Source organism: Denitromonas iodatirespirans (assembly GCF_018524365.1).
Classification (GTDB): domain Bacteria; phylum Pseudomonadota; class Gammaproteobacteria; order Burkholderiales; family Rhodocyclaceae; genus Nitrogeniibacter; species Nitrogeniibacter iodatirespirans.
In genome coordinates this window covers 224841-273348 of record NZ_JAEKFT010000002.1, presented here as the reverse complement: position 1 = coordinate 273348, position 48508 = coordinate 224841, and the positions used below count along the sequence as shown (strand labels likewise).

The 48508-nt window shown below is 66.1% G+C and carries 44 protein-coding genes and 2 tRNA genes (1 of these 46 running past the window's edge); 13 read left to right on the top strand and 33 right to left on the bottom strand.

Annotation, left to right across the window (positions count from 1 at the left end; translation table 11 throughout):
• The 6 genes from I8J34_RS02930 to thiS form a co-directional block, all read right to left on the bottom strand.
• The coding region (locus I8J34_RS02930) for a type VI secretion system Vgr family protein (protein WP_214359870.1) at window positions 1-646 on the bottom strand (646 nt) is incomplete at its 3' end.
• Window positions 647-830: 184 nt separating this feature from the next.
• Complete coding sequence (locus tag I8J34_RS02925) at window positions 831-1217, bottom strand: MliC family protein (RefSeq protein WP_214359869.1); 387 nt, start codon at window positions 1215-1217, stop codon at window positions 831-833.
• A gap of 74 nt (window positions 1218-1291) precedes the next feature.
• Entirely contained in the window at window positions 1292-3103 is a 1812-nt protein-coding gene (sppA, locus tag I8J34_RS02920; protein ID WP_214359868.1) for a signal peptide peptidase SppA, read from the bottom strand.
• A gap of 28 nt (window positions 3104-3131) precedes the next feature.
• On the bottom strand, window positions 3132-3848 hold the full coding sequence (trmB, locus tag I8J34_RS02915) for a tRNA (guanosine(46)-N7)-methyltransferase TrmB (protein WP_214359867.1): 717 nt from the start codon (window positions 3846-3848) through the stop codon (window positions 3132-3134).
• Window positions 3849-3893: 45 nt separating this feature from the next.
• On the bottom strand, window positions 3894-4679 hold the full coding sequence (locus I8J34_RS02910; RefSeq protein WP_214359866.1) for a thiazole synthase: 786 nt from the start codon (window positions 4677-4679) through the stop codon (window positions 3894-3896).
• Window positions 4680-4724: 45 nt separating this feature from the next.
• Window positions 4725-4928: a sulfur carrier protein ThiS gene (thiS, locus tag I8J34_RS02905; protein WP_214359865.1), complete on the bottom strand. Its 204-nt coding sequence runs from the start codon at window positions 4926-4928 to the stop codon at window positions 4725-4727.
• Between the two features lie 141 nt (window positions 4929-5069).
• Here thiS and I8J34_RS02900 point away from each other — a divergent pair.
• Window positions 5070-5143, top strand: a tRNA-Gly gene (locus tag I8J34_RS02900).
• A gap of 421 nt (window positions 5144-5564) precedes the next feature.
• Here the strand turns inward: I8J34_RS02900 and I8J34_RS02895 are convergent.
• The 7 genes from I8J34_RS02895 to I8J34_RS02865 all read right to left on the bottom strand — a co-directional run bounded on the left by I8J34_RS02895 (window position 5565) and on the right by I8J34_RS02865 (window position 12557).
• Window positions 5565-6560: a fumarylacetoacetate hydrolase family protein gene (locus I8J34_RS02895; RefSeq protein WP_214359864.1), complete on the bottom strand. Its 996-nt coding sequence runs from the start codon at window positions 6558-6560 to the stop codon at window positions 5565-5567.
• Window positions 6561-6751: 191 nt separating this feature from the next.
• Window positions 6752-7813, bottom strand: coding sequence for an aromatic ring-hydroxylating dioxygenase subunit alpha (locus tag I8J34_RS02890; protein ID WP_214359863.1), 1062 nt, complete (start codon window positions 7811-7813; stop codon window positions 6752-6754).
• 289 nt (window positions 7814-8102) lie between these two features.
• A complete protein-coding gene (locus I8J34_RS02885; protein WP_214359862.1) occupies window positions 8103-8912 on the bottom strand; it encodes a cyclase family protein in 810 nt (269 codons plus the stop codon).
• A gap of 15 nt (window positions 8913-8927) precedes the next feature.
• Entirely contained in the window at window positions 8928-10139 is a 1212-nt protein-coding gene (locus tag I8J34_RS02880) for an FAD-dependent oxidoreductase (RefSeq protein WP_214359861.1), read from the bottom strand.
• A 12-nt stretch (window positions 10140-10151) separates the two neighbouring features.
• On the bottom strand, window positions 10152-11279 hold the full coding sequence (locus I8J34_RS02875) for an FAD-dependent oxidoreductase (RefSeq protein WP_214359860.1): 1128 nt from the start codon (window positions 11277-11279) through the stop codon (window positions 10152-10154).
• A gap of 13 nt (window positions 11280-11292) precedes the next feature.
• Window positions 11293-11628, bottom strand: coding sequence for a Rieske (2Fe-2S) protein (locus I8J34_RS02870; protein WP_214359859.1), 336 nt, complete (start codon window positions 11626-11628; stop codon window positions 11293-11295).
• Window positions 11625-12557, bottom strand: coding sequence for a VOC family protein (locus tag I8J34_RS02865; RefSeq protein ID WP_214359858.1), 933 nt, complete (start codon window positions 12555-12557; stop codon window positions 11625-11627). Before I8J34_RS02865 ends, I8J34_RS02870 begins: the two co-directional genes overlap by 4 nt.
• Before the next feature lie 309 nt (window positions 12558-12866).
• Between I8J34_RS02865 and I8J34_RS02860 the strand changes: the two genes are divergently transcribed.
• Window positions 12867-13775 carry a LysR family transcriptional regulator gene (locus I8J34_RS02860; protein WP_214359857.1) on the top strand — a complete coding sequence of 303 codons (909 nt, stop codon included), beginning with the start codon at window positions 12867-12869 and terminating at the stop codon, window positions 13773-13775.
• 414 nt (window positions 13776-14189) lie between these two features.
• On the opposite strand, the gene I8J34_RS02855 is transcribed toward I8J34_RS02860, so the two are convergent.
• Entirely contained in the window at window positions 14190-15398 is a 1209-nt protein-coding gene (locus I8J34_RS02855; RefSeq protein WP_230411680.1) for an alpha/beta hydrolase family protein, read from the bottom strand.
• A 497-nt stretch (window positions 15399-15895) separates the two neighbouring features.
• Here I8J34_RS02855 and I8J34_RS02850 point away from each other — a divergent pair, with 497 nt between their 5' ends.
• The 6 genes from I8J34_RS02850 (at window position 15896) to I8J34_RS02825 (ending at window position 24809) form a co-directional block, all read left to right on the top strand.
• Entirely contained in the window at window positions 15896-17638 is a 1743-nt protein-coding gene (locus I8J34_RS02850) for a DUF1302 domain-containing protein (protein ID WP_214359856.1), read from the top strand.
• Between the two features lie 18 nt (window positions 17639-17656).
• On the top strand, window positions 17657-19030 hold the full coding sequence (locus I8J34_RS02845) for a DUF1329 domain-containing protein (RefSeq protein ID WP_214359855.1): 1374 nt from the start codon (window positions 17657-17659) through the stop codon (window positions 19028-19030).
• Window positions 19031-19166: 136 nt separating this feature from the next.
• Window positions 19167-20108, top strand: coding sequence for a WD40/YVTN/BNR-like repeat-containing protein (locus I8J34_RS02840; protein ID WP_214359854.1), 942 nt, complete (start codon window positions 19167-19169; stop codon window positions 20106-20108).
• Window positions 20105-22594: an efflux RND transporter permease subunit gene (locus tag I8J34_RS02835; protein WP_214359853.1), complete on the top strand. Its 2490-nt coding sequence runs from the start codon at window positions 20105-20107 to the stop codon at window positions 22592-22594. The genes I8J34_RS02840 and I8J34_RS02835 overlap by 4 nt, the downstream gene beginning before the upstream one ends.
• 403 nt (window positions 22595-22997) lie before the next feature.
• The gene (locus I8J34_RS02830; RefSeq protein WP_214359852.1) at window positions 22998-23801 is read left to right on the top strand and encodes a spondin domain-containing protein; all 804 of its coding nucleotides are present in this window, start codon (window positions 22998-23000) and stop codon (window positions 23799-23801) included.
• Window positions 23802-23873: 72 nt separating this feature from the next.
• Window positions 23874-24809, top strand: a complete 936-nt coding sequence (locus I8J34_RS02825; RefSeq protein ID WP_214359851.1) for a cupin domain-containing protein — start codon at window positions 23874-23876, stop codon at window positions 24807-24809.
• Window positions 24810-24838: 29 nt separating this feature from the next.
• On the opposite strand, the gene I8J34_RS02820 is transcribed toward I8J34_RS02825, so the two are convergent.
• The gene (locus I8J34_RS02820; RefSeq protein ID WP_214359850.1) at window positions 24839-25330 is read right to left on the bottom strand and encodes a flavin reductase family protein; all 492 of its coding nucleotides are present in this window, start codon (window positions 25328-25330) and stop codon (window positions 24839-24841) included.
• Between the two features lie 108 nt (window positions 25331-25438).
• Between I8J34_RS02820 and mutY the strand changes: the two genes are divergently transcribed.
• Entirely contained in the window at window positions 25439-26506 is a 1068-nt protein-coding gene (gene mutY, locus I8J34_RS02815; protein WP_230411679.1) for an A/G-specific adenine glycosylase, read from the top strand.
• Here the strand turns inward: mutY and I8J34_RS02810 are convergent.
• The 7 genes from I8J34_RS02810 to I8J34_RS02780 all read right to left on the bottom strand — a co-directional run bounded on the left by I8J34_RS02810 (window position 26470) and on the right by I8J34_RS02780 (window position 33554).
• Window positions 26470-27075 (bottom strand): LON peptidase substrate-binding domain-containing protein, encoded by a 606-nt coding sequence (locus I8J34_RS02810; RefSeq protein ID WP_214359849.1) that lies wholly within the window; start codon window positions 27073-27075, stop codon window positions 26470-26472. The genes mutY and I8J34_RS02810 overlap by 37 nt on opposite strands.
• 159 nt (window positions 27076-27234) lie before the next feature.
• Window positions 27235-27963 carry an amino acid ABC transporter ATP-binding protein gene (locus I8J34_RS02805; protein WP_214359883.1) on the bottom strand — a complete coding sequence of 243 codons (729 nt, stop codon included), beginning with the start codon at window positions 27961-27963 and terminating at the stop codon, window positions 27235-27237.
• A gap of 86 nt (window positions 27964-28049) precedes the next feature.
• On the bottom strand, window positions 28050-29153 hold the full coding sequence (locus I8J34_RS02800; protein ID WP_214359848.1) for an amino acid ABC transporter permease: 1104 nt from the start codon (window positions 29151-29153) through the stop codon (window positions 28050-28052).
• 1 nt (window position 29154) lies between these two features.
• Window positions 29155-30345, bottom strand: a complete 1191-nt coding sequence (locus I8J34_RS02795) for an amino acid ABC transporter permease (protein ID WP_214359847.1) — start codon at window positions 30343-30345, stop codon at window positions 29155-29157.
• 72 nt (window positions 30346-30417) lie between these two features.
• Entirely contained in the window at window positions 30418-31443 is a 1026-nt protein-coding gene (locus I8J34_RS02790) for an amino acid ABC transporter substrate-binding protein (protein ID WP_214359846.1), read from the bottom strand.
• 328 nt (window positions 31444-31771) lie between these two features.
• Window positions 31772-32386 (bottom strand): flavin prenyltransferase UbiX, encoded by a 615-nt coding sequence (locus tag I8J34_RS02785; protein WP_214359845.1) that lies wholly within the window; start codon window positions 32384-32386, stop codon window positions 31772-31774.
• 10 nt (window positions 32387-32396) lie between these two features.
• Window positions 32397-33554 carry an ABC transporter substrate-binding protein gene (locus I8J34_RS02780; RefSeq protein WP_214359844.1) on the bottom strand — a complete coding sequence of 386 codons (1158 nt, stop codon included), beginning with the start codon at window positions 33552-33554 and terminating at the stop codon, window positions 32397-32399.
• 162 nt (window positions 33555-33716) lie between these two features.
• Here I8J34_RS02780 and I8J34_RS02775 point away from each other — a divergent pair, with 162 nt between their 5' ends.
• Window positions 33717-35159: a YdgA family protein gene (locus I8J34_RS02775; protein WP_214359843.1), complete on the top strand. Its 1443-nt coding sequence runs from the start codon at window positions 33717-33719 to the stop codon at window positions 35157-35159.
• A 209-nt stretch (window positions 35160-35368) separates the two neighbouring features.
• Here the strand turns inward: I8J34_RS02775 and I8J34_RS02770 are convergent, their stop codons facing one another.
• The 4 genes from I8J34_RS02770 to I8J34_RS02755 all read right to left on the bottom strand — a co-directional run bounded on the left by I8J34_RS02770 (window position 35369) and on the right by I8J34_RS02755 (window position 38857).
• A complete protein-coding gene (locus I8J34_RS02770; protein ID WP_214359842.1) occupies window positions 35369-36286 on the bottom strand; it encodes a branched-chain amino acid ABC transporter permease in 918 nt (305 codons plus the stop codon).
• A complete protein-coding gene (locus tag I8J34_RS02765) occupies window positions 36283-37146 on the bottom strand; it encodes a branched-chain amino acid ABC transporter permease (protein WP_214359841.1) in 864 nt (287 codons plus the stop codon). Before I8J34_RS02765 ends, I8J34_RS02770 begins: the two co-directional genes overlap by 4 nt.
• 49 nt (window positions 37147-37195) lie before the next feature.
• Window positions 37196-38143, bottom strand: a complete 948-nt coding sequence (locus I8J34_RS02760) for an NAD(P)H-dependent flavin oxidoreductase (protein WP_214359840.1) — start codon at window positions 38141-38143, stop codon at window positions 37196-37198.
• A 252-nt stretch (window positions 38144-38395) separates the two neighbouring features.
• Window positions 38396-38857, bottom strand: coding sequence for a tautomerase family protein (locus I8J34_RS02755; RefSeq protein WP_214359839.1), 462 nt, complete (start codon window positions 38855-38857; stop codon window positions 38396-38398).
• 475 nt (window positions 38858-39332) lie between these two features.
• Between I8J34_RS02755 and I8J34_RS02750 the strand changes: the two genes are divergently transcribed.
• A complete protein-coding gene (locus I8J34_RS02750; RefSeq protein ID WP_214359838.1) occupies window positions 39333-39953 on the top strand; it encodes a trimeric intracellular cation channel family protein in 621 nt (206 codons plus the stop codon).
• A 27-nt stretch (window positions 39954-39980) separates the two neighbouring features.
• On the opposite strand, the gene I8J34_RS02745 is transcribed toward I8J34_RS02750, so the two are convergent.
• From I8J34_RS02745 to I8J34_RS02735, 3 genes are all read right to left on the bottom strand, one after another.
• Complete coding sequence (locus I8J34_RS02745; protein WP_214359837.1) at window positions 39981-41411, bottom strand: AsmA family protein; 1431 nt, start codon at window positions 41409-41411, stop codon at window positions 39981-39983.
• A gap of 85 nt (window positions 41412-41496) precedes the next feature.
• Window positions 41497-43797, bottom strand: coding sequence for a CHASE2 domain-containing protein (locus tag I8J34_RS02740; RefSeq protein WP_214359836.1), 2301 nt, complete (start codon window positions 43795-43797; stop codon window positions 41497-41499).
• A 19-nt stretch (window positions 43798-43816) separates the two neighbouring features.
• Complete coding sequence (locus tag I8J34_RS02735; RefSeq protein ID WP_214359835.1) at window positions 43817-45436, bottom strand: FecR family protein; 1620 nt, start codon at window positions 45434-45436, stop codon at window positions 43817-43819.
• A 184-nt stretch (window positions 45437-45620) separates the two neighbouring features.
• Between I8J34_RS02735 and mscL the strand changes: the two genes are divergently transcribed.
• Entirely contained in the window at window positions 45621-46043 is a 423-nt protein-coding gene (mscL, locus tag I8J34_RS02730; RefSeq protein WP_214359834.1) for a large conductance mechanosensitive channel protein MscL, read from the top strand.
• Between the two features lie 21 nt (window positions 46044-46064).
• Here the strand turns inward: mscL and I8J34_RS02725 are convergent, their stop codons facing one another.
• From I8J34_RS02725 to I8J34_RS02715, 3 genes are all read right to left on the bottom strand, one after another.
• Window positions 46065-46772 carry a response regulator transcription factor gene (locus I8J34_RS02725; protein ID WP_214359833.1) on the bottom strand — a complete coding sequence of 236 codons (708 nt, stop codon included), beginning with the start codon at window positions 46770-46772 and terminating at the stop codon, window positions 46065-46067.
• An 81-nt stretch (window positions 46773-46853) separates the two neighbouring features.
• Window positions 46854-47495, bottom strand: a complete 642-nt coding sequence (locus I8J34_RS02720; protein ID WP_214359832.1) for an MBL fold metallo-hydrolase — start codon at window positions 47493-47495, stop codon at window positions 46854-46856.
• Window positions 47496-47538: 43 nt separating this feature from the next.
• Window positions 47539-47614 (bottom strand) — tRNA-Arg (locus I8J34_RS02715).
• 121 nt (window positions 47615-47735) lie between these two features.
• Here I8J34_RS02715 and I8J34_RS02710 point away from each other — a divergent pair.
• Window positions 47736-48164 (top strand): c-type cytochrome, encoded by a 429-nt coding sequence (locus I8J34_RS02710; RefSeq protein ID WP_214359831.1) that lies wholly within the window; start codon window positions 47736-47738, stop codon window positions 48162-48164.
• A gap of 64 nt (window positions 48165-48228) precedes the next feature.
• On the opposite strand, the gene I8J34_RS02705 is transcribed toward I8J34_RS02710, so the two are convergent.
• Window positions 48229-48508, bottom strand: the 3' portion of a protein-coding gene (locus tag I8J34_RS02705) for an Lrp/AsnC family transcriptional regulator (RefSeq protein ID WP_214359830.1). 179 nt of this gene lie beyond the right edge of the window; only the last 280 of its 459 coding nucleotides appear in the window; its start codon lies beyond the right edge, outside the window — the gene reads right to left on this strand; its stop codon occupies window positions 48229-48231.

Genomic DNA, 48508 nt, shown 5'->3' with positions numbered 1-48508 from the left:
CGGCCAGCACGAGGGTGTGGCGGCCGAAGCTCGTTGTCGTCCCCTCGCTGTCGTCGGCGGCGTGTTCGAACCAGCAGAAGAGGCCTTCTTCGGCCAGCAGGCGGCGCACGAAGGCCAGGTCGCTCTCTTGGTATTGGGTGGTGGTGCCGCGCTTGGGGTAGCGCGCGGGGTCGGCCAGATCCCAGCGCCAGGCGGGGGCCAGCGCGCCCTGCCCGACCCAGCGCTCGAACACCGCGTCGATGATCTCGATGACGCTGCGCTGCTGGAAGATGAAGCTGTCGCGGTTATGCCCGAGAAAGGCGAGCCAGGGCTCGACGATGAGCCGGTAGCGGGCAAAGCCGCCATTGGCGCCGAGGTGGCTGATGGCGGTGATATGGCCGTGGAAGGGGCGGCGCTCGATGCGCGACAGCCCGGTTTGCAGATCGAGCCGGACGGCTTGGCCGAGCAGGCTGCCGAGCGGCAGGTGGGCGTTTTCCGAAAGCGCGTCGAGCACGATGCGCATACCACTGTGCTCGGTGAGCGGCCCGATGGCCTCTGTGATGGTGGCCGTTTCGGCCAGCAGGACGTCCTCGCCCGCGCTCGTCGTCAGACACATCAGCCGCTGGTGCTGGGCCCAGCCGGCGGAGAGAAAGAGGGGTGAGTTCATGGGACGACGTCGGCGAGTTGGGAGGAACGAGAGCGAATGATAGTGTCATTCGTTCGTCACCAACAAGCATGCCGTCGTCCTAGTTCGTCAAATGCGGCACACCCGCGGCACTATACAACGGGCATGCGCACTGCGACGCGGCAATCGGATCGGGGCCACACGCGGGGTGCCCCGGTGTGGCGTGTCAGACCGGCTTGCAGTCGCTGGCCAGCGGCTTGCCGCGGCGATCGTCGAGCAGCACGCTCTTCCACGGCAGGTCGATCCACACCAGCGCGCTGGTCGCGCTTTCGTAGCGCGGCAGGCCCGAGGCCGACGGGTTGCGCGCCAGGGCGACCAGTTCGCCCTGCCAGCCGACGTTGATGCGGTTGTGATCGTCGACATCGCGAAACACGTCGACATATTGTCCGGCATCGCAATGGTAGCGGCCGCTGCTCAGGACGAAGTCCATCTGGACAGGGGCGCCGGTCACCGGATCGGCAGGCGGCGCCTCGACCACCGACACCGTCGGGGTCGAACTACAGGCGGCCAGGCCCAAGGAAACACTCACCACCGCGATCCACTTGCCGAACATCTCACGCCCCTTTCTCATGTCATAGCGGCCCACAGGGTAACCGCTTGGCGACGACCAAACTGCAACAAAACGCTTCAGGGCGCGAGCGGCACGCATTGGCAGTGGGCGTAGCGCTGGTCCGGATCGTTCCAGCTCAAGAGCTCCAGCGCATCCTGACGGATCTGCGACAGCCACTGGCCGGCCAGCCCGCCACTCGCGCCGCCGGACAACTCGGGCATCACATGCTGCAGCAGCTGCAGGCGCAACGGCAGTGGCATTTCGGCATCGACGCGATGGTAGGTGGTGAGGCCGGCCAGACGGGCCGCGGCGGCCACGGCCTGATCGAGCCCGCCGAGCTGGTCGACCAGGCCGCGGGCCTTGGCTTCGCTGCCGGTCCAGACACGGCCCTGGGCGACGGCGTCGGCCGCCTCCAGGCTCATGTTGCGCGACTCGGCCACGCGTTTGAGGAAGCTGGCATAGGTGTGGTCGACACCCATCTGCAGTGCGGCGATGGCGTCGTCGGACAACGGCCGGCGTGGGTCCAGCGCACCGGCGAGCGGCGCGGTCGCCACGCCGTCCACATCCAGCCCGAGGCGCTGCATCGGCTCGGAGATATCGGGAAACAGGCCGAACACGCCGATCGATCCGGTCAGCGTCAGCGGCGCGGCCCAGATCTCGTCGGCGCCGGTAGCGATCCAGTAGCCCCCCGAGGCGGCCACCGAGCTCATCGAGGCGACCACCGGCTTGCCCGCGTCGCGCAGCGCCTGCAGCGCCAGGCGGATCTGCTCGGAGGCGAAGGCGCTGCCGCCCGGGCTGTCGATGCGCACCACCACGGCCCGCACCCGCGCATCGTCACGCAAAGCCTGGAGCAGGGTGACGATGGCGTCGCCGCCGACTGTCCCCGGCGGGCCGTCACCATCGACGATGGCGCCTTGCGCGGTGAGCACTGCGACGGTACCGCCGTCCTGCGGCAGCCAGTCGTCGGTGGCGGCGAGGTAGGGGCCGACATCGACACGGTTCGGGCTGACGAGCGCCGGCGCCAGGGCGAAGCGGCTTTGCAGGTAGGCGGCCCAGGCGTTGTCGTCCATCAGCGTGTCGACCAGCCCCTGGCGCTTGGCCATCTGCGCCGTGTCGCCACCGGCTGCGGCGAGCAGGCCGCGATAGTCGATGACGAAATCGTCCACCGCCGCCGGGGTAATCTTGCGCGCGGCGGCAACATCGGCGCGCAGCTGGCCCCACACGGCGTCGAGCAGCTCGCGCGTCACGGCCCGGTCTTCGGGGGACATGTCGCTACGCGTGTAGGGCTCGACGAAGGATTTGTACTTGCCGGCGCGAAACACCTGCACCCGCACGCCGAGATGGTCGAGCGCACGCTTGTAGTAGGTGTCGTAACGGGCCAGCCCCTGCAGCAACACGTAGCCGTCCGGCGCCATCACCACCTCGTCGGCGGCCGTGGCCAGGTAGTACTGCGCCTGGTTGAAGCGCCGGGCGCGGGCGATCACCGGCTTGCCGCTGGTCTTGAAGGCGGCGATGGCATCGCGGATGGCGGCCAGCTTGGTGACCGGCGCCGGGCCGAGACGATCGGTTTCGATCACCAGCGCACGGATGCGGCTGTCGGTGGCGGCGCGGCGGATGGCGGTGAGCACGTCGTCAAGCACCACCTCGCCGACGCCGCGCCCGCCCTGCAGCAGATCGGCCGGCGCCGGTGGCGTGGCCGCCTCGACCAGCCGGCCTTCGGGCGCCAGGAACAGCACGCTGCCGTCGGCAATGTCCGGCGCCCGGCTCAACCACCAGGCCATGGCGATGAGCAGCACCACCAAGAGCAGGAGCAGGTTGGCCAGCACACGGCGCAAACCGTCGATCAGCCACCAGATGGCACGAAACGGAGCGGTCAGGAATCGCCACATGCAGTCGTATCCTTGGTTTCAGTCGTTATCAGCGACGCCGGAATACCAGATCCCAGACGCCATGGCCCAGCCGCAGGCCGCGTTGTTCGAACTTGGTCAGCGGCCGGTAGTCGGGGCGCGGCGCGTAGCCGTCGGCGGTGTTGACCAACTGCGGCTCGGTCGACAGCACCTCGAGCATCTGGATAGCATACTCTTCCCAGTCGGTGGCGCAGTGCAAGTACCCGCCGGGCTTGAGCCGGCTGGCCAGCAGGCCGACGAAGTCGGGCTGGATCAGGCGGCGCTTGTGATGGCGCTTCTTCGGCCACGGATCGGGGAAGAACACATGCACGCCATCGAGGCTGTCGGGCGCGATCATGGCCTGGAGCACCTCCACCGCGTCATGCTGGATGATGCGCAGGTTGGGGATGGCGTCGGCGTCGATGAGCTTGCACAGGTTGCCCACGCCGGGGCTGTGCACCTCGATGCCGACAAAGTCGGTGTCCGGCAGGGCGCGGGCGATCTGCGCGGTCGCATCGCCCATGCCGAAACCGATCTCGACCACCTTCGGCGCCACGCGGCCGAACACCTCGGCCAGATCGATGCGGGCGTTGCGGTAGGCGATGCCGACCTGCGGCATCTTCTCGGCCAGATAGCGCATCTGGGCGTCGGACATGCGCCCCTGGCGCAGCACGAAGCTGCGGATGGCGCGGTGCGACAGGCGGCCGTCGGCCTCGGGGGTGTCCGGGGAGTCGTGGGTATCGGTCATGGCAGGGGCAGGCAGGCCCGGCGCCGCAGCGCCGGGCGGGGATGGTCAGCGGCCGATCAGGCCGGTGGTGGGCGAGCTGGGGCTGGCGGCGTAGGTCTTGCGCGGCATGCGCCCGGCAAGAAAGGCCTCACGGCCGGCCTCGACACCCTTCCTCATGGCGCGCGCCATGAGGATCGGGTCCTGTGCCTTGGCAATCGCGGTGTTCATCAGCACCCCGTCGCAGCCCAGCTCCATGGCAATCGCCGCATCGGAGGCCGTGCCCACGCCGGCGTCGACCAGCACCGGCACAGCGCTCTGGTCGATGATCAGCTGCAGGTTCCACGGGTTGAGAATGCCCATGCCGGAGCCAATCAGGCTGGCCAGCGGCATCACCGCCACGCAGCCGATCTCTTCGAGCATCTTGGCCTGGATCGGATCGTCCGAGCAGTACACCATGACGTCGAAACCGTCCTTGACCAGCGTCTCGGCGGCCTTGAGCGTTTCAGGCATATTGGGGAACAGGGTGTCCGGGTCGCCCAGCACTTCGAGCTTGACCAGCGTGTGCCCGTCGAGCAGCTCGCGCGCCAGACGCAGGGTGCGCACCGCGTCGTCGGCCGTATAGCAACCGGCGGTGTTGGGCAGCAGGGTGAAGCGCTCCGGCGGCAGGAAGTCGAGCAGATTCGGCTCGTCGGGGTTCTGGCCGATGTTGGTGCGGCGGATGGCGACAGTGACGATCTCGGCGCCGCTGGCCTCGATGGCTGCGCGGGTTTCGTCGAAATCCTTGTACTTGCCGGTGCCCACCAGCAGGCGGGAACCATAGGTCTTGCCAGCGATGACGAGAGAGTCGTTCATGAAAAGGCTACCGAAAAGGAGAGGCAGGAACAGGCGCCGGGGCGATCAGCCGCCACCGACCGCCACGACGATTTCGAGGCAGTCGCCATCGGCCAGCACGGTCTCGGCATGGGCGCCGCGCGGCACGATCTGGCCATTTCGCTCGACCGCCAGCCGCTTGCCGGCCAGGCCCTTGGCCTGCAGCAGATCGGCCACCGACAGGGTCGACGCCAGCGTTTCGGGCTGGCCATTGATGCGCACGGAAATCATGGAAGCTAAGGCCGCGGATGACTCGAAAAGAAGGCCAAATTGTAGCACGCACCCCGACCACGGCCGGCGCGGGCCAAATTGCCAAAGCCGGGCGCCGGAGCTACAATCCGCGCTGTCGCGTTCGCGGCAGATCCCCCCGAAGCGGGTGTAGTTCAATGGTAGAACGGCAGCTTCCCAAGCTGCATACGAGGGTTCGATTCCCTTCACCCGCTCCACTTCGATCCCCCAAGTTTCAAGCGGCGCTGTTGGCTGTCCTTCCAGTGAGGGGTTTGATCCCTTTCTCGATCCAGCGAAATCCACAGGCAGCCGGTCTCGATCGGTACTGCTAGTGGTGACCAATACGGTGGGCGTTCGCTCCGCATGGAGGCTGGAGGCGCCGGGCCTCGAGAACGAGCGGCGCATTCAACTCGCCTTTCAGGTGTTGGACACCCGCTTGGAGACGTGACGGTCGGCAGGCCACCGACATGCCGTACACCATCGCCGCCAAGCCTTCTAGCGTGCCGACGATTAGGAAGCACACGATGCGCAGGGTGGAGACGCGGCTCCAGCACGCACAAACCGGTGGCGATGTCGAATAGCGCACCGTGCTCGCGGCACACGCCGCGGCTCATCCGGAACCCGGTGGCAGACGACGGATCACCCCACCATGGCCGGAGGGAAGGCCTGGACAATACGCTGGTTGATCTCACCAAAGACCCGCCGATCCTGCCAGCGCGCCTCCATCCGAATGCGATCGCCGAACTTCATGAAGGACGTCGAAGATGCACCCTTCTCGATGACTTCGATCGCGCGACGTTCGGCGATGCAAGCCGAGCCCCTCTGATCTCCGGCATTGGACACGGTACCGGAGCCGAGGATGGTTCCTGCCGACAGCCGCCGCGTGGCGGCGGCGTGCGCGATGAGTTGGTGAAAACCGAAGTTCATTTCGGCGCCGTTGGGGTTTCCGAACCACTCGCCATTCAATTCCACTGCCAGGTCCAGGTGGATACGCCCTTCACGCCAGGCCTCGCCGATCTCATCGGGAGTCACTGCCACCGCCGCGAAGCTGGACGACGGTTTGGCTTGGAAGAAGCCAAACCCGGCTTTCATCTCGCGCGGACCAAAGGCTCTCAGGCTGACGTCATTGATCTGAACTAGCAGCTTGACATGCCGCAACGCCAGCTCCGCAGGGCAGCCCAGCGGCACGTCGTCCACGATCACGCCGAACTCGCCCTCGAAATCAATGCCATGCGCTTCGCTCGGCAACACCACGTCGTCCGTCGGGCCCAACATGTCGTCCGACGCGCCCTGGTACATCAGCGGTATCGTTTCCATATCGGGAATGGGCGGCGTGCCGAAGGCCTGCTGCATGAGGTTACCGTGGTTCAGAAAGGCGGACCCATCGCACCACTGGGGCGCACGGGGCAGCGGGGCGGCGGCCAGCCCAGGGTCGAAATCAAACGCACCGACGGCTTCGCCCGCATTGAGATCGGCATACAAAGCGGCCAGGGCAGGCTCACACTGCGTCCAACACTCCAGTGCGGCCAACAAGTTGGGCGCAATCGATGTGGCTTTGACTGCGCGGCGCAGGTCGCGCGACACGACGACAAGGATGCCATCCTTGTGCTCGGCCTTAAGTGTGGCAAGTTTCATTGAATGTGCCCTTGGTCACGATGGAGGAGGTAGGGTCAGACCGACATATCGCATGGGTCACATCGGTCTCCAGAAAGTGCTGAACATGTTGGCCAGCAGCACCGTGCCTGCGAATACGGCACACACCACCGCTGAGCAGCACAAGCGGTCTCCCAGGTCGTGCAGGTCCGGTCGTTGAAGCCGTTTCACCTTCATGCTGCGGCTCCGTCAGTCGGAGTGGCCGCCGAGGCCTCTGCGTCGATGAGCGCCTTAAGCTTGCGGCGCGCACGCACGGCGCCCGCATCGCCCGGCAGCAGCACGGGCTTGAGCGACCAGAAATCGGCCGTACCCATGCGCTGCTGCTGCGCTTCCAGCATCGGCTTGTCTTCGAGCTTGAAGACGTTCACAACCATGGGCGTTGCCTGTGCGTTCGCTTCCGGCGTCAGGCCGAAGTTTCTGGTGCTCCAGTACCAGTAGTGCGTTCTCCCCGCACTTTCCGGCGTCGCCAGATGCAGGTTGAGTGTATCGACGCCGGCTTCGCGCGGCTCGCCCAGCAAGGTCGCGCCCACTCGAATCAGCATCGTGGACGGCGCAGTCCACGTGACTTCGGTCCATTGGTCCGTGGGCCGCCCTTGTTCGCGCAGATTAATGTCAAAAGCATATGGCGCCACATCTCCGCTGGACACCCAGACGATCTTCACGCTACGTTCGCTGGGTTCGGTAACCACGGCTTTCGCTCGCGACAAGGCCCCGCTGCCCAGCGTAGTGGGATGAAGGAAATCGACATGCGTGAGATCGAGAATGTTGTCGACGAACAGTTCAGCACTGCAGGCAGTCGGCATGTAGCCCCGAATCGTTCCGTCGACGTGCGCAGAGGTCACGGCGCTGTAGTCGGGGATCAGGCTCTCGTCGGCCTCCTTCGCCTCGCCGGCCCACAGCCAGATCAGGCCGTGGCGTTCACGCACGGCGTAGGCCTTAACAACGGCAGCTTTTGGAATGCCACCATCGCCCTGCGGGTTGTGGGTGCATGCGCCCTTGCCGTCGAATTGCAGCCCGTGGTAGCCGCACTGGACCGTGTCGCCGCCGTTGCATAGCTTCCCCGCAGACAAGGGGGCGAAGCGATGCGGACAGCGATCAGCCAAGGCTTGAGGCTCGCCAGCGGCATTGCGGAACAAAACGACAGGCTCATCCAGATAGATCCGTGCCAAAAGCCTTCCCGGCGGCAATTCATCGTGCATCGCTGCCACATACCATGTATTGCGCAAATAGCTCATGTCTGTTCCTTTGCCGTATAGAAGTGGGTCATGCTGAAGCGGGTCTTGCGAAGGGCGCCATCAGACCCAGCACCCGCGCCGGGAGAGTCAACATCACAGGCACCAGCACCTGCTCGTTGGACAAACCGGCGTAGTTCGCCTGTATACGTGGCAACACGGGCGCAACCAGCACTGCGGCCATGACCGGCAGACAACCGCTGATCATCAGCAAAAGACGGGGACCATGCGGGCCGTACGGGCGATTTCGGATCGGGCGCCGCTGCGCGGAAACCTCACTTTCACGTGTCTCCTAGCGAGGTAGCGCCAGCAGTGCGTCGTCGATGATCGCCACCGCGCGCGTCCACCCGGCCGAAGCGGCGCGGATCTTGTGGGGGAAGCAAGAGATGTAGAACCCGTGGGGCGGCAGGGCCTCCAGGTTGTGCATCTTCTCAAGGTGGCAGTAGCCAATGTCGCGTCCCGCCTTGTGCCCTTCCCAAATCAGCGTGCGGTCGCCGGTCTGCGCAAACTTCTCGGCGGTGTAGGAGAACGGTGCGTCCCAGCTCCACGCATCGGTGCCGGTCAGGCGCACGCCGCGCTCCAGGAGATACATGGTGGCCTCGTAGCCCATGCCACAGCCTGCGTTGACGAAGTCACTATGGCCGTAGCGCGACCCCGCGCGCGTATTGACAACCACGATGTCCAGCGGCTGCAGCACATGGCCGATGCGGGCCAACTCGGCTTCGACGTCGGCTGCGGTCGCCACGTAGCCGTCCGGAAAGTGCCGGAAATCCAGTTTCACACCTGGCTGGAAGCACCACTCCAGGGGGACCTCGTCGATCGCGATGGACGGCTTTGAGCCGCCCAGCTTGGCGTCCATGGTGGAGTGAAAGTGGTAGGGCGCATCCAGGTGGGTGCCGCTGTGTGTCGTCAGCGTCACCCACTCGGCCGCCGCGGCCTCACCATCGAGCCAGTCCTCCTCGGTGCAGCCGGGAATCATGCGCACGAACTCAGGGAGGGTTTCCTTGTGATTGGCATAGGTGATCTTAGGCGCCAGTGGCGGAGGGTCTGACAAGATCTCGTTCTCCAGAAAGATCGACAGATCGATGAAGGTTCTGCTCATGGAATTTGCCCAGCGTTAGACCTCAAGGCTGAGCATTTCCTGCTCGGCATTCTTGAAGTAATCCTCGACGATGAATTTCTGTGGGAAGCGCGTATGCGTCAGCAGCGCGTCGCGCACCGCGCTGAGCGGCCAGGGCAGCTGATGGAACAGCCGACCGAGTCGCCGCGCCATCATCACGGTTTGGTTCGTGTAGTCCACGCGCTGCGCTTCATAACGGGCGAGCGCGGCAGCGAGTGCTGCCCGATCGGAGAGGTCCACGCCGCGCAGGAAGCGGCCGAGGAAATAGCCATCCTCGATGGCCATGCCGGCGCCATAGCCGGCGTAGGGCGAGGTGGGGTGCACGGCGTCGCCCAGCGCCGTCACCCGCCCGTGCGTCCACTGCTTGAGAAGCGGCCGATTGAACAACTCCCAGCGGAAAATCTTGCTTGTGTCGGTAGCGGCCATCAGCGTCGGCACGGGTTCGGCCCAGCCTTTCAGGCGGCGCAGGAGGTACGCACCCACCTTGTCTGACGCAGGGTTGCCCTTGCGGCTGCGCTCCACCATCCACCACTCCCAGGCCGGCTGGCCATCGTGCAGAATCGGATGGAAGCCGAACTGGGTGTCGCTCGAATGCATGATCATGCTGGTGTCGCGCGGTAGCGAATCGGCGTAACACCAACCCAGCCAGACCTGCAATCCAAGGGGGAACACGCCCAGATCGCCCAGGATCTGCTGCATCACCGCCGAGCGGTTCCCGTCGGCGGCGATCAGCAGATCGGCATCCCAGGTGTTGCCGTTGTCGAAGTGGAGGCGGACCGTTTCGCCTTCCTCGGTGAAGCGCGTGAAGCGGTGGTCGGGCAGGATGCTGCCCGGTGGGGCCAAGGGCAGCATGCGCGCATACAGGGTGGAGCGCAGCATGCCGTAGTTCCAGCCCGGCAGACCCGCCTTCTTCTGCGCGTCTTCGTTGAAGGGAATGCGAAAGCGCAGCCGGCCCTTGGAAGTGCGGAACTCGCTGTTTGCCGTGGCTCCAAAGTTCTCCAGGTCCACACCGTAGCCGCGCAGGATGCACATGACGGGCAGGTTCAGCAGCACGGCACCGCCCATGGCCTTGATCTCGGGTTGGCGCTCAAACAGGCGCACGTCGAAGCCGGCCTGGCTGAGTGCGATCAGCGCGGACAGTCCGCCCGGCCCTGCACCCACAATGGCGATGCGTTTTTTCGCGGTCAGCTTGTTTGAAGAAGTCGACATGAGCGCCTCCGTTCAGATGGGCATGGCCAGGGCGGCCATCGACGCCTGCATGATGTGCGCATGTTCTTCCTTCGAGCCGCCGGTGGCCTCGATCTCGCCGAGATGCCGCGAGTTCTCAACCACCATGCGGCAGCGCTCCCAGCGACGTTTTTCGAAGCGCTCCAGCGCCTCGCCCACGCCGACGTCGCGGCCGATTTCCTCAGCCAGCACGATCGCGTCCTCGATACCCATGCCCGCACCCGATGCCAAGTGCGGCGTGGTGGCGTGCACGGCGTCGCCGATCAGCACCACGCGCCCCCGGGACCAGGGCTGCGGCAACAGCAGCAGCTCAAGCGGGCGATAGACCACGCTGGAATCGGGACCGAGTGCGGCAAGCACATCCCGCAACAAGGGCGCGGGAAAGGGCTCAAGAAGGGCCTGCAGCTGAGGCACGAGCTGCTCTTCCGGTACGCGGGCGTTCACCGAGCGCTCTTCGGTCACGAACATGTACATCTGTTCCTGCGACACCGGATTGAATCCGATCTTGGTGCGCTCTCCCATGTACATGGCAAGGCGCTTCACGGAAGCGGGGCGCGGCAGCACGGCACGCCACACACCCTGCCCGCTGAAGACGGGCGCCGGTGCGTCCGGAAACAGCGCACGCCGCGTCTGGGAGAACAGCCCGTCGGCCCCCACCACCAGGTCGTAAGTGCCGGTGCTGCCGTCGTCGAAAGACACGTTCACACCATCGGCCTGCTGCATCAAAGACGTGAAGGTCACGCCCAGCCGCACATTCGTCCCGCTGGCACGTGTGGCATCGGCCAGGATACGGCACAGGGCCGAGCGCAAAATGCCGCCATTGCCGGGCACCTGCGGGCCGGCGACGCGTGGCGTGGGCAGCGTTGCCATCAGCATGCCGGTCGGCGTGAACAGGTCCACGCCGTCGGAGCCGTAGCCGCGTTCCATGAACTGCGGCAGCACGCCGACCGTGTTGAGCGCACGCAGCGTCACGCCGCTGAGCGTAATACCCGCGCCGTACGTTCGCCAGTCGCGGTCGATTTCGACCAGATCCACCTCAATGCCCAGCTTGCGCATCTGAATGGCCGCGCACGTACCCGAAAAGCCGCCACCTACCACCAGCACTTTGTTTACGGTTGTCATAGTGAATCCTTTCTCACACCAATCTCACGTTGCCTCGGTCGTCTATGGCATGTGCCACCGCTTGCAGCGATTGCCCGATGCAAGGTCCGAGCAGGCAACGCCCTGTCTCAATTTCGAATTGCGCGCCGTGCGCAAAGCACACGATGCGGTCGCGCCTGCGGTTGAGGTATTCATCTTTGCGCCAGGCCATGGGGCTGGTCGCGTGGGGGCAGAGGTCCCGGTACAGATACAACCTCGACCCGCGACGCACGCCAAACAGCGTGTCCTGTCCGCCCTTCTGGGGATCGAAGCCCCTTGCCTCGCCATCGACAAGTTCGTCGAACCGGCACAGCACCGTCCCGGCGCTCATGCCGGGGGTGGGCCGCCTGGCGACCACTTCTCTCGATGCTGCATCAGAAACAGCTGTGAAGCGTCGGCGCCAATCGTCGCCTCACGCGGCGTCCACGCGTCGTCGTGCAAGTCCATGTCGGCGTCGTACTCCACATGCACGCCCATCGGACTGTTGAAATACCAGAACCAGTTGGAGCCGAAGATATGTCGCCCGGGGCCCCAGTACGACTGGTATCCCTTCGCCACCAACCGCGAACCGGCCTGTATCACGTCCGACGGGCCGCCGAGGTGGAAGGCGAAATGCTCACAGCCCTGCATGAACGGCGGCGTCTGGATGAAGAACAGCGCGTGATGGTCCGCATTGCCCTCGGGCCGCATGAAGGCACCCGTGCCGGTGAAGCGGTCGGTCACCCGGAAGCCGAGCCGGTGGTAGAAGGCTTCCATGCGCGCCGCATCTGGAACGAAGAAGACCACATGCGACAGGGTGCGTGGCCGGATCTGTGCGTCCGGGTCCACCGCCACCTGGTTGGGCCCGCGTTGCGGGGGGCTGCCAGGCGCGTTGGTCAGGGTCGCCGCCGCCGCGTACGGCTTGCGCACGGTTACCTGGAAGGCGATCGCGAAGCCCAGGTCGTCCGTGCAGTGCAGCGATCCGTCCGCAGCCCTGCGCACCTCGCGGTCCTTCGACAGTTCCCGCCCCACGGCCTCCAGCGTCTGGGCGTCCTGCACGCCGTAGATGGTTTCGCGGATCGTGTTGCCACTGGAAAGCGCCGGTGGCAGCGAAGGGTCGTCAGACGAAAGGATCAAGACGCCCGTGCCATCCATGGCTTCGAATCGACCACCCTGGTCGGTGACTCCGACCGGCGTGAGCCCGTATTCGATGAGGAACTCGCAGCAGGCGGGGACATGGTCGACTCCGAAAACCAGGAGGTCGGGTCCGAGAATTTTCATGGCAATGCTCCGAAAGCAGTTCGACTGCACTGAACTTTAGGGACTCGCCGATTCCCCGGGAAATGGTTATTTTGGATGACGTGCATTCATCGGACTTATAGTCACGGTATGCACTTGAACTCTCCCGATCTGAACCTGCTGGCTGCACACGAGGTGCCTGCATCGAAGCGCAAGGTCGGCCTGCTGCGGTCAAACGTGCACTCCTGTCGCAACCCGCGACGACCGACGCGCGGGGATGGGTGCGCAAAACTTTCAACGATGTGTTGATCGTTCGATCGACATGCCGTCACCGGAGGTATAGTCGCCGTTATGCGCTTCAATGGTCTCGATCTGAACCTGCTGGTTGCACTTGATGCGCTTCTCACGGAGCGGAACGTCAGCCGCGCGGCTAAACGCGTCTTCGTGTCGCAACCTGCGATGAGCAACGCCCTGGCACGGCTGCGCGATTATTTCGGTGATGAGTTGATCGTCCGGTCCGGACGCGACATGTTGTTGACTGCTCGTGCCGAGGCGCTGATTGGCCCGCTTCAGGATATCCTTTCGCAGATTGACGGGCGCTTGGTCGCGCCGTCGCAATTCGATCCGGCCAGTGCGCAGAACTCCTTCACGCTGTCGGCCTCTGACTACACCACTTCGGTCCTCGTCCAGCCACTGCTGCAAAAGCTCGCGCACCTGTCACCCGGATTGCGCTTCAAGCTCATTGCGCAGGAATGGCCCAACACGGTTGCGCACCTGGAACGCGGGGACATGGACTTGCTGATTACGCCGTTGCAGTTCGTTTCGCCCCAGCATCCGCAGGTCGTGCTGTTCGAAGAAGATTACGTGTGCGTGACATGGAGCGGCAGCACACGATTCAAGGGCGGGCTCGGCCTGGATGTCTTCAAGTCGGCCGGACATGTGGCTGCGTCCTTCGACGGCGGTCGCGCACCAGCCGCGGACACCGCGTTGCTCGCGCTGCATGGCATCGAGCGCCGTGTCGAGGTGGTCGCCAACAGTCTGCTCTCTCCCGCCGAACTCGTCGTAGGCACAGACCGCGTGGCGACCGTGCATCGCCGCCTGGCCGTGCGTGCCGCACGTTATCTGCCGCTGCGCTTGTGGCCGGTCCCGGTCGAGATTCCACGTTTGGTGGAGCACCTGCAATGGAACCGGGTGTATGACGCAAGCCCGGCCCTGCGCTGGGTGATCGCGCAGTGCCGCGAGGTCGCCTCCGAGATATAGGGCGCGCCAATCAAGTCCTCGCGCGTCGCGCTTCCTGACGCCGGGCGGTCTGCGGCACTGAATATCCTCGCCATGGCACCGTTTTCGCCGCGATTGTGCACCTTGCCGCCCATGCCGCACTCTGGCGTGCGCCATCGCGGGAGTTGTTCAGGGTAGCCCGGATGCAGGCCGAAGGCCGGAGGCCGGGGCTGGCGGTTGAGCCAGCAAGGCGTTCAGAACTCGAAGTGCGCTGGCGAATCAACCGCTGTTCCCGGATTCCGCTGCGCTGCATCCGGGTTACGGCAAGCTGATTCGGGGTGCGCCACGATCGGACAACAGGCCGCGGCATGCGGCCTGTTGTCCGAACTGCATCGCCCACTGCACGCCCATCCATCCGCGCCCTGACGGAATTTCCAGGCTAGCGCCGCCGGGTCTTCACGAAGTGCGACCGCCCAGCACTTCCGCCACCCAGTCCACAATGTAATGGCCGGGGTTGATGCTGTTGTCGAAGCAAGCGTGCTGCGCACCCCCCTCGCGCTCGGTGAATATCTTCAGTTCGCGCTTCGGGCTGCTGACCAGTTGCTCATAGGTCCGGTGTGCCCATTTCAAAGGGATCTGCGAGTCCTTCTCCCCGTGAGTCACCAGGAACGGAACGCGGATGCGGTCGAGAACCCCGTCCAGGTGCACGTTCTCGGCGATCTGCATGAATTCCTCCATGTCTTTCGCACCCCAAACCCAGCGCACATGCTCCCAGTAATGCGGCACCGGAAAGTCGCCCTCTTTGTCCAGGCGGCGCTTCTGCACGTCGCGCCAGTCGTGGTTGGCCCCCATGACCACACCGCAGGCGAAGCGCGGCTCGAACGCCACCGCGCGCGGACAAAAATACCCGCCTAGCGACACGCCCTCCAGACCGATGCGCTTTGGATCCACCTCGGGGCATTGTTCGAGCCAGTCGACGACTTTGCTGGCCCAGCGCTCGCTGTCATAGACAGCCGGCATGCCGTGCAGGCGCAAGGCTTCGCCGCTGCCGGGTTGATCGATCACCAGTGACGAGACGCCACGCTGTGCCAGCCACTGCGGCTCCCCAACCAGAAACTTCATCTCCTTCATGGAGTCCAGGCCGTTGACCTGAACCAGCACGGGCGCGGGTCCATGCACCCCCTCGGCCCGCGTGTAGAGGCCAGCAATGTGCGTGTCGCCATAAGGGATCTCCACGCGCTCGCAGTTCGCTTTAGTCAAGAGGATGCCGCGGGCAAACGTATCCAGCATCCGCTGGTACAGCGCCATGCGGCCGGGCGCGCCGTGTCCTTGCAGCCGTTCGCATGTCAGTAGGTACGAGGAGGCGCGCAGGTACTTCTCGCCGGCCGAGAGCAGCCTGTTGCGATCCTCGTCTTCCTGCGCCAGACCGCACAGCTTGTCGGCCATTTTTGACCAGGTTTCGCGGAACGCCCGCGTACCAGCCGCGTCGGGCTGCCGCGCAGCCTCCTGCAACGGTGCGCACATCTCCTCGATTTCACCGATGCGCGCGCCCATTTCAATGGCGAGGTCAACGGACAGATTCCAGACGTAGTTGGTTGGAAAATAGCGAAACATGTTTTGGATAGATTCTTGTTGTGAAGGGCGTGGATCGGTGAAGAGTTCCATTCACCGGGTTTCCAGCATACGAACCCGCCTCTGCCAGGCCAAATGGTTTGTTTGGATGGCTTTCATTCACCGGACTTATAGTCTCGGAACGCTCCGACTGTGGGGTTTCGGCGACGAGCACCATGGAAGAGTGGTGACACTGTGAGGCTCGCTCACCCTCTTCACATCACAGTTTTGAATTCCGTAGTGGCGGCGTGGCTATCGCGTCGCACCACATGTGCGAAGCATTTTTCGAGCGCCGGCTCGCTAGCGTGGACACCAGCAATGCATCGTGCACCGATGCTGCGCTCGTCAGCAGAGTAGCGATCACACGCCCGCCAGGACTATAAGTCCGGTGAATGAAAGCCATCCAAACAAACCATTTTGCCGAGCAGAATCAGGTCCGTACTCTTTCCCCCAGTGCGACGGCCTGCTTCGGCCTGCCCTGCGGCAAGCACGCGCACCGGCATCAGAAGTGATTCACCAACTATAAGCCGCATACGGCCCAGGAGAGAGACATGCACGTGCAAAAGCCGCCTTCCCAATGGAAGGCATTCCGTCGCAGCCCGCTCGCGGCGGCGATCGCCCTTCTGGCGACAACCTCACATGCCGCCATGATCGAAACCAGCGACCCCGACCTGAGAGTCCGTTGGGACAACACGGTGAAATACAGCGCCGCCGCGCGAACCGGCAAGCAGAGCGCTGTCTTGCTAGGCAGTTCCAACGAGGACGACGGCAACCGCAATTTCAACCGCGGGCTGGTCTCGAATCGGCTGGACTGGTTTAGCGAGTTGGATGTGCAGCGCGGCAACTTCGGTGGCCGAATCAGCGCAGCCGCTTGGTATGACTCGGTTTACAACGAAGCGAACGACAACCCTGGATTCGCAGGCGGCGGTGCCCCGAACCAGTTTTCGGTGCCCTACAACAAGTTCACTGACAAAACCCGCGACATCCATGGCAGCAATGCCGAAGTACTAGATGCCTTCGTGTTTGGCCGATTTGAACTTGCCGGCAGGCGGGCCTCGATGCGCCTGGGGCAGCACAGCATTCTGTGGGGCGAGAGCCTTTTCTTCGGTGCCAATGCCATCGGGGGCGCTCAGAGCCCGGTTGACGGGGTGAAGCTCTTGTCCGTCCCCAACACCTCCTTCAAGGAAGCAACCCGACCCGTCCCGCAGATCTCCGGTCAGATCGAGTTGGCGCCTCAAGTCACGCTGAGCGCCTACTACCAGTTTCGCTGGGATCGCAACCGCTTGCCGGCCGTTGGCAGCTATTTCTCGACGGTAGACATGAACCCGGAAGGCGGTGAGCAGATCTTGCTTCCCCAAGCCTCGCAAGGGGGACCCTTCCTCGACGGCAACATCCTTCGCGCCTCGGACCAGCGCGCGAAGAACAGTGGGCAGGGCGGCCTGCAACTGCGGTTCAACGACGACGAGACCGACTACGGCATCTACCTCGTGCGCTTTCACAGCAAAAACTTTCAACAGATTGCCAACCTTGGCGTCCGCTCGGTGATCCACGCCGGTCCCGGCGGCTGCGTGGTACCCGGCTCGTTCCCGACCGGACCGGCTTCTTGCGGGCTGGTTGCACCACGGACCTATCAGCTCGCCTGGCATGAGGGCATCATGGCGCTGGGCTTCAGCGCGAGCCGCACCTTCGGACCGATGAACCTGGCCGCTGAAGTATCGGTGCGGCACAACCAGGACTTGGCCAGCAGCAATTCCGTTAATACCCAGGCCCTTGGCGGCGCAGCCACGAACAATAGCGACAGACCAGCGTATGCGGTCGGCAGAACGGCGCACCTAAATCTGTCCACGTTGTGGCAGGTTCCGGCTACCCCGTTGTGGCGGGAAGCCGCGTTCACTGGCGAAATCGCGTGGAACCGCGTCCTCAAGATCACCAAGAACCCCACAGCGGTCGACCCCAACGCGACACGCGACGCAGTCAGCATGCGTTTCGTCCTGGAGCCCACCTATCGTCAAGTCATACCCGGAGTGGATATCGGAGTGCCGATCGGTTTGGGCTATACGCCAAAGGGCTCGCGCTCGATGGCACTGGGCCCCGGCTCGTTGCCGGCGAGCGGGGGCGGTGACTTTAATATCGGAGTGAATGGCAGCTACCTGGATGTGTGGCGTTTCAGCGTGACCTACACCCACTTCTTTGGGCCGGAAGGCAACTTCCTCGACGCGAACAACAACTTCAGCTACCGACAGGCGATGAAGGACCGCAACTTCGTTGCACTCTCCGTGCGCCGCACGTTTTGATCCATGAGGACGAATGCCATGAAAAAACCACTCCGACTGATAACAATTGCCGCCGCGACGCTCGTGGCTTTCTCGGGCTCTTCCGTTCACGCCGGCGTCAGCGCTGACGAGGCCGCCAAGCTCAAATCCGAACTCATGCCGCTCGGCGGGGAGAAGGCTGGCAACAAGGAAGGCACGATTCCCGCATGGACCGGCGGGCTCACCACGCCGACGCCGGGCTTCAAGAACGGCGGCCGTCGCCCCGACCCATTTGCCGACGAGAAGCCCATTCTGCAGATCACGGCCAAGAACATGGAAGCGCACGCCGCCAAGCTCTCCGAGGGCCTGAAGTTCCTGCTCAAGAAGTACCCGGATACCTTCCGGCTCGATGTCTATCCGACGCACCGAACCGCTGCCGCGCCGCAGTACGTGTACGACAACACGTTCCAGAACGCCACGCGCGCTAGCCTCGACGTAGGCAGTGCCGGCCCGCTTCCCAAGGGCGCACTCGGAGGCATCCCATTCCCGATTCCGAAGACCGGGGAGGAGGCGATGTGGAACGGTCTGCTGCGCTGGCAGGGCGAGTCGACCTACCTGGAAGCCAATGGCTACCAGATCACAGCCAACGGTCAAGTCATCCATGTTCAGCGCGGTAATGTGCAAAAGAATTCGCCGTACTACTACAAGGACATGACGGCAGACACGTTCGGCGGCGCGTACTCGCTGGTTCGCGCCCTGAACGCGGGGCCACCGATCCGCGCGGGCGAAGCCATTTTGGGTCACCTGAACGTGGATGAAAGCAAGTCCGCAACGTGGGTCTACCTCACGGGGCAGCGCCGGGTGCGCAAACTCCCGAACGCCTGCTGCGACACGCCCACGCCGTTTTCTGCCGGCATTGTGAGCTTCGATGAAGTCGAAGGCTTCGGCGGCCGGATGGATCGCTTCGAGTTCAAGCTGGTGGGCAAAAAGGAGATGTACATTCCCTACAACGCGAACCGCATTCTCGTGCCCACAAAGGACGCCGACGTGGTCCAGGCGAACCACCTGAACCCGGACCATGTGCGCTGGGAACTGCATCGCGTCTGGGTGGTGGAAGCCGTGCTCAAACCTGGCCAGCGCCATACATCGACAAAGAGCCTCTACTACCTGGACGAAGACACCTGGAACTTCGTGCTCACCGACCGCTGGGACGCGAACGGGCAACTCTGGCGCATGCCTTTCATGATGCCCATGGCCATGCCCGATCTGCCTGGCACCGTGGGCTTCACGTGGGGGACCTACGAGCTACAGAGCGGCGCCTACTACGTGAACGGGATCGGGAACGAAGTGAAGGTGCACAGCAAGCAAATGTCGCCCCGCCTCCCGGATTCCAACTTCGTGCCAGAAGCCATGGCTGGTGAAGGCGTGCGTTGAGATGCTGGGACACGTGACTGCACGCGCCGTGCTGTTCGCAGCAGGCACATTGCTTGGGCTACCAGCCTTCCCGGGGGCGAATGTGCCGCCGGCGATCGAACGCGCGGCCCTCACAGTGAGAGCACCGGAGCACGCTGTGCTGCTGGCAGCCAGCCAGGCGGGGGGGCGCCTGGCAGCCGTCGGCGAACGCGGTTTGATCATCCTTTCGGACGATCAAGGGGTGACTTGGCGACAGGCTCGCGCGGTACCTACCAGCGTGAGCCTGGCCGCAGTGCGTTTCGCGGATGAACACACCGGCTGGGCCGTCGGGCACGCCGGCGTCATCCTGCGTACTTCGGATGGCGGCGAGACCTGGTCGCGGCAGGCTGACGGACGCTCGCTCGCGCAAGCCTCGCTCGCCGAGGCGAGCCGAAGCCAGGACGCTCGCCGGATCAAGGCGGCACAGTGGTTGGTCGATGACGGGCCTGACAAGCCCCTGATGGGCATTCTCGCGTTCGACACGCAACACGTACTGGTGGTCGGTGCGTACGGATTGATATTTGAGTCGACCGACGGCGGTGCCACCTGGACCAGCATCATGGGGCGTCTGGACAACCCGAAGGGGCTGCACCTCAACGCCGTCGAGCGCGACGGTGACGCGATCTACATCGCGGGCGAACAAGGTTTGCTGCTGCGCTCCGACGACAGGGGAAAAAACTTCCACCGCCTGCAAAGCCCGTACGAAGGCAGCTGGTTCGCCCTGGCGGTCACGAGCAACGGCACAGTGATCGCGGCAGGCTTGCGCGGCCATGCTTTTAGCTCAAGCAACAAGGGCGCCACTTGGTCCCGACTCGAAGGCGCTGCGCCGGCCTCGTTCGTGGGCGCCACGGTCGTTGGCAGCGACCGTGTCGTCCTGGTCAACCAGGCAGGGCAACTGGTCAGCGTGGGCAACGATGAGCGGCTGCATGTGCTGCACGCGGCACCACTTCCGCCCACTTCCGCACTCGTGTCGCTGCCGAAGGGCGCTCTGCTGGCTGTGGGCATGACAGGCGCGAAGCGATTCTCCGCGCCAGCCAACCTCTCCGGAGTGACGCCATGAGCAATCTGAACGCTGGCGCAAGCCCGGTCGTCCGGGATCTGGCTGACTTCGACCGCAACTCAGGCTCCATCGTCGAGCGTGCCATCTTCAACCGCCGGGGCATCGTGATTGCGCTGTGCCTGCTGGTCACGCTCATACTCGGATGGCAGGCGACCAAGCTGCGCGTCACCGCGAGCTACGAAAAGACGATTCCCGCGTCGCACGCGTACATCGTCAACTTCCTGGCGCACCAGAACGAATTGCACGGTCTGGGCAATGCGGTGCGCGTGGTCGTGGCCAATCCCGAAGGATCGATCTACGACGCGGCATACATGGAGACGCTGCGCAAGATCAACGACGAGATATTCCAGCTACCCGGCGTCGCTCGCCGCCAGATGAAGAGCCTTTGGACCCCGTCGACGCGCTGGACGGGCGTGACCGAAGACGGCCTGGAAGGCGGCCCGGTGATCCCCGACGGCTACGACGGTTCGCCCGCCAGCCTGCAAGGACTTGCCACCAACGTCGCCCGTTCCGGAGAACTTGGTCAACTCGTCGCGCTGGATGCGAAATCCAGCGTCGTGTTCGTGCCTTTGATGTCGAAAGATACCGAGGGCCAACCGCTGGACTATGGCGCACTTGCTCAATCGCTGGAAGATCTGCGCACCAAGTACCAGGCTCAAGGCGTCACCATACATATCACCGGCTTCGCCAAGCTGGTGGGCGATCTCATCGATGGTGTGCTCGAAGTCCTGACGTTCTTCGCATTGGCCGTGGCCATCACGGCGGCCATGTTGTTCTGGTTCACCCGATGCCTGCGCTCGACACTGCTGGTGGTTGCCAGCTCGATGGTCGCCGTAGTGTGGCAGCTCGGGCTACTGCCGACGCTGGGCTTCACGCTCGACCCGTACTCCATTCTCGTGCCATTCCTGGTGTTCGCCATCGGCATGAGCCACGGCGCGCAGAAGATGAACGGCATCATGCAGGACATCGGGCGCGGCACGCACCGGCTCGTGGCCGCACGGTATACCTTCAGGCGCCTCTTTCTCGCGGGCCTCACCGCCCTGCTCACAGACGCGGCGGGCTTCGCCGTGCTGTTGGTCATCGACATCCAGGCCATCCGCGAACTCGCGATCGCAGCGTCGATCGGCGTGGCGGCGCTGATCTTCACCAACCTCATCCTGCTGCCGATCCTGCTCTCATACACTGGCGTGAGCCCGGCAGCGGCGGCCCGCAGCCTGCGCGCAGAAGCGGCCAGTGCGCGTGGCGTGGCGCGCCACCCGGTGTGGACCCTGCTCGACCGGTTCACAACGCGACGCTGGGCCGGGGCCACCGTAGCCGCGGGTGCCGGGTTGTTGATCGCGGGTGCCGCCGTGAGCACCCACTTGGCGGTCGGCGACCTGGATCCTGGCGCACCGGAGCTGCGCGCCGACAGCCGCTACAACCGCGACGTGGCCTTCGTGAATGCCTCCTACGGCGCTTCCAGCGATGTGCTGGCGGTGATGGTGAAGACACCGGCTGGGTATTGCTCCAATGTGGAGACGGTACTCAAGGTCGACGAGCTTGAATGGCAGTTGCGGCAGCTGCCCGGGGTCGAATCCACCAACACCCTGGCGCTCCTGAACCGTCGTGTGCTCACAGGCCTGAACGAGGGCAATCCCAGGTGGTACGAGATGCTGCCCAACCAGGATATGGTCAACACGATCACCGCAAATGCGCCTCGCGGCCTGTACAACGACGCCTGCAGCCTTTTGACGATGTACGTGTTCCTCAGCGACCACCGGGCCGAGACACTGGCAAGCGTGGTCAATCATGTCGAGGCTTTTGCGAAAGCCAACGACAGTGAGGACGGGCAGTTCCTGCTGGCCGCAGGTTCGGCCGGCATCGACGCCGCGACCAACATCGTTGTGCGGCAAGCCTCACGCACGATGCTTTGGCTGGTTTACGGAACAGTCGTTTTGATGGCCTTCGTCGCCTTCCGCTCCTGGCGAGCCGTGGTGGTCGCGATCGTTCCGCTGCTGCTCACATCCGTTCTTGCAGAAGCGCTGATGGTGGCGCTCGGGATGGGCGTGAAGGTCGCAACGCTGCCGGTGATCGCGCTCGGCGTAGGCATCGGCATCGACTATGCGTTGTATATCCTGAGCGTGGTCATGGCACGCCTGCGCGAAGGCATGAGCTTGTCCGAGGCGTACTACCGCGCCCTGCAGTCCACCGGCAAGATCGTCATCCTGACCGGACTGACGCTCGGCATTGCCGTGACGACCTGGGTATTCAGCCCGATCAAGTTCCAGGCCGACATGGGCTTACTGCTCGCCTTCATGTTCTTGTGGAACATGTTCGGCGCGCTCGTGTTACTGCCTGCGCTCGCCTACTTCCTGCCCCCCACCGCCGGGAACGCTAAGCAAGTGCGGCCTGACACGATCAACCGGCCATCGGCGAGATGGCCGGCCGGCGACGATGGCCCCGCCCACTGTGAAGTCGGCTGCGTCGACATCCGACAACGCCCTTGAGCGGCACGCCGTGAGCCAGGAGGCTGGGTTCCCACATAGAAACGCGTGGGAACCCAGCCTCTCGGGCAATTCCGGCAAGACATGCCGACCGCAAAGATAGTCGACGATTTCGCCAAGAAATTCGGTGGGCATCCTCCTCAAGCAAGGGGGGCGATACGTCGTAGATAACTTTCGTTGGACAGACCGAACGAAGCGTTTTCAAGCAATGGCTTGGGATCAGTGTATTGCTTCGTATCGCGCCCCCCTGCATCTTCGACGCCCATCACCGGTTTTCGCGTACCTGCGGTCATAAACCGTGGACGCAGGCGCATGGCGCTGGCCGACCCGGCTCTCTAGATTGACAGTGTCTTCCCTCGGGCAGGTGCCCGGCGGATACCGATTCCGACAACCAGGAGACACCGTCGTGACCCCTTCGCTTCGCCTCGCCGCACTGGCGGCCTTCGCCGGCGGCACCCTGATCGCCGCACCGGCGGCCCATGCCGCGCTCATCAAGATCACCGTCGAGAATCTCGCGCCGGCCAACGGCACGGTACTCACGCCGATGTGGGTCGGGGTGCACGACGGCAGCTTCGATCTGTTCGACGCCGGGGCGCCGGCCAGCGCGGCGCTGGAACGCTTGGCCGAGGATGGCAATCCCGGCCCGCTCAGCAGCCTGTTTTCCAGCGGTGTGCAGGGTGTGGTGGTCGGCCCTGGCATCGGTCCCGGATCGCCGCCCTTGTTCGGCCCTGGCGGCAGCGGCGAGATCGTGCTCGACCTGGGGGTCGGCGCCACCGATCTGTACCTGAGCTTCGCCTCGATGGTGGTGCCCAGCAACGATGCCTTCATCGGCAACGGCAACCCGCTGGCCTACCAGGTACGCGGCAGCGGCGGCGTGATCGGGCAGAGCATCGTCATCCTCGGCTCGCAGGTGTGGGACGCCGGCACGGAGGTCAACGACGAAGCCAGCTCGAGCACTGCCCTGCTCGGCCAGACGGTCGCCGATACCGGCACGCCGGAAAATGGCGTGGTCGCGCTGCACGGCGGCTTCATCCCGGGCGGGCCGATCCTCACCGCCTTCACCAATGCCGATTTCACCGCCGACGGCTATCAGGTGGCGCGCATCACCATCACCGAAGTGCCCGAGCCGACCACGCTGGCCTTGCTCGCCGGCGGTCTCGGCATGGCGGGCTGGATGCGCCGGCGCAGAAAAGGGGGCGCGCCGATGTAAGCCTGCGCGGCCTCGTCGGGTCTGCTGCGGTGAGTGCGTCATGCCGATGGCGTGCCACCAAGGAGACCCGGTATGGACGAACTGCCGACCCGGCCGCGCGACACCCCGATCGACGCCCTGCTGCGCCGCCTGGTGCCGCGTGTCGAGGTGAGCTTTCGCAGCCAGGTCTGCGGGCGCTGGAACATCGACACCTCGGGCCGCGGCCGAATGAGCTTTCATATCGTCGGCGCGGGCCACAGCTGGCTGCATCTGCCCGATGCCGCCCCGCGGCGGCTCGATCCGGGCGATGTGCTGATCCTGCCTTGGGACAGCGCCCATGTGCTCGCCGAGCGGGCCGACATCAGGCCGCGCTTCGGCCAGACCGAGGTGCTCGCGACCGCGCCGCTGGACGATGCGGATGGCGGCACGGCGCTGATCTGCGGGTATCTGGATGTCGACCCGGCCACCCGTCGGCTGCTGCGCGGAACGCTGCCGGGGGCGCTGGTGGTCTCGGCCGACACCGAACCCCTGGCCTGCCTGACCCGGTTGCTGTTCCAGGAGGCCGCGCGTCCGACACCGGACACCGATCCGCTGCTGCTGCGCCTGGCCGAAACCTTGTTGCTGTATGTGCTGCGCGAGGGCATGACGCGCACCCCGACACCGGCCACCGGCCTGTCGGCGGCGCTCTCGCATCCGCGCCTGCATCCGGCGCTGACCGCCATGCTGGCCGAGCCGGAGCGGCCGTGGACGGTCGCCGAGCTGGCGCAAAAGGCCCATCTGTCACGCTCCGGCTTTGCCCAGCGCTTTCGCGAGGCGCTCGGCCGCGGGCCGATCGATCTGCTCACCGAGTGGCGCATGCTGCACGCCCATCACCTGCTCAATGAAGAGAACGTCGGCACGCCGGAAGTGGCCGAGCGCTGCGGCTACCGCTCGGAGGCCGCCTTTGCACGGGCGTTCAAACGCGTGATGGGTTACGGGCCGGGCGAAGCGCGGCGACGCGAACAGCGCCTGCCCGCCGTCGGCCGTTGAACCCGGAGGCCCGCCCTGCTGGCCGGTGTCTACGGCGCGAGATGGCGGTAACGGCCACCGAAGTAGATCAGCGGCTCGTGCGGATTGCGATCGTGGCGCACCACTTCGCTCACGAAGATGACATGGTCGCCGCCGGCATGGCGAACGGTGTTGCGGCATTCGAACCAGGCACTGCAGCCGTCGAGCAGCGGCGCGCCGCCCAGGCCGTCGCGACAGTTGAGGCCGGCGAACTTGTCGATGTCGCGCGTGGCGAAGCGTTGCGACAGGTGCTGCTGATCATGCGCCAGCACGTTGATCGCGTAGTATTCGCAGCCGACGAACACATCGATGCTCGGCAGGTGATTGGCCAGCGACCAGACAATCAGCGGCGGTTCGAGCGAGACCGAGTTGAAGGAATTGACGGTCAGGCCGATCGGCGTACCATCGGGTGCGCGCGCCGTCACCACCGTGATGCCGGTGGCGAACATGGCCAGGGAATCACGCAGGGCGCGGGCGTCCGGCGTGTTGTTGTGTTGACTCATTCTCAGGTCACCAGAGGTCGGGGCTTGCCGGAAAATGCCGGCCGTTTTCTTGTTCGAAGCCGCCGATTATCGCCCGCCGGTTCGCCGCCGTCGACCTTGAACCCCACCATGACCGATCCGATCGCCACTTTCGCCCCCCGTCTGCTCGACTGGCACCGCCACAGCGGCCGCCACGACCTGCCCTGGCAGAATACCCGCGACCCCTACCGCATCTGGCTGTCGGAGATCATGCTGCAGCAGACCCAGGTGGACACGGTGATTCCCTATTACGCGCGCTTCCTGGCCGCCTTTCCCGACCTGGCGGCGCTCGCCGCGGCGCCGATGGAGGCGGTGATGGCGCTGTGGAGCGGGCTGGGCTACTACGCCCGGGCGCGCAACCTGCACGCCTGTGCGCGCACGATCATGGCGGAGCATGGCGGGCGCTTTCCGGCCACCGCCGCCGAGATCGCCACGCTGCCGGGCATCGGCCGCTCCACGGCGGCGGCCATCGCCGCCTTCTCGCAGGGCGAGCGCGCAGCGATCCTCGACGGCAACGTCAAGCGGGTGCTGTGCCGGGTCTTCGGTATCGAGGGTTTCCCGGGCAGCCTGCCGGTGGAAAAACAGCTGTGGGCATTGGCCGAGTCGCTGCTGCCGGCGGCGCGCATCGGCGACTACATTCAGGCGCAGATGGATCTGGGTGCCACGGTGTGCGTGCGCGGCACGCCGCGCTGCGCGGCCTGCCCGCTGTCCGACGACTGCGTGGCCCAGCGCACCGGCCGCGAACGCGAGCTGCCCGCTGCGCGCCCGCGCAAACGCCCGCCACTGCGCCAGGCGCGGCTGGCGATCATCCGGCGCGGCGCCCATGTGCTGCTCGAACAGCGGCCGCCCAAAGGCATCTGGGGCGGCTTGCTGGGGCTGCCGGAGGTGGAGGGCGAGAGCGTCGCCGACTGGTTGATGACGCGTTTCGGGGTGTGTGCCGACATCATCGCGGCCGAGCCGCTGCGTCATACCTTCACCCACTTCGTGCTGGACATCCATCCGCAGTTGGTCGACCTGCCGGTCGATACCGCGGCACAGCTTGGCGCCGCCCAGCAGTGGGTGCCGGTCGGCACCCTGGCCGATCAAGCCCTGCCCGCCCCAGTGCGCACGCTGCTGTCGCGCTATGCCACGCCGGGCGGCGTCAGCAGGTCGCGCTGATCGAGGTATTGCTGGATGATTTCCAGGCGGCTGATCACGTCGTCCAGCTCCAGCAGCTTCTGGCGCGCCAGCAGCGAGATGGGCAGCACTTCGGCATAGCGCGCGCCCACCCACTCGGCGTCGTCGAAGCGGTGCGGCGCCGGGATGCGCTCGCCCAGGTCGCGAACGATGCGCTCGAGCAGCGGGATCAGATTGGCCTGCGCGGCGGGCACCGGCCTGGGCGCGATCGGCGGCAGCCAGTCCACCTCGCCGGACAACAGTTGCAGGCCGTCGACGCTGTGGTCGCGCAGCCGGAAGCGCCGCTCGCCGACCACCACGATATTCACCTCGTCGATCGAATCGGCATCGGCCGCCAGCACCCGCGCCTCGGTGCCCACCGTGTGCGGCACGGCGGCCTCGCCGGTTTCGCTGCCGGCCACGATCAGGCAGACGCCGAAGGTGGTCTTGAGGCGCAGACATTCGGCAATCATGTCCATGTAGCGCGGCTCGAAGATTCGCAGCGGCAGGAGGCCACCGGGAAACAGCACGGCGTTGAGGGGAAACAGGGGCAGCAAGGCGATTTGACTCATGGGAACAGCCAACGGTGTCGGGACCGACAACGTCCCTGCCGGACCATGAATGACGGCGGGCGCCTCGGATGGCCCGGGGCGCCCGCCTGGGGATGCCTGCATTCTAGCAATGCCCGGCGCAGGCTGCGCCGGCCGGGCGAAACTCGACCCTGGGGGCGGTCAGTGATTGAGGATCTGGCTGAGGAAGAGCTTGGTGCGCTCGTTCTGCGGGTTGGTGAAGAACTCCTCGGGCGGGTTGCTCTCGACGATCTGACCGCGGTCCATGAAGATGACCTTGTCGGCCACCGTCTTGGCGAAGCCCATCTCGTGCGTCACGCACATCATGGTCATGCCGGACTCGGCCAGCTCGATCATCACGTCCAGCACTTCCTTGATCATCTCGGGGTCGAGCGCGGAGGTCGGCTCGTCGAACAGCATGATGCGCGGGTTCATGCACAGGCTGCGGGCGATCGCCACGCGCTGCTGCTGGCCGCCGGAGAGCTGGCCGGGGTATTTCTTGGCCTGGTCGGGGATCTTCACCCGTTCCAGGTATTGCATACCGAGCGCCTCGGCTTCCTTGCGCGGCGTCTTGCGCACCCACATCGGTGCCAGCGCGAGGTTCTCGAGCACGGTCAGATGCGGAAACAGGTTGAAGTGCTGAAACACCATGCCGACTTCCTTGCGGATGGTCTCGACCTGGCGCAGGTCGGAGGTCAGCTCGGTGCCGTCGACGATGATCTGCCCTTTCTGGTGCTCTTCGAGGCGATTGATGCAGCGGATCATGGTCGACTTACCCGAGCCCGACGGCCCGCACACCACGATGCGCTCGCCCTTGGCGACCTGCAGGTTGATGTCCTTCAGGACATGGAATTTGTCATACCACTTGTTTACCCCGCGCAGTTCGATCATCACATCGGAACTCGCGGCGGCATTCGGAACGGCAGCTGTCATGGCCATCTCCAGTGTTGATTCGATAACGGGCGCGACCGCTCGGGTCAGCGCTTGTGTCCGGTGTGCAGTTTGCGTTCCAGCGCCTGGCTGTAGCGCGACATGCTGAAGCAGAAGATCCAGAACATGAAGGCGGTGAACACATAGCCCTCGGTGGAGTAGCCCAGCCAGTTCGGATCGTTCAGCGCGTTCTGCACCATGCCCAGGATCTCCAGCAGGCCGACGATGATGACCAGCGTGGTGTCCTTGAACAGGGCGATGAAGGTGTTGACGATGCCGGGGATGACGATCTTCATCGCCTGCGGCAGCACGATCAGCCCCATCTTCTTCCAGTAGGACAGACCCAGCGCATCGGCCGCCTCGTATTGCCCCTTGGGAATCGCCTGCAGGCCACCGCGCACCACCTCGGCCATGTAGGCCGACTGGAACAGCGTGATGCCGATCAGCGCCCGCAGCAGCTTGTCGAAGCTCACCCCCTCGGGCAGAAACAGCGGCAGCATCACCGAGGACATGAACAGCACGGTGATCAGCGGCACGCCGCGCCAGAACTCGATGAACAGCACGCACATCGACTTGACCGCCGGCATGTTCGTCGCCTGCCGCCCGAGCGCCAGCAAGATGCCCAGCGGCAGCGCCGCCACGCAGCCGACCGAGGCCAGCAACAGGGTCAGCGTCATGCCGCCCCACTGGCTGGTTTCCACCGGCGTCAGGCCGAACACACCACCGAACATCAGGATGAAGCCGAAGATCGGGAAGACGAAGATGACGAATGCGCCCAGCTGCACCTTGTAGGGGAACTTGTCGAAGAACAGCGGCGCCATGCACAGGAACAGGGAACCGTAGATCAGGTTGATCCGCCAGGTTTCCTCGGCCGGGAAGAAGCCGTACATGAAGGTCTCGAACCGGGCGCTGACAAACACCCAGCAGGCGCCGCCCGAGGTGCAGGCGTCACGGCTGACACCGACCCAGTCGGCGTCGATGAACGCCCAGTTGATCACCGGCGGCAGGCTGACCGCCAGCACATAGATCGACAGCAGCGTGAGCAGCGTGTTGCCGATGCTGGAGAACAGATTGCGGCGCAGCCAGCCGATGGCGCCGACGGAGGCCGTCGGTGGCGGCTGGTCGGGCAACGGAACAAAGTTGTGGCTCATCTCAGCGCTCCCTCAACGCCATCTTGGCGTTGTACCAGTTCATGAAGACCGAGATCACCAGGCTGAGGACGAGGTACACGCTCATGGTGATGGCGATGACCTCCACCGCCTGGCCGGTCTGGTTGAGCGTCGTGCCGGCGAACACCGCCACCAGGTCGGGGTAGCCGATGGCCGCCGCCAGGGACGAGTTCTTGGTGAGATTGAGATACTGGCTGGTCAGCGGCGGGATGATCACCCGCATGGCCTGCGGAATCACCACCAGACGCAAGGTCCAGCTCGGCCGCAGCCCCAACGCGCTGGCCGCTTCGGTCTGCCCGTGCGAGACGGACTGGATGCCGCTGCGCACCGTTTCGGCGATGAACGCACCGGTGTAGATCGACAGCGCCAGCGTCAGGGCGAACAACTCGGGGATGACCGTGAGCCCGCCCTTGAAGTTGAATCCTTGCAGCGTCGGATAGTCCAGGTGCATCGGCATGCCGGTGGCCACATAGACCAGCGTCGGCACACCGATCAGGATGGCCAGCGAGGCATAGACGGTGTGGAACAGCTGCCCGGTCGCCTCGAAGCGCTTGCGCGCCCAGCGAGCCAGGAAGATGACCGCAATGATCGACCCGACGATCGCCAGCCCGGTGGCCATGAAACCGTCCTCGAAGACCGGCGCCGGCAGGTAGAGCCCCCGGTTGTTGAGGAACAGCGATTCACCCACCGTGATGCTCTGGCGCGGACTCGGCAGGTTGAAGCCGATGGCGAAATACCAGAAGAAGATCTGCAGCAACAAGGGAATGTTGCGGAAGGTTTCGATGTAAACCGTGGCCAGCTTGTTGATCAGCCAGTTCGACGACAGTCGCAGCACCCCCATGACGAAACCGATCAGGGTGGCGAAGAAGACCCCCAGCGCCGACACCAGGAGGGTGTTGAGCAGACCGACCAGGAAGGTGCGCCCGTAGGTCGAGCTTTCGTCGTATTCGATCAACGACTGCAGGATGCCGAAACCGGAAACACGATCGAGAAAACCGAAACCGGTCGAGATGCCGCGCAACTCCATGTTGTGGAGCGTATTGCGCACGATGAAAAACAGAAATGCAGCAACGGTAATGCTGGCAAGGATCTGAAAGACCAGCGCCCTGAACTTGGGATCGGTCAGGCGCCGTGGCTTGGCGGGGATGTCCCGCTCGGAAGTCTCATCAGCCATGGAAAGCCTCGGACGGTTTTAGGTGAAGGGCCGCCCGGCGGCCCTCACGGGCACGCCGGGCAGGAAACCGCCTTAGCGAATCGGCGGTGCGTACTGGATACCGCCCTTGTTCCACAGCGCGTTCTGGCCGCGGGAGATCTTCAGCGCGCTGCCCTGACCGACGTTGCGCTCGAACATCTCGCCGTAGTTACCCACCTGCTTGATGATGTTGTAGGCCCACTTGTCATCGACGCCGAGGAACTCGCCCTTGACGCCCTCGACGCCCAGGATGCGGCGCACGTTGGGGTCGGCGCTCTTCATCATCTCGTCGACGTTCTTCATGGTGATGCCCGCCTCTTCGGCGTTGAGCTGCGCGAACAGCGACCAGCGCACCAGGTTGAACCACTCGTCGTCACCCTGACGCACCACCGGGCCCAGCGGCTCCTTGGAAATGATCTCGGGCAGCACGATGGCGCTGGACGGGTCGGCCAGCTTGATGCGCAGCGCGTAGAGCTGGGACTGGTCGGAGGTCAGCATGTCGCAGCGGCCGGATTCGAAGGCCTTCACGGTTTCATCCGAGCTGTCGTAGGTGATGGCCTTGTATTCCATCTTGTTGGCACGGAAGTAGTCGGCCAGGTTCAGCTCGGTGGTGGTCCCGGCCTGGATGCACACCTGGGCACCCGACAATTCCTTGGCGCTCTTCACGCCCAGCTTCTTGGTCACCATGAAGCCCTGGCCGTCGTAGTAGTTCACACCGGCGAAGTTGAGGCCCAGGCTGGTGTCGCGGGTGTAGGTCCAGGTGGTGTTGCGCGGGAGCATGTCCACTTCGCCCGACTGCAGCGCGGTGAAGCGCTCCTTGGCGTTGAGCGGGGTGTATTTCACCTTGTTGGCATCGCCGAACAGGGCCGCCGCCACCGCACGGCAGGCATCGACGTCGATGCCCTTCCAGGCGCCCTTGTCGTCGGTGGCCGAGAATCCGGGCAGACCGGTACTGACGCCGCACTGGACGAAACCCTTTTTCTTGACGGCATCGAACGTGGTCCCGGCATGGGCAGAACCCACCAGTGCCATGCCGGCGGTAGCCACGGCGGTCAGAACGGAAATTCGTAGAATCTTCATGGGAACTACTCCTCCGAAATCATTTTTTGTGAGTTGGGTGCCCCATCGGCACCGGGCCCGCGTTGTCCGAATTCTTCGGGTAAACACGAACTCCTTCCTATTTAAACAACTGTATGAGCCCGAGTACAACGAAAGTTACCCTGTGGAAAACCCTGATAGAACAATCACTCACGGTGAAAAGGCGACGAAATGTGCATATGCAGCAATGCTGTGCTCCATGCTTTTGGCCGTGCACTGCGTTGCACAAAACAGACCGGAGCATTTTTGATGCCAGTTATACGCACCACCATCTCACCGGGATGCTGCAGCACACAAAACCGCTGCATTTTCAGTCACTTTCTCCCCATCTAGCGACCAATTCGTGTGCGATTCCGAGCTGGTCAAGGATGCGTGCAACAATGAAGTCGATCAGTTCCTGCACCGTCGCGGGGCGCGTGTAAAAGCCCGGATTCGCCGGAAGGATGCACACGCCGAGCCGCGCCAGCTTGAGCATGTTCTCGAGATGGATGGCCGAAAACGGTGTTTCGCGCGGCACCAGCACGAGCTTGCGCCCCTCCTTGATGACCACGTCGGCCGCCCGTTCGATCAGGTCCTGGCTCATGCCGTTGGCGATCGATGCCAACCGGCCCATGGTGCACGGGCACACCACCATGGCATCCGGCGGGTTGGAGCCCGAGGCCGGCGGGGCGAACCAGGCCTCGCGGCCGAACACCTGCAACTGCCCCGGCGCCGCCCCGAAACGGGCCGACAGCTCGGCCTCCACCTCCGCCGGTCGCGAGGGCAGCTGCCAGTCCATCTCCTGCCTGGCCACGATCTGCGCCACCTGGCTGTAGAGCAGCCAGACTTTATGCCCGGCGCCGAGCAGGCACTCGATCAGCCGCAGACCGTAGGCCATGCCCGAGGCGCCGGTCAGCGCCACGGTGATGGTCTTGGATGTCGTCATGCGTCGTCCCTCACTGCAGATAATCGCTGATCAGCACCCAGCGCCCATTCTCGATGCGCGCCAGCCGCCCGTGGCGGTTGCCCAGGTGATCGTCGGCCGAAAAGCGATACTCCGGGCTGCCGAAGAAATCGCGCGTGGTGTGCAGGCCTTCCATGGCGCGGGCGAAGCGCGCAGCGGTCAGATCGCGCCCCGTCGCCTCCAGGCCCTGGATGAACACGTCGGCCACGTTGTAGCCCATGGCGCTCCAGATGTTGGGCGCCGTGCCGAAGCGGCTGCGATAGCGGTCGATCCAGTCAGCCAGCGCACGATTGGCGCCCTCGGCATAGGGCAGCGGCATCACGCTCACGCCATACAGCCCCTCCATCGCCGCGCCGCCCAACGCGTGGGTCTGCGCCGAATAGCCCGAGGCGGTGACCAGCATGTCGACCGCCCAGCCGGTCTTGCGCGCCTCGGTGACGGCGCCCACCGTCTCGCGCACCACGGTGGCCAGCACCACCAGGTCGCACTCGGCCGCGCGCAAGCGCGCGACCTGGCTGGCAAAGTCGGTGGCGCCGCGCTTGTAGCCGACCGACTCGACCAGCGCCAACCCGCGCGCGGCCAGGCCGGCCTCGACGCCCTTTTTCACCTCGTGGCCGTAGTCGTCGTCCTGGAACAGCAGGCCCACGCGACGGTAGCCGCCGCGCGCCACCATCGCCCGCACCGCGGCGTTCATGTAGTCCTGGTAAGGCGCAAACAGCTGGAACTTGAGCGGATGCAGCGGCGCATACGTGGCCTGATGCGGCGAGAAGGGGAACAGGTGCGGCCGCCCGGCCTCGAGCACCAGCGGCATCGAGGCCATCACCACCGGCGTGCCCAGCGTGCCGACGAAGGCGAACACCGGGTCGCGCGTCAGCAGTTTGCGCGTGGCCAGCACTGCGCGCTTCGGGTCGTAGCCGCTGTCCTCGACCGCCAGCACCAGCTGCCGGCCATGCACGCCGCCGCGTGCGTTGGCCTCCTCGAAGCGCATCCGCATGCCGTCGCGGATCGGCGCGCCGAGCATGGCGATGGGGCCGGACAGATCCTGCACCGTCCCCACGCGGACGCGCTCCGGCGTCACCCCCGGCTCGGCCTGCGCCCCGCCGCAGGTCAGCACGCCCACCAGCCATGCCATCAAGAATCGTCGCAGCATGCTGCCCCTCCGTGCGTGTTGTCCGAACGGCCATTATCACGCCAAACCGCAACCGGCATTCAAGCGGGCGGAACCGCTCACGGCGCGCTTATGATGTCGTTATACTTGCCGCCTGCGGCACGCCCGCCGTGCCCGAACACTCTCATCATAGGATCCCCCGCAATGAAGAAATCCTGGCTCGCCCTGATTGCCGCCCCCGTCATCGCCTACCCGGCGGCCGCCTGGTATCTCGGCGCACGTGTCGAATCCACCCTCGACGCCCAATACAAGCAGGCCGAGACCCTGCCCTACGCCAAGATCGTCGAGCGCACCTACGAACGCGGTGTGTTCAGCGCCAGCGAGTCGGTCACCATCGAGCTGTTCGGCGACATGATGCGCGCCCTGCAAGCCTCCGCCGATGCGCCGGACACCCCCGCGCAGCCGCTGCGCATCCGCTTCCAGTCGCAGATCCAGCACGGCCCCTTCGCCGGCGGCGCACTGGCGGCCGCGGTGGTCGACAGCGAACTGGTGTTCGACGCCGACACCCAGGCCGAGGTCGCCAAGCTGTTCGGCGACAACAAGCCGCTCACCGGCCACACCGTGTTCAAGCTCGACGGCAGCGGCACCTCCAAGGTGCTGAGCCCCGCCGTCAACGCGCAGATCCCCAACCCGGAGACCGGCGAACCGGTCGACGTCGCCTGGCAAGGCATCAGCGCCGAGGTGGACTTCGCCCCCAACATGACCCGCTACACCATGCGCGGCGAAGCACCCAAGCTCGAAGTCAAGGACGCCACCGGCACCCACATGGTGATGACCGGCATGCGCTTCACCGGTGAGCAGCAACGCATTTTCGACGACGAGCCGCTGCTGCTCGCCGGCAGCCAACGCTTCAGCATCGACGACATTCAGATGCGCGTTGCCGGCGACGAGGCCGCCCCGATCGCCCTCAAGCAGATCACCTACGATGTCGACATGCCCGCCGAGGGCGACTTCGTCGACATGGTCGCCAAGATGGGCGCCCAAGTGGTCGACATCGGCGGCACCAACTACGGCCCGGCGCACTACGACCTGTCGTTCAAGCACCTGCATGCGCGCACCGTTGCCAAGCTGTACCGCACGCTGCTCCAGGCCTATTCCAACCCCCGCATGGTCGGCCCCGACGCCGATCCGCAGCTGGCACTGGCCCCGCTCGCCGAGCCGGCCATGGAGCTGCTCGGCCACAACCCCAGCTTCTCGCTCGACCGCCTGAGCTTCACCACCCCGCATGGCGATGCGCACCTCGACCTGCGCGCCAGCGTCCCCGGTATCACCCCCGAGGCCATGGCCAACCCCGGTCTGATCATGGCCGTGCTCGATGCCGGCGGCAACATCGCCTTGCCCGAAGCCATGCTGCTCGGCATGGTCAAGGATCGCGCCCATGCCCAGATGAGCGCCATGAGCGAGACCGGCACGGTCTCCGACGACGACCTGCAGATGGTCGTCGCCCAACTCGAAGACAAGCTCCAGCAACTGAGCGGCCAGGGCTACATCACCCGCGACGGCGGCGTGGTGAAATCCACCGTCGCCTTCAAGGCCGGCCAGCTCACCGTCAACGGCCAGCCCTTCAACCCGATGGCCATGCAATAAGCCGACTGGCGGGCCGGCGCAACACGCCCGGCCCGCCACCCCGTGGGGCGGGTTTCACCCCGCCAACGTCACTTTGAACACCGCAGGAAACCGTTTCAAGCCCGCCCCGGCCACGGCGCAGAAGCGCCGCTGACAAGGCGCGCGCCCGCAGACAGTGCGAATAGCACGGCAAGGGCGCGCAACGCCGTCAGCGGCGCTTCTCCGTGGCCTCAGCGTGCCAGCCCGGCCGGGCGCCACAGCACCACCGCCACCAGCACCAGTCCGAAGCCGAGCAGTTCCAGCCCCGCCAGATTGGCCACGCCGGCCGGCAGCGCCTCGCGCACCAGGGCAATCGCCTGCGGCAGCGCGACGATCACCACCGCCCCCCACACCGCGCCCATCAGCCGGCTCGCACCGCCGACGAAGGCCAGCATCAGCAACTCGAAAGACAGCGGCAGGCCGAACTGCTCGGGGCTCAGATAGCCCAGCCAGTGCGCATACAAAGCGCCGGCCAGGGCCCCCAGCGCCCCGCCCACCGCGAATGCGCGCAGCTTGACCGCGCCGGTGTCGATGCCGCTGGCCGCCGCCGCGACTTCATCGTCGCGCACCGCACGCCACGCCCGCCCGAGGCGCGAATCCCGCAGCCGTCGGCAGGCCAGCAGCGCCAATGCCAGCACCGCCGCGCTCACCGCGCACTGCGCCAGCGGATCGCTCGCCGTCCAGCCCGCCACCACCAGCGGCGGCACGCTCAGGCCCGACGCGCCGCCGGTGAGGCCGTCGAAGCGTACCAACGCCTCCTCCACGATCAAGGCCACCGCCAGCGTACTCATGCCGAAGGCCAGGCCGCCAAGACGCCGCCCCGGCAAGCTGGCCAGCCCGCCCAGCAGAGCGCCGGCCGCCAGCGCCAGGCCCAGCCCCAGCAGCGGCGGCGCGCCCAGCGCCACCCAGCCCGCCTGCACATAGGCGCCCACCGCCAGAAAGGCCCCGTGGCCGAGCGAGATCTGCCCGCTCTGGCCGAGGATGATCACCAGCCCCAACCCGGCCACCGCCCAGGTGGCGACAAAGGCCAGCTGGCTCAGGCCGTAGTCCACCCCGAGCACGGCCAACGCCACGGCGGCCAGGGCCAGCAGCGCGAGCGCCGGCCTCATGCGGCCCGCCCGCCGAACAGCCCGCGCGGAAAACACAGCAGCGCGACCAGCATCAGCGCATAGGCCGCCACATGATTGACGCCCTCGGGCAGGTAGCGCCCGGCCAGCGCTTCGAGCACGCCGATGAACACCCCGCCGGCCAGCGCGCCGGGCAGGCTGTGCATGCCGCCGATCACCGCCGCCGGAAACGCCTTGAGCGCCACCACCCCCATGCCCGGATGCACGAAGGTGACCGGCGCCATCAGGCTGCCGGCCAGCGCCGCCAACGCCGCACCGAGCGCCCAGGCCAGGGTGTGCATGGCCGGCACCGAGACCCCCATCATCGATGCGATACGCGGGTTCTCCGAACAGGCGCGCAAGGCGAGGCCGACCCGGGTGTAGCGAAAAAAGGCCGCCAACGCCGCACAGCTCAGCAGCGTGGCGGCGATCACCCCGAGCTGGGCGCCGCTCGCCACCATGTCACCCCAGGCCACCTGCCCGCCCAGCCCCGGCAGGCTCAGCAGATGGGCGCGGTGCGTGGCCTCGGGCACGGTGGTGACCGCACCGCGCAGCACCAGCCCCAGGCCGAAGGTGAGCAGCACCGCGGTCAGATGCGGCTGGCCCATCGCCCGGCGCAGCGCCAGCCGCTCGATCAGCGCCCCGGCCAGCGCCAGCAGCAGCACGCTGGCCAGCACCGCCACCCAGGCCGGCCAGCCGGCGGCGGCCGACAGCAGCACCGCGGCAAAGGCGCCGACCATCAGCAGCTCGCCCTGCATGAAACTGACCGCCTCGGTGGCCTTGTAAACCAGCACGAAGGACAGCGCCACCAGCCCGTAGATGCAGCCGGTGGCCAGTCCGCTGAGAAGAATCTGCCCGATCATGGGGCGCAGGATACCCGCTCCGGGCCGCGGCGCCGGCCCGGTCGCCGCCTCACCGGCAGGCAGCGCTCCGGCCCAGCGCGCAGGCGGCGTCGTATTCCGCACCGAGGCGCGCCACCAATTCGGCCACGGTCGGGATGTCGTGGATCGTCGCCACCCCGTGGCCGGCGCTCCACACATCGCGCCAGGCCTTGGCCTCGTCCTGCATGTCCTTGATCTTGCCCTTGCCCAGGCTGAGCGTGAGCTGCTCGCGCGAGAAGCCCGCCGCCGCCAGGCTCGGCCACAGGAAGTTGGCATTGGTGCCCGACACCGCATCGGTATAGACGATGTCGTCCGCCCCGCAGTCGACCAGCATCTGCTTGTACGCCACCTGCGCCATCGCCTCCTGCGTGGCGATGAAGCGCGTGCCCAGGTAAGCGAGGTCCGCCCCCATCACCTCCGCCGCGCGCACCCCTGCGCCGTCCGACATCGCGCCGGCCAGCACCAGCGTGCCATGCCAGAACTCGCGGATCTCGCGCACCAGGCTGAACGGGCTTTGCGACCCCGCATGCCCGCCGGCCCCCGCCGCCACCGCGATGATGCCATCCACCCCCGCCCCCATCGCCTTGCGCGCATGGTAGGCATGGATCACATCCGAAAACACCACCCCACCGTAACTCTTCACCGCCTCCACCACCTCGCCCGGATGCCCCAGGCTGGTGATGACGAAGGGCACCTTGTGCTTGACCAGCAAATCCAGATCCGGCCGCACCCGCGGGTTACTGGCATGCAGGATCAGATTCACCCCGTAGGGCGCACACGGCGTCACCGCCAGCGCCGCGTTGATCTCGCCCAGCCATTCGTCCAGCAACTCGCTGGTACGCGCATTCAGCGCCGGGAAGGACCCAGCCACCCCGGCCCGGCAGGCCGCGATCACCAGCTCGGGGCCGGAGACCAGGAACATCGGCGCGGCAATGGCCGGCAGGCGGAGCGTGGATTGGAAAGCGGCGGGGAGAGACATGGCGGGCTCCTTCGGCAGCGAACGGTGACAGGCGGATTGTCGGCCGTTTTCGGTGTGCCGGAAACCTGATGTGCTCCGATGAGTCGTCGGCCGGATGAAGCGAGGCGCAATCCGAGATCAGAGCCCGATCCGCCGACCGATCCCGGAGGCGGCCCTTCGGGCCTTGTCCGGGCTACGCTTGCTACAACGTCAACGCTCGAAGCAGCCGGCCCCCCGACGGCGTATCCGCTCGATCATGGAGGCCGGTGGCTCTCAGATCTCGACGTTATAGCCAAGGTCAATTTCCGAACCGGGCTTTCCGCCGGCTAGACCCCAGTTTTCGCCGGGGATTTCATTGAGCATGATCTTGATGTGGTCCGCCGGAATTCCTACCCCTGCCAGATGACGAATCAGCGACTGGTAAAGACGGCGTTTCGCCTCAAGCGAACGTCCAGAGAAGGCACTGATCGTGACAAGTGTGTACAACTCGGGCTGGCGCTTGTCCTCAGGCACAACGAAGCGATGTGGCTCATGTGTGACGAGCCGAATGCACCGGTCGCCCTGAGGAATCTTGAAGCCCTCGATCAACGCCGAATGAACGGCTTCGATGATGCGGGCTTCTTGCTCCAACGTGTAGCTGCGGCGAACTTCGATGAGAGTGCTGGGCATGACGACGGAAGTAGATTGGCGTGGGCGGGTTTGCTCGGATGCGAGTTCTGTGCCGCCCAACAGCATTTACCCAGACACCGGAGTGCGGATATCCACTGATATCTCGGGCAGCAAGCGAGAGTCAGAATCTTCGAATGTCCATTCGCGATGCCTGTCGGATTATCCGTCAAACAAGCTTGCTATCGGGACCACCCTCTCGCGTTGTGAGAATACCTCTTGTGGGTAAAGTCGTACACGGGGCATCGGAAGACGCGGCGCCCCGTGTACGAAGAAAAAGCGGAGCGCCTTCCGCCACATGCGGTGATTGAAGTGGTGGAATTCGGCGGATGACGCTTCGCTGATCCGCCCTACATAAAAGGCCATCAGCTCCCGGACGGTCGCCGTTCCAGTTTCGATCAACGGTCGCGCGACACGATGATGGGGAACGAGTTGCCCATCCTACGACGAACGCATCGCGCATCAGCGGACCCGGCGCGCTTCGGCCATGGTTCAGCTCAAACACGCAAACCGCACCCCGCCACCCCCTGCTATCCTCCGCCCCATGCAAGGCATCGAACCTCTCATCTATGGCCTCGGTCTCGCCGGGGCGGCGGTCAATGCGGCCTCGGGCGTGCTGGAGGCGGGGCGCAAACCCTTCGATCTGTTCGGCATGGTGGTCGTCGCGCTGGCGGCGGCGCTGGGCGGCGGGTCGTTGCGCGACATGCTGCTCGACCGCACGGTGTTCTGGATTGCCGATCAGGCCTACCTGATCACGGCGCTGGTGGCGGGGGTGGTCACCTTCCTGCTGGCGCGGCGGGTGCGCTTGCCGGCGCAGTTGTTTTTGCTGCCGGATGCGATCGGACTGTCGCTGTTTACCGTGGTGGGCACGTCGGTGGCGCTGGCGCATGGGGCGCCGTGGCTGGTGGCGAGCCTGATGGGGGTGGTGACCGGGGTGTTCGGCGGGATCCTGCGCGATGTGTTGTGCAACGAGGCGCCGGTGGTGTTTGGCGGCACCTTGTATGGCAGTGCGGCGTGGCTGGGGGCGCTGGTGCTGATCGCGCTGCCCGAGGCGGGGGTGGGTCATGATGTGGCGGCACTGGCGGCCGGCGGGGTGATCTGCACGATCCGGCTGTTGTCGATCCGCTTCAAGTGGCATCTGCCGATCTATTCGGTGCGGCGCTAGCGGTTTTTTGGCCGGTTGAAATTGGCCCTACGGCGAGGTGTTGATCCGCAGGCGGGTGTCGCGCGCGTCGATGCCTTCCATGCGCAGGCGGCCGACCTGCAGGTCGAGTTGCACCGGCCAGTCGCGCCAAGCGTCGAGCGGCAGCGGCTCGCTCGACGGGCGGCTTGGCGGCCGCCAGCGATCCAGGTTGAGCCGGTCCACCCGGGCCTGCACGGCCAGCCAGCGCGCATTGTCCAGATCCACATGCCATTGACCGTCGAGGCGGCTGCGCTCGACCTGCGCGCTCACTGTGCCGGCGCCGCGCCGTGCGTCCATGTCCCAATGGCCGGCCATCTCGGCATCGAGCCTGAGCTGGGCGCCCGGCTTGGCGGGGTCGGGCAGGTGGACGTGCAGGCTCGGCGACCGGGCCTCGACGCGGCGGGCGGCCAGATCGGCGGTCAATTGCATGGCGTCGGCCGCGAGGTCGACCGGGCCGGCGGGCAGCGTGGTGGCCAACTGCAGGGTGCCGGTGGCGGTGAGGTGGCCGGCGGCGAGTTGCAGGTCGGCGCCGTCGAGCGTGGCGGTGGCCGACTCGGCCGGGCCGGCGGGGGTCAGCGTGGCCTGGATGTGGGTGCCGAGGAGTTCGCTACGCGCGTCGGCATGGGCTGCGGTGGCGGCGCGGGTGCTGAGGCGCAGCTGCTGCGTGCCTTGCTGGGCCTGCAACTCGGCAGCGAGGCCATCGGCGCGGAAGGCGCCGTCCGGCGTTTGCCGCGCGCTGGCGAGCGTGAGAGTGAGCCGGTCGATGCGGGTGGCGCCGACTGCGCCGGCGAGGTGGGCGGTGACATCGGCCAATTGCGGGCCGGTGGGCGTCGTTTGCAGGGTGGCGGTCAGGCGGCCGTCGAGCTGGGTGTCGGCCTGCGCGGCGCCGCCGTCGACCGTGGCTTGCCAGCTGCCAGGGGATTCGGTGACTTGGGCGCGCTCGACACGCAGCGTCGCAGGCGGCGTGCCGTGGCCGAGCAGCGCCATGCGCATGTCCGACAGGTCGAGGCGGGCGAGGCGCAGCGGCATGCCGGAGCCGGCCGTTTCGCCGGCGGGCGCCGGCACCTGCCACCGGCCGTCGGCCTGCTGGCGCAACTGGCCGCGCACGCCGTCGAGGTCCACGGAGAGCGGCCGGGTGCCGTCCTTGCCGGTCCAGTCGCTGGCCATGGCGAGATGGTCGATCTGCAGCCGGCTGGGGGTCTCGCCCGGCCCCCGCCAGGAGACGTCGGCGAGGGCCAGCCGCGGCGGGAAGACTTGCAGCGACACCGGCCCGTCGATGCGCAGATGACCGGCGACATGGGCGTTGACCTGTACGGCCAGCGTCTGGGCCAGCCAACGATCAGCGAATTGCCAGAGCGTCACGACACAGACTAGCAGCACGCCCGCCACCAGCAGCAGGATGCGCAGACTGCGACGGCGGGGACGCTTGGGTACGGTCATGGCGACAACCGTGGCAGCGCGATGGGACGACCATTCGGCGCGGGCATGGGGTGGCGGGTTGAAACCCGCCCTACGCTGGGAGCCCTCATGCCGCCAGCACCGGCAGGTGCAGGCTGAAAGTGGTGCCCTGGCCGGGCTGGCTGTGCACCGAGGCGCGCCCGCCGTGGCGTTCGGCCACCGTCTTGACGATCATCAGCCCGAGGCCGATGCCGGCTTCGCGCCGGCTGGCGGCGGTGGGCAGGCGGCCGAAGCGGTGAAACAGGCGCGGCAGCAGGTCTTGCCGGATGCCCTCGCCATGGTCGCGCACCGACACCACCCAGAAGGCGGCATCGCGGCGCAGCGCCAACTCGATGGTGCTGTCGGCGGCGCCGTATTTGACGGCATTGCCGAGCAGGTTGACCAGCGCCCGGCGCAGCAGGTCGCGGTCGCCGCGCACATAGCCTTCGTCATGCCCGTGGGCGTCGATCTCCAGCGCCACGGTGGTGCCGCGGGCCTTGGCCAGCGCCCAGATTTCGTCGGCGGCGTCCTGCATCACGGCGGCCAGACTGATTTCCTTGAACTGGCTGGCGTCGATGGCGTCGGCGCGCACCAGGCGGAATAGGTCGTCGGCCAGATTGAGTGCCGAGCGCGCGTAGCGGGCGAGCTGGCCGAGCAGGGCCGGGTCGCGCGCGTCGCTGTCGTCGAGCAGTTGCTCGGTCTCGATCAGGGTGAGGATGGAGGCGATCGGCGAGCGCATGTCGTGCGACAGGTAGTGCATGGTCTCTTCGCGGCTGCGCTGGGCGTCGTGGATGCGGGTGATGTCGGCCAGGCCGAACACCGAGCCGATGGGCCGGCCGGCCGAATCCGCCAGCCCGGCCACCGACACCAGCAGGCGCGCGCCGTTGGCCGTATCGAGCTCGACGGTGCGCACGGTGTCGCCGCCGTGCACCGGCATGCCGTCTTCGATGGGCATGCCGGGCGGCCATTCGAGCGAGGCGATGGCCTGTGCCACGGCCTGCGGTGCGGCGGCGCCGAGCAGGCGCGTGGCCTCCTGGTTGCACAGCATCACCTGGTGCGCGGGGTTGGTGACCACCGCGCCGACCGGCAGGTGGTCGAGGGTGTCGACCACGAAGCGGTGGAGGTCGCGCTGGCGCTGCACGGCCTGGTCCACCCGACGGATGCGCGCCTGCAAGGGGTCGACGCCCTTGATGCGCGGCAGGTGGATCTGCATGGCGGGGAAGAGTGCGGCGGCGTCGCGGTCGAGCACTTCGAGCTGGTCGTCGAGATGGCGCTGCGCCGCTTCGAGCCGGCGCCAGCTCCACAGCGGGTAGCACAGGGTGCAGCCGAGCACCGCGCCGGCCGGCGGAAACCACCACAGGGCATCCTGCAGCACCGCCCAGCCGAGCCCCAGCGTGGCGGCCGAGCCGGCAAAGGCGATCAGCAGCGCGTTGCGCGGCGCGGCGCGCAGCATGAGGCCCATCAGCAACACGACGATGGCACCGGCCAGCGCGGCGGCGATCGGCGGCGGCATGAGGTGCACCGCCTCGCCGCGCTTGAGGGCGGCATAGACGTTGGCGTTGACCTCGACACCGGGCATCGGCCGGTTGAAGCCCGAGGTGGGCGTGGGCACGCTGTCGGCCATGCCGGCGGCGGTGGCGCCGACGAAGACCACCTTGTCGCGCAACACGGCGTCGTCCACATCGCCGCGCAGCACGTCGGCGTAGGACACATAGCGGAAGCTGCCCGGCGGACCGGCAAAGGGGATGCGCAGCCACTCGGCGCGATGCCAGCCGGCACCGGCGCCCGGCTCGGGCGCGGGATAGGCGGTGGCGCGCGCCGGCTCGGCCTGTTGCAGGGCAGCCAGACCGAGCTGCGGATGGCGTGCCGCGCCGGCGCCCTCCCACAGGTAGATGCTGCGGGCGATGCCGTCGGGGTCGAACTCGACATGGATGTGGCCGACGCCGGCCGACGCCGCGGCAAAGAGCGGGGCCGGCGGCGCTTCGCCGACGATGGCGTTACCTCGCGTGGCCTGGACCAGCGGCAGGACGACCCGGCCGCTGTCGGCGATGGCCGTCGCCAGGGCGGCGTCGGCCGCCGGGTCGGCATCGTTGGGCTCGCTGAGGATGATGTCCATCACGATGCTGCGCGCACCGGCACGGGTGAGCCGCTCGATGAGCGCGGCGTGCACCGAGCGGCGCCACGGCCAGCGGCCGATCTCGGCCAGGCTGGGGTCATCGATGGCGACGATCACCACCTGTGGGTCGGCCGCCGGGCGCGACACCGACATGGCGGCGTCGTAGGCCACCTGGTCGATGCGCCACAGCCAGCCGGCCCAGGTGGCGGCCATCGCCAGCGCGGCGCACAGCAGCGTCACCAGCGCCCATTCGAAAGAGACGCGCTCGGTCACGACGCGGACCCGTGCGCGCTCACAGCAGGATCAAGAGCGGCGCCAGCAACATCCAGCCCGGGAACTCGGCCGGCACGACGATGCGCTGAGGCGCGGAGTAGCTGCCGACGAAGCCGTCCGGGTCGATCGCGCGCACCCGCAGGTAGTAGGCGCCGGCGCGGGGTTTGGGCAGCACCAGCTCGGGCTCGGTGACGCTGCCTTCGGCCACCATCCGGGTAAAGCGGTCGTCGTCGGCCAGCTGGTAGTCGAAGCGCTGACCGGGCTCGCCGCCCCAGGCGATGAGCATGTGATTTTCGTCGAAGGTCGGCGGCGGCACGGCGGCCATGGGCGGGCGCACGGTCAGGCGCACTGCGTCGCCCCAGGGGCCGCGGTCGCCGTCGGCGCGGGTGCTGGCCAGGCGCCAGTGGTACTCACCGGCCTCCAGCGGGAGGTCGAGGCGGTTGGCGGCCAGGGCGTCTTGGTGCGTCACCAGGTCGGCGAAAGCGGCATCGCGTGCCAGTGCAAAGCGGTAGCTGGCGGCGCCTTCGGCCTGCGCCCAGGCGAATTCGACGGTGCCGGCCTTGGCCTTGCCGTCGGGACGCGGGGCATTGATGAAGGGCGGCTCGGGGCGCGCCTTGAGGCGCACCGCGAGGTCGGCGTCGCGCCCTTCGAGGCCATGCGAATCGACCCCGCGCACACGCAGGAAGTAGTCGCCATCGGCCAACCCGGCGATCTTCAGATCGGGCACCGTGGCCCGGCTCTCGGCGACGATCTGGGTGAAGCCGGCGTCGCGCGCCACCTGGCCGCGATAGCCGATGGCGCCGGCCACCGGCGCCAGCTGCACGCGCATCACCGGGCGCTCGTACAAGGTGGCGACCGCGCTCAGGTCGGGTGCGGCCAGCAGCGGCACCGGCGCACTCGCCGGCTGGTCGGCTCGCGCCACCAGCCCGAAGCCTTCGCGCAGCGCGACTTCGCGCCGCACGCCGGCGCCCGACACGCCGACCGTGCCCTGGCGCATTTCGGTGCGGGTTTCGGCGCTGTCGGCGGCGACCCGGAAGCTGGTGCCGCGCACGCCGATGATGGCGGTCGGGGTGTGGATGCGGTAGCGCGCAGCCGGCCCGGCCTGCGGCTCGACATCGGTCTCGATACGCCCCTGCTGCACCTCGAAGGTGGCGCGCTGGATGTCGTCGGCGCCCTTGAGACCGTGCAGCGCGTCGATGCGCACATCGGTCTGCGGCTGCAGCGTGAGACGCGAGCCGTCGGGCAGCTCGAGCGTCATGAAACCATTGGCCGGGGTCAGCAAGCGCGCGCCCTCGCTCACGGTCTGGTCGGCCCGCAGCGGCTGGCCGTCGGCGCTGGCGCCGCCGCTCACATGCACCACGCGCGCCTCGCGCGGCACCTTGCGCAGCAGGCGCACGGGGATGCGCAGCTGGCGGCCGATGGGAATGCGGTAGGGGTCGGCCACGGCGTTGAGCCGTTGCAACACCGGCCAGCGGTCAGGATCTTCGAGCAGGGTTTCGCCGAGACCGATGAGGGTGTCGCCCGGCTGCACCACATAGTTGACCGTCTCTTCGGCGGCACGGCCGGCGCTGGCGACGAACAGCGCGCAGGCGACCAGGGCCCACGCCAGCAGGCGCCCGACTGTGAGGTTTCGTGGCATGGCTTGTCTCTTGGTTAGCATGCGTTTCATGATACGTGCCGCCCTCGTCCCGACCGTGATAAACCTTGATAATTATTCGCACGGCGAACGGATTCGTCTATCTTGCCAGTTGGGCGGCATAGGCCGCGCGCATGGACGCTCGCCCACCCACGTTTTTCAGGCAGCCAACCCAGGAGATCGTCAGATGAGCTTCATTTCAGAGTTCAAGGAATTCGCCGTCAAGGGCAACGTGATGGACATGGCCGTCGGCGTGATCATCGGTGCCGCCTTCGGCAAGATCGTCAATTCGGCGGTGAACGACATCGTCATGCCGGTGGTCGGGCGACTGGTGGGCGGGGTGGATTTCTCCAACCTCTACATCAACCTGGGCGAAGGCAGCTTCGCCTCGCTGGCCGAGGCCGAAAAGGCCGGCGCGCCGCTGATCAAGTACGGGTTGTTCATCAATACGGCGCTGGATTTCGTGATCGTCGCCTTCGCCATCTTCATGGCCATCAAGGCGATCAACAAGCTCAAGCGCGAGGCGCCGCCCGAGCCCGAAGCGCCCAAGGCCGACCCGGAAGAGATCGTGCTGCTGCGCGAGATCCGCGATTCGCTCAAGCGCCCCTGAGCGGGGCCGGACGGGCGCCGCTCAGTCGGCGACGCCGTCCTCGACCGCCTCGATCTGCTCGAGGCGGTAGCCGTAGTTGTAGGTCGGCGTCAGGCGGAAGCCGCTTTCGGGGCGCAGGCCAAGCTTGCTGCGCACCCGGCTGATGTGGGTGTCGACCGTGCGCGTGGCGAGGTTGGGGTTGCGCCCCCACACTGCTTCGAGCATGTGGCCGCGCGAGAGCAGGCGGCCGAGGTTCTTGAACAGGAAGACGGCGAGGTCGAATTCCTTGTCGGTCAGCTCGACCGGCTCACCGTCGATGGTGGCGCGCTTGCCCTGCGTGTCGAAGCGGTAGGGCGGCACGTCGACGATGTTGTCGCCGGCCAGCGGGCGGGCGCGACGCAGCACCGCATCGATGCGCGACAGCAACTCGAAGCGGCGCAGCGGTTTGACCAGATAGTCGTCGGCACCGGCGCCCAGCGCGGTAACGATGTCTTCTTCGGCATCGCGGGCGGTGATGAAGATCACCGGCGTGTCGTTGGCGCGGTCTTCGCGCAACCAGTGCAGCACCTCGGTGCCGGTCATCTCGGGCAGCATCCAGTCGATCAGGCACAGATCGAAGCTCTCTCGCCCGGCCACCCGGATGAAGTCGCGCGGCTGGGAAAACGCATGCACGTCGTGCCCGGCATGGCCCAGCCACTCGGCCAGCTTTTCGCTCTGCAGCGTATCGTCTTCAAGAATGGCCAATCGCACGACAGTATCCTCGCTCAATCACGCTCGATCAGTAGTGGCCGGACATGCTACCGCAAATTCTCCCGGCCGCCGGTGACGCATTCAGCAACCGTCACCCACATAAGGGTTGGTCGCGCGCTCGACGCCAAAGGTGGATTGCGGGCCATGGCCGGGGATGAAGGTGACATCGTCGCCGAGCGGCCACAGCTTGTTGCGGATGGCGCCGACCAGCGTGGCATGGTCGCCGCGCGGAAAATCGGTGCGGCCGATCGAGCCGGCGAACAGCACGTCGCCGACCACGGCCAGGCGCGACTCGGGATCGAAGAACACCACATGGCCCGGCGTATGCCCCGGCGTGTGAATGACCTGCAGCCGGCTCAGCCCGACCTCGACCGTGTCGCCCTCTTCGAGCCAGCGGTCCGGCTCGAAGGCTTCGACCGGCGGGAAGCCGAACATCTTGCTCTGCTGCGTCAGCGCGTCGAGCCAGAAACGCTCTTCGCGCTGCGGGCCGATGACCGGCACGCCGAGCAGGCGCGCAAGCTCGGCGGTGGCGCCGGCATGATCGATATGGCCATGGGTCAGCAGGATCTTGTCCACTGCCACATCGGCCTCGGCAATGGCTGCCTGGATGCGCGGAATGTCGCCGCCGGGGTCGACCACGGCCGCCTGGCGGGTGTCGGAACACCACAGCAGGGAACAGTTCTGGGCAAACGGTGTGACGGGGATGATGCGGTAATCGAGCATGGTCACCTGACTTGCATGACCCCTGAAACCGATCGATGGGGCGTGGCGCGCCTGGCTGGAATCGAACCAGCGGCCCCTGGCTTCGGAGGCCAGTACTCTATCCACTGAGCTACAGGCGCGCAGAGGGCGTGAGAATAGCGGTTTTTACCGGGCGCGTCCACGGCTGTGTTTTCCAAACGGCGCCCGCCGCCGCTATAATCGCGGCTTTATGATTGTTGCACCCGCACAGAGGAAAAGAGCATGACCCAAACGCGCCTCCTGAGCCTTCTTGCCGTCCTTGCCCTGCCGCTGGCCGGCTGTGGTGATCAGAAAAGCATCGACGGCGAGTTGTCCGCCACGCTGACCCAGCCCGTCGCCCGCGTCGAGCTCGAAGTGGCCAAGGTGGCGCCGGGCAGCCGCACCGGCGAGCAGATCTACACCAGCGTCTGTGCCGCCTGCCACAGCTCCGGCGTGCTCGAAGCGCCCAAGACCGGCGACAACGCCGCCTGGGCACCGCGTATCGCCAAGGGCTTCGACGCGCTGGTGACATCTGCCGCCAATGGCATCGGCAACATGCCGGCCAAGGGCGGCGCCAGCGATCTGACCGACAAGGAACTGGCCCGTTCGGTGGCCTACCTGGCCAACCAGGCCGGCGCCAGCTTCACCGAACCGCCGGTCGACGGCCAGTAAGCCCGGTCTGTCGCAAGAACGCCCCGTCACGACGGGGCGTTTTTTTCGTCCGGCGCGGCCGCGCTCACAGCGGCAGCGCGGTCTCGTTCTTGATTTCGCGCAGCGTGACGCTGGTGCGCACCACGTCGACATCCTGCATCTTGAGCAGAAAGCTGTGCATGAAGGCGGTGTAGGCGTCCATGTCGGGCAGATAGACCTTCATCAGGTAGTCGCTCTCGCCGGTCAGCTCGTAGCACTCGACCACCTCCGGCCGACCGGACACCATGGCCTCGAACTGCTCGGCGATCGCCGCGCTGTGTTTCTTGAGCCGCACCTGGCACCACAGGCAGGCGTCGAGGCCGAGC

What these genes read in the sequence shown, in the direction of transcription:
- I8J34_RS02925 (WP_214359869.1), bottom strand. Translation starts at nt 1,217, where the DNA reads ATGTTCGGCAAGTGGATCGCGGTGGTGAGTGTTTCCTTGGGCCTGGCC.
- sppA (WP_214359868.1), bottom strand. Translation starts at nt 3,103, where the DNA reads ATGTGGCGATTCCTGACCGCTCCGTTTCGTGCCATCTGGTGGCTGATC.
- trmB (WP_214359867.1), bottom strand. Translation starts at nt 3,848, where the DNA reads ATGACCGATACCCACGACTCCCCGGACACCCCCGAGGCCGACGGCCGC.
- I8J34_RS02910 (WP_214359866.1), bottom strand. Translation starts at nt 4,679, where the DNA reads ATGAACGACTCTCTCGTCATCGCTGGCAAGACCTATGGTTCCCGCCTG.
- thiS (WP_214359865.1), bottom strand. Translation starts at nt 4,928, where the DNA reads ATGATTTCCGTGCGCATCAATGGCCAGCCCGAAACGCTGGCGTCGACC.
- I8J34_RS02895 (WP_214359864.1), bottom strand. Translation starts at nt 6,560, where the DNA reads ATGAAACTTGCCACACTTAAGGCCGAGCACAAGGATGGCATCCTTGTC.
- I8J34_RS02890 (WP_214359863.1), bottom strand. Translation starts at nt 7,813, where the DNA reads ATGAGCTATTTGCGCAATACATGGTATGTGGCAGCGATGCACGATGAA.
- I8J34_RS02885 (WP_214359862.1), bottom strand. Translation starts at nt 8,912, where the DNA reads ATGAGCAGAACCTTCATCGATCTGTCGATCTTTCTGGAGAACGAGATC.
- I8J34_RS02880 (WP_214359861.1), bottom strand. Translation starts at nt 10,139, where the DNA reads ATGTCGACTTCTTCAAACAAGCTGACCGCGAAAAAACGCATCGCCATT.
- I8J34_RS02875 (WP_214359860.1), bottom strand. Translation starts at nt 11,279, where the DNA reads ATGACAACCGTAAACAAAGTGCTGGTGGTAGGTGGCGGCTTTTCGGGT.
- I8J34_RS02870 (WP_214359859.1), bottom strand. Translation starts at nt 11,628, where the DNA reads ATGAGCGCCGGGACGGTGCTGTGCCGGTTCGACGAACTTGTCGATGGC.
- I8J34_RS02865 (WP_214359858.1), bottom strand. Translation starts at nt 12,557, where the DNA reads ATGAAAATTCTCGGACCCGACCTCCTGGTTTTCGGAGTCGACCATGTC.
- I8J34_RS02860 (WP_214359857.1), top strand. Translation starts at nt 12,867, where the DNA reads ATGCGCTTCAATGGTCTCGATCTGAACCTGCTGGTTGCACTTGATGCG.
- I8J34_RS02855 (WP_230411680.1), bottom strand. Translation starts at nt 15,398, where the DNA reads ATGGAACTCTTCACCGATCCACGCCCTTCACAACAAGAATCTATCCAA.
- I8J34_RS02850 (WP_214359856.1), top strand. Translation starts at nt 15,896, where the DNA reads ATGCACGTGCAAAAGCCGCCTTCCCAATGGAAGGCATTCCGTCGCAGC.
- I8J34_RS02845 (WP_214359855.1), top strand. Translation starts at nt 17,657, where the DNA reads ATGAAAAAACCACTCCGACTGATAACAATTGCCGCCGCGACGCTCGTG.
- I8J34_RS02835 (WP_214359853.1), top strand. Translation starts at nt 20,105, where the DNA reads ATGAGCAATCTGAACGCTGGCGCAAGCCCGGTCGTCCGGGATCTGGCT.
- I8J34_RS02825 (WP_214359851.1), top strand. Translation starts at nt 23,874, where the DNA reads ATGGACGAACTGCCGACCCGGCCGCGCGACACCCCGATCGACGCCCTG.
- I8J34_RS02820 (WP_214359850.1), bottom strand. Translation starts at nt 25,330, where the DNA reads ATGAGTCAACACAACAACACGCCGGACGCCCGCGCCCTGCGTGATTCC.
- mutY (WP_230411679.1), top strand. Translation starts at nt 25,439, where the DNA reads ATGACCGATCCGATCGCCACTTTCGCCCCCCGTCTGCTCGACTGGCAC.
- I8J34_RS02810 (WP_214359849.1), bottom strand. Translation starts at nt 27,075, where the DNA reads ATGAGTCAAATCGCCTTGCTGCCCCTGTTTCCCCTCAACGCCGTGCTG.
- I8J34_RS02805 (WP_214359883.1), bottom strand. Translation starts at nt 27,963, where the DNA reads ATGATCGAACTGCGCGGGGTAAACAAGTGGTATGACAAATTCCATGTC.
- I8J34_RS02800 (WP_214359848.1), bottom strand. Translation starts at nt 29,153, where the DNA reads ATGAGCCACAACTTTGTTCCGTTGCCCGACCAGCCGCCACCGACGGCC.
- I8J34_RS02795 (WP_214359847.1), bottom strand. Translation starts at nt 30,345, where the DNA reads ATGGCTGATGAGACTTCCGAGCGGGACATCCCCGCCAAGCCACGGCGC.
- I8J34_RS02790 (WP_214359846.1), bottom strand. Translation starts at nt 31,443, where the DNA reads ATGAAGATTCTACGAATTTCCGTTCTGACCGCCGTGGCTACCGCCGGC.
- I8J34_RS02785 (WP_214359845.1), bottom strand. Translation starts at nt 32,386, where the DNA reads ATGACGACATCCAAGACCATCACCGTGGCGCTGACCGGCGCCTCGGGC.
- I8J34_RS02780 (WP_214359844.1), bottom strand. Translation starts at nt 33,554, where the DNA reads ATGCTGCGACGATTCTTGATGGCATGGCTGGTGGGCGTGCTGACCTGC.
- I8J34_RS02775 (WP_214359843.1), top strand. Translation starts at nt 33,717, where the DNA reads ATGAAGAAATCCTGGCTCGCCCTGATTGCCGCCCCCGTCATCGCCTAC.
- I8J34_RS02770 (WP_214359842.1), bottom strand. Translation starts at nt 36,286, where the DNA reads ATGAGGCCGGCGCTCGCGCTGCTGGCCCTGGCCGCCGTGGCGTTGGCC.
- I8J34_RS02765 (WP_214359841.1), bottom strand. Translation starts at nt 37,146, where the DNA reads ATGATCGGGCAGATTCTTCTCAGCGGACTGGCCACCGGCTGCATCTAC.
- I8J34_RS02760 (WP_214359840.1), bottom strand. Translation starts at nt 38,143, where the DNA reads ATGTCTCTCCCCGCCGCTTTCCAATCCACGCTCCGCCTGCCGGCCATT.
- I8J34_RS02755 (WP_214359839.1), bottom strand. Translation starts at nt 38,857, where the DNA reads ATGCTGTTGGGCGGCACAGAACTCGCATCCGAGCAAACCCGCCCACGC.
- I8J34_RS02750 (WP_214359838.1), top strand. Translation starts at nt 39,333, where the DNA reads ATGCAAGGCATCGAACCTCTCATCTATGGCCTCGGTCTCGCCGGGGCG.
- I8J34_RS02745 (WP_214359837.1), bottom strand. Translation starts at nt 41,411, where the DNA reads ATGACCGTACCCAAGCGTCCCCGCCGTCGCAGTCTGCGCATCCTGCTG.
- I8J34_RS02735 (WP_214359835.1), bottom strand. Translation starts at nt 45,436, where the DNA reads ATGCCACGAAACCTCACAGTCGGGCGCCTGCTGGCGTGGGCCCTGGTC.
- mscL (WP_214359834.1), top strand. Translation starts at nt 45,621, where the DNA reads ATGAGCTTCATTTCAGAGTTCAAGGAATTCGCCGTCAAGGGCAACGTG.
- I8J34_RS02720 (WP_214359832.1), bottom strand. Translation starts at nt 47,495, where the DNA reads ATGCTCGATTACCGCATCATCCCCGTCACACCGTTTGCCCAGAACTGT.
- I8J34_RS02710 (WP_214359831.1), top strand. Translation starts at nt 47,736, where the DNA reads ATGACCCAAACGCGCCTCCTGAGCCTTCTTGCCGTCCTTGCCCTGCCG.